Origin of the sequence: Trichocoleus sp. FACHB-591, assembly GCF_014695845.1 — a bacterium.
Taxonomy (GTDB): Bacteria; Cyanobacteriota; Cyanobacteriia; order FACHB-46; family FACHB-46; genus Trichocoleus.
Map to the genome: position 1 here is coordinate 1 of NZ_JACJPA010000015.1, position 48,425 is coordinate 48,425.

Sequence of the window (48,425 nt, forward strand, 5' to 3'; positions counted from 1 at the left end):
CGAGCCGTCGAGTCTTGTGGCTGTCGTGATCTGTAACTAGAGAAGCACTCCTTCCATCATCAGCACCCGACAACCTGCTGTCGCGACCTCGTCTATATCAGTGTCGTCTAATACTTGATCGGACTTGGCATGATTTAGTCACTTATCCCACTATCATTTGACGCACTACCAGCTTGCGATCGCTTACCAAAATCTGGAGTTGGCAACCCTCACACTTTGCCTGCTTGGCATTTAGTTTCAAGTTGGGCTTTACGTGATGCTTATGAGGATTTAAACTGTCCTCTCTGAATTTGACAGGTGACGTGGACTCAGTGAGATTCTGTTAGCCCCTATGTAATAACTGTCCGTTTGAAAGGTATGTCCAAAATAGAGGCAAACAAGCTTTACAGATCGCTTCGACATGGCGGTGGTCGGTGCCACAGCAGCCTCCTAGGACATTCAAATGGGCAAATCTCTGTCTCAGTTCACGGTACTGATTGCCCAGTTCTTCTGGATTACCATCGTCCAGAGTTTCTGACTCATTTAATTCTGCATGGCTTTTAGGAGACGCATTGGCTCGGATACCCTGGATTCGCTCTAGCCAAGCTTCCCCAGAAATCATTGTTTCTGCAAAGTGGGTTGGGTGGGCACAGTTAATCATGTAGTAAGCAGGAGCTTGGTTGGTAGCCTGATCCACTTGGGCGATCGCATCCTTCAAGCTCTGGCCTGTAGGCAATCTACCATCGGTTTCCACTGTAAAGGAGATGACGATAGGCATCCCCACGGATTGGGCCGCAGAGGTAATGCCAATCGCTTCTTCGACATAGTTCATCGTGATGGCTGTAACCAAGTCAGCATCCGCATCACCAAAGGTAGCAATTTGGGAGCGATGGTAATCTGCGGCGGCTTCTGCGGTCATTGCATCAGCAGGAATGTAGCCATCTCCACGAGGGCCAATACATCCACTAATCACCATCAGACTTTGTTCAGTTTCGTATTCCTGGCGGATATCGTGTAGGAGAGCAATTGCCTGACGGTTGACCTCAGTAAGGGCAGTACTGGAGTATCCCAGTTTTGTCGCCCAATCCGGGTTGGCCCGCCAGGTGGCGCTCTCTAGAACCAGGCCAACTTGATAGTTCTTAGCGAGGGCAGCATAGGTGCGGAAGTATGACTCAAGGGCTCGATAGCCTGCCTCGTGCTTTAATAAATCGAAGGCAGCAAAGTCAGGTAGCTCTAACCCTTCGCGAAAGATCAACGTAGTTTCGATTCCCCCATCGGTGAGAAATAGATCGCTCGATAATTGGGGCAGATTATGTCGATATTTAGCCATTTGAGTTCTCCTATTTAACTTTGGTTTAGTTTTGTGTTTACTGGGTTAAGAGAGGGATGGATTTACTTTTGTAGGGGTGGAATGCGTCGATTCAGATTCAGTACCAGAGCAAGTCAGTTCAGCACGAATGCCCTGCTCTGGCGATCGCTAGGCATTATTGAGAGTAAATCTGAGCAATAGCAGACAAGTGGGATTGTTGGGACTCCCCAATCTGCCTAAAGTTTCTACAAAGCGAGCATGGATAATCCCTGAACCGATGAACGTTGATTGCTCAAAGAAAGGCTACAGACTAGGCGGTATAAATCATTGCCTAGTCTGCATGGGCAGCGATCGCCCGAACCCTAGAACGCAGTTGGCTCTAGTGGAATCCCACTTATCAGGCTTAAAGGAAGTTGTTATCCTTCTCAAGAAGCGCTTCAATGCTCTATCTATTTACTGCACATCCGGGCTGGTTCGGACATTGTGAATGATACCTGTTGTCATAAAAGTTACGGCTTTTCCCAAACCTACTTAATCAAACTTCACACCTCAAGCAACCAATGACTCCGTCTAATGAGTTGAAGGGCGATCGCGTAGCGCCAAGCTCACTAGCACCGATAAGAGAGCAGTGCTGCCGACCATCCCAAAAACTAGGTGAAAGTTGCCACTAGAGCTAAGGATGCCTGCCAAAATGCTGGAACCGATAATGCTGCCGAGGTAACGACTGGTTGAAAACACCCCCGCTGCCACTCCAGCTTCTTCTGGTCTTAAGGATTCAATGGCAGAAGTTTGGAGTCCTGCCATCGAGGCACCCATGCCACTTCCCGCGATCGCTAAGCCAGGCAGGAGAAATAGCAGGGGAACTGCTTCCGCTTCGATGACGAGAGGCAGTAACCCCAGCGTAAACAAGGTTAAACCTGCGACAGTGGGTAAGCGGCGACCCCAGCGATCCGCTCCATAGCCACCAAGAGGAGCGCCTAAAATCATCAGACCAGAGAAAGCTGCCAGGACAAAGCCGATTTGCGAATCGGTCCACCCTGCGCGTTCTGAGAACAAGATGGGCAAGCTGAGCAGCGTCACATACATGGCTAAATTGCTGAGCGCGATCGCTCCATTAGCCGCAGCAAAGGCTCGTTTACGAAAAAAGCGGAGTTGAATAATCGGGTCGGGGTGCCTCGCTTCGTAGGTTAATAACGCGGCCAGTAAAGCGATCACACCTGCCACTGCCAATCCTGGAGCGATCGCCAAGCTACCCTGCCGCATCTGGGACAAAAGGCCAGCCAAACTTGCCAGCACGCCCGCCAGTAACAGTGAGCCACCCCAGTCAAACGGACGATTAGTTTTAGCTGGCTGGCGCTGAGGAATGGCCCACCAACCCAGAGCAAGTGCTGGCAAAATCAGCAAAAAATTGACAAAAAAGATGGCTCGCCAGCCCGCCAAGCTCATCAATACGCCACCTACTGGAGGCCCGATCGCGGCGGCTAAGGAAACCGCACTACTAATTAACCCGAAGCTGGTAGCGCGGCGATGATCGGGCACCACTTCTCGCACCAGCGCCACGCCATTGGGAATTGCGATCGCCCCTGAGATGGCCTGCAACAGACGAAACCCGATTAACAGTGGCAGATTGGGTGCCCAGGTAGCCGCTAACGAGGCACCGCCAAAGCAAACTAGTCCCCCCAAAATGAGATTCCGACGACCCCAGCGATCGCCTAACTTTCCAGCAATGGGCTGCAAGGTGGCCATCGCAATTAGGTAGCTAGTGACCAGCCAGCTTGCCTCTGCCAGATTGGTTTGCAACTCGGTGATCAAACGAGGCAAAGCCACCGCAATCATGGTTGAGTTTAAGGGTGCCAGCATGGAACTCAGCGCGATCGCAATTAACAGAGCGCGATCGCGCCAGACAGAGTTACGGTTCACATCATCCATGTCATCAAGGCTCAAGCAAGAGAAATTGAGATGCGGGTGACCGCACGGCACTGAAGTAAATACAGGGTTGACCCCGCAAAACACCATTCAATATCAAGGGGAGGCGGAAAGTGTTGCTCGCACTGAGCCGCGAGGTGATTGAGCTGCTCTAAATGCCACTCTTCTAAGCACAAAGCTCGCACCTGATCCGCTGCTACGGCGACCTCGTGCGTTTGTCCCTCAGCGCTTGGCTGAATCGCGATATCTTTCATGCCAGCCGTTTGTTCTAACACCTGGCCCTGCCGATCCAGGCGATAACGGTCGGGCGTTACCAGTCCAGAGACGATCGCTTCTCCTAGGCCCCAAGAGGCTTCAATCACCCGCTCGTCATTACCATTCATCGGGTTACGGGTAAACAACACCCCAGACTGCACAGCGGGAATAAATTGCTGCACCACGACCGCGACTTCGGGGGCTTGGGTAATGCCTAAGCGCTGCCGATAAGCTTGAGCAGCGGCACTTTGGCCTGACCGCCACACCTGCTTCACAGCCTCCACTAATCCAGTTTGAGAGCGAATATTCAGACAAGTCAGGTGTTGACCTGCAAAACTCGCCTGGCTAGAATCTTCTCCCACTGCCGACGATCGCACTGCCACTGCGCTTTCCAGTTGAGCAAAGGCTTGTAAAGCGAGATCAATTGCGGTTGAGTCTTGAGCGGCGATCGCGTTGACCAAGGAAGCTGGCAACACAAACCCTGGCGGCACTGGCAAACTCGCCCGGATCGCTGCGCCTAACTGAACCGCTTTGCCCCCACAGGTCGCCTCATCCAACGCTTCAACTAAATTGATCGGTGAATTCATTGGGGTCATGTCAGAATTTTTACCTCCCCAGAAGTGCCATCCACCCGGATACGGTTGCCATTGCGAATCACCTGTGTCGCTTCCATGCAGCCAACCACGGCTGGCAAACCATATTCACGGGCTACGATCGCGGCATGGGAAAGCAAACCGCCGCGATCGGTGACAATGCCTCCCAGCATCGGTAGCAACGCATTGTAGGAAGGAGCAGTCATGCGAGCCACGAGAATATCTCCTGCTTGCACCTGCGCCATATCTTCGAGGTCGAGCACCAGCCTGGCAGTCCCTTCATACTGCCCTGGGCTAGCAGCGACTCCCTGAATTGTCTGCGCTTCAGTCTGCTTTCCGGGTGCCACAAACATATGTCCTAGCATCAAGCCAATCGCACAGCTCAGCCGAGCCGCGGCAGGCGGCAGCCAATCGTCTGGTGGTGGAGCGCTGGGAGGTGGACCGAGGTGAACTGGAGCATCGGTAATCGTTTTAGTCATACGGTAATGGAAATATTCCGCCAACTCGCTGGCCGAGGGGCCTGCTTGACCGCTCAACAGGGCAATAAGTTCATCGTGGGTCAGCTCAACGGCGTGCTCTGTTTTTTCGAGCTTGCCCGCTGCGGTGAGGCGATCGCCTGCTGCTAAAATCGCTCTTCTGGCAATTCCAGTGGCCCAAGCATCATTGAGATAGCCGCGCTCATCTCGAATGCGGTAGGTTAAACGAGCTTCTGCCAGCAATTCATCAAATTCACTTCGATGCTGCTCCGGGACTACTATCCGCACCTGAGCGATTTGCTCAGCCAAATCGTCTGTAGGGCTGTCATGCACTGATGTATTGACGGCGGAGCGAATGGTTTTTACCAACAGTTCCGGTGTATCGAAGGCAGACAAATCCCCCACATCATATCCAGTTAAAATTCGCAGCCCCACGACATCCAGATAAGCCTGGGTTGCTGCCCCTACGGCCCCTGGCAACGATCGTAGATGATGCAGAATATCAGCGGCAGGTTTTTGACTTGCTAGAAGCGCGATCGCTTCTGGCTTCTGGCGAATAGCTTTAGCGAGCTGCTCAATTTCCGCGATCGCCCCAGTCGAAACGGGTGTTGTTCCTTGCAACAGTTGCAGTAATTTTTGAGCAGGCAACCCAGTCCAGGTCTGAGCATGTGCTAGGAAATCTCCTAAAGGCACCATAGCGACCGGATTGAGCCGATGGTGATAGTAGATGGCTTCAGCCACCGCATCGCGACAAGCGTTGAGATGGGCAATTAAATCTTCCAGGGACAAGTGGGCTGGATCAACTTTTTGCAGCTCCAAATAAGTGCGCGTTAGGGCCGGCTTCCAGGTTTCATCCCACAACTTCAGGTCTTCGCGCCACAGCTTTTGCTCAAATACCGCTTTAGCAGTTTGAATCCGCTGGCGCACTTGGGGATGGAGCCGAGTCATCAATTTGAACAGCCATTTAGGAGGTAGCCCTTTGGCTTCTGGAGGTGCTCCAACCACACGAGAACAATTGTAAGCAAAGCCATTGATGGCAGCGTATTCCATGTAGTCCAGCAATAGCCCATATCTAGCGGTTCCCTCCCGGAAGCCTCGCTTAAAGGCAGCAGGAAAAACATCTATACTCCAGCGGGTCATCGGTCGGGACCAGTGGGTTGTCTCTAACACCCAAGAACCTGGACTCGGCGGCACAAAATTCTCTACATATACTGGCATATCAATCAGGCAGCTCGTAAAAGCGCTCAGTTCCCAACAACTTGTTCACTGAAGCTTCTCTAGCTTCTACAAATTTTCCGTATTTTTAATCTAAAGTTAACCTTTATTTAACTAAATGGGGCCCTAAATTGAAAGACTCCAGCACCTTTACACCCACTATATTTAGAAAGGGAGTAGAGAGAATGCAGGCGATCGCGGACGTTTGCTCTTGACTGCTTCCACCTCAAAGTTAGATAGTTGCGCCAGAAGTTAACACACAAGGATAAGGATTAGATGGCGATCGCTTTTTCGCTTCAGGTCCGTAACTGAGGCGTGCCATGGGAGTCGATATTGGTTACGACATGTGCGCGATCAAAATGCCTTTTGTGGCTGACCAACTACAAGGCAGGTTGCAACAGATTCGGCAGGACATTGAAGCTCTAAGGATCGTGATTAAATAAAACCGAGAATCATGATGTCTGTGGCTTAGCAGTGTAATTTCATTTGGGTGAAAGTACTCATCGAACACAATCTTCATCGTCTGCTTGGACGCCTCTGTGACTTTCCGCCCTGTTTGATAGGCTTTGTCCAAGACAGACGCAAACACAGTTAATCCAGTTTGTGTTGTTGCTTTTTCCATCAGGTCTTTAATCACTTCGATGCTCTCGAAAATAACACCTTGACAGGCTCGTGTGAGATGAAGAAATAAGCGGTGTTCGATGGGGTTATATTTCGAGGTATAAGGAGGATAGTGAGCAATGCGAATCTCAATGTTGAGTTCGTTCACTAAGCTAAGCGCTGTAGATCCTGCTTGAATCTCTGCGGGTACATTCCCCGCCGCTCTGCGGCGTAAGATGCCCGGATGAGCGAGTACATTCACAAAAGCCATAACGTTACCGTTTTGCTCTATCACTTGGTTTTTCCAGCAAAGTATCGACGGGCGGCGTTTGATGAGCAGGTCGATGCCGTTTTACGAGAGGTGTGTCTCGAAATCAAGAAGCGCTATGACGTTAAGTTTATCGAGATCGGCATCGACAAGAATCATGTGTATTTCTTGATTCAGTCAGTGCCCATATACAGTGTGACGAAGTTAGTGAGGATGCTCAAGAGCTGGACGGCACGAGAGGTATTCAAGCGGTGTCCCAGCGTCAAGAAACAGTTATGGGGTAGAGAGTTTTGGAGGGATGGGTACTTCGCGAGTACGGTGGGCAAGCATGGGGATGAAGGGATGATCGCGAGGCACGTCAAGGAGCAAGGGAATGAGTATCTGCAACTGCATCGAGATGAACAACTAGCCCTCTTTTGAGGCTGCTACCCCGCTGCTTGCGGCGGGGTAGCAGCCTTAAGTACTGCCGAGAACCGTTACTGCCGCCCTCATCGCACAGTAGTAAAATAGACGTTGCCGTGGGATAGTGATGTCGGCCCTGCTGGTTCCACCAATCGCGAATCGCATCACAAGCAAATTCACCGGTGTCATGACTGGTGCCAAGATGCAGGTAACCTGTGTTGAGCTTTAGGTCATACAAGCCATGAGGAATCGCAATGCCTGTTGCCAAGGAGGTCCAGTCATGGTCAAAGACTGCAATTGCGGCATCTTGGGTGTACACTTGTCCCGCCCGATAGAGTGACCCAATTAATTCTCTTTTTTTCTAAAGTGGCAAAGCTGACTGGAGGAATTTCTGCTCCAGAGCAGCCAAGTAGGTCGTTGGAGAGCGGCGAAAAAGCCGTTGTTGGGCGCTTTTGTTGATGGCAATTGAGGTCAGCACGGACAGCATGCCAAGCGTCAATCGAAACGGTTGCCAAATCTATTGCTGTGAAGGAACGCAGTTGTAATGCGATAGCTTACAATTTGCACTGAGCTTCGAACCACTAAGGAAGCGGGATCAACTTTGCGCCCGGTGCAACGACGTTGGTGATGTCGCCAACGACCAAACGCTTCAATCTTCTCGCACCAAGCTTGTTTTGATGAGTGAGTTGAAGCAGTTGCTGACGTTCTTCAGGAGTGAGGGTGACCGTGTACTTTTCTGGCATGAGGAGGGGATTGCTGATTTTCAACCAGTTTCCCTGACTTCTCTCTACCTGTCAAAGTCATTGTGGTGAATTACTAGCTTATCTGCCCTATGCCTAATTTTAATTGGTATGAGGTACCTCACTCTCCGTGGAAATGAATATCATGAACTTTATAAGTTCCCTCAAGCATTAGCTCAAAACCCTGATCATTGGATATCGCTTCATGCAAGTGTTGAAGCTCCCTATGGAGCATTCACCTTGATGTTATTTCATCTCAACAGCCCCTAACACCCTTAGGGTCGTGTGCTGTGCTTCTGTTAACCCAGTTGCTCCAAAGATATTCATTCCTTCGCAGAGGCGATCGCTCTTCAAGACTCGTAGGCACTCACCAGACTTCACATCCCAGAGGCGAATCGTTTCATCGAAACTGCCACTGGCAAGTAGGGATCGCCCAGTCGCATCAGACCCAAACGCAACCGAAAAGATAATGCCTGTATGACCTTGCAAAACGTTTAAGCATTTTCTAGACTCTAGATCCCAGAGGCGAATTGTATTGTCGGCGCTACCACTGGCGAGAAGCTGCGGGCTTTGGGATGAAGGGGGACGGAGGGCAAGCGATCGCACTGGTGCAGTATGACCATGTAAGCTTTGTAGACATCGACCTGTGGCAATCTCCCACTGCTTAATGCTGTTGTCACCACCGATGCCGATCAGCGTTTGTCCATCAGCACAAAATTCCACTTCAAATCCTAGTAAATCGTGCTGATCGAAAACCTGTATACAGGTGCCCGTTTCCACCTGCCACAGTCGCACAATGCCATTCTTAGCGATACTGGCTAGCCACCGCCCATCCGGACTAAAGGTGACGTGCCACACAGGAAAGGCATGTCCAACCAGCGTGTGTAGATGAGTCCCGGTATGCAGATCCCAGAGTTTGACTGTAGCATCATTACTGGCACTCGCTAGAAGCTTTCCGTCTGGGCTGATGGCAGTACCAAAGATACAGTTGGTGTGGCAATATAACGTATTGAGGCACTGTTGAGTTTGGGTATCCCAGAGCTTAATTGTGCCATCGGAACTGCCGCTGACAAAGATTTTGCCATCGCTACTAAACGTTACATCCCAGACCCAGTGGATATGCTCGTTAAAGGTTTTCAGGCAGGTATTCTCTAAAGGGCTCCAGAGCCTAACTAGTAAATCTGTGGCGCTACTGCTGATAATGTGCTGACCGTCAGGGCTAAACGCAACAGACCAGATGCGGCTGAGGTGTCCCTGCCAGGTTTTCAACGCCTGCCCGGTGGTTACATCCCAAACTTTCTGGACACTGTTGGCGCTACCACTCAACAGAGTTTTGCCATCAGGATGAAAGGCGATCGCAGTCACACAGGCTCGATGTCCCAGCAATGTCCGAATCGGTTGCTCGGTTTGCAGATTCCACAGTCGAATCGTCTGATCTTGTCCAGCAGTCGTCAGCAGCAAACCATCCGGACTAAAGGACACTGACCAAACGAGGTCTGTATGTCCCTCAAAGCAGCTGGATTCTCCGGTTGCCAAATTCCATAGTCTCGCGGTTTTATCCCAACTGGCACTGGCAACCCACTGACCATTTGGGCTAAAGGAGACTGACAGCACAGTGTGGCGATGTCCTTCAAATTGACGCATTTCGCTGAAAGTTGAAAGATCCCAGAGCCGCACAGCACAATCGCCACTTCCACTCACCAGCCTTTTGCCATCAGGGCTGAAGGCAACCGAGTGAACAATGTCAGAATGTCCTTCCAGAAATGCCAGACAAATTCCCGTCTCGACATCCCACAGTTCCAACCATCCCTCTTCTTCCCCAATCGCCAGCCTTTTGCCATCGGGACTGAACTGCACTGTCCAACTCGTCTTGATGATCTGAAATGGTTCGCGCAATAGTTGTCCTGTTTGGACATCCCAAAGTTTGATCAGAGAGTCGTGAGGGCTGCCAGTAGCGATCGTTTGACCGTCAGGACTAAACGATAACCCCCAGGCAAACTCGTTGTGTGCTTGCCAACTCAGCTTTGGCTGCCCGGAAGCCGCATCCCATAGGTGAATCCTGCCGTCTGAATCGCAGCTTGCGATCAATCGACCATCAGGACTGTAGCCAACGTTTACAATACTGCTGAGCGTTTGAGCAAACACAGATCCAGTAAAATCACACTCGGTGAAATTAACTTGATGCAGTGGAGTCTCCGGAAGATACGCCTGCCAGATAGGTAGATGAGAAAAATCCCATCCACTCAGGTCAATATGGAGATAATTTAGCAAACTCAGCAGGTTGGCTGCTGCATATCCTGGATACATTTCAGGCCTGGTTTTTAGTTGTCGCAACTGCTGCTGGAGCTGTTGGCTGAGGACAGCGCTGGAACCAAACGCACTGGATAACTGAGTCGCGATCGGTTCCAGAATCAGCCGAGTTTGGCTCTCGCGAATATAGTCACTGGCGCTGGCTTTGGTGAGGGCGTAGTGACTCAGCAGATTAAAAGACTGTGTCCCCTTAAGTTCGGCAACGGCAGTTTCAATGATGTGTTCTGTGACATATTCCATCACCGCTGGCTGTTGAGTAAAACTAGAGGGAATGCGTTCAGATTTACCGTTCTGCCTTGCATCACCATTTTGCAAACTTTCCTGTTCAGTCCGCGTTCGTGCAGTCGTTTCGATGAGACATCGCCGCCTTAACCTTTCCAACACCTCCAACAATCGCGCCTTAGATACCTTAGGAATGATATCGGCATGAAGCTGATCAATCGTCGTCCCTTCTCGATTGAGCGCCAACCAATTCATCACTTGCTGTTCTAACGCTGACAGACGTTCGATTTGCTCATCCAGCAAACGACGCAGCCCGTTAAAAACGATCGTGCCCTGTTCTAAAAATTCTGCAATATCGCCATTAAAAAGGTCACGAATAGATGTTGCGACAATCTTTAACGCCAGCGGATTACCCCGGTAATGTTCGATCAGCTTGTCGCGATCGCCAGCATCTCCTATTAACCCTTTAGTATCTAGAATGTTGTTAATGTCTGTTGGGGTGAGCCCGGTCAGTTGCAGCGATCGCACTGGCAGCGCATCGCCCTCTAGCGCTGCGACTTCTGAGGGCTTTTCTCGACTGGTCAACAGCAAACAACTTTGGTGTTCCGTTGCACCCACGCGCTGAAACAGTTCTCCATACGCCTCATAACCGGAGCGATAAGCGCCCACAACCTGTCCACTTTGGAGAATGGACTCCACATTGTCTAACACCAGCAAGCAGTGATTCTGCTTCAGGTATTGGATCAAGCGAGTGATTTGGGCTGAAGTGCCTTTCGGCAGGTCAATGTCTTGTTGGTGAGAGAGGAGCGGAATTAGGTCTTCAAGTAAATCGTCTAGGGGTGGAGCATCCCGCAGCGATCGCCAGATCACAAATCCAAAGGAGGAATCGGGCGTTTTTGTAGAGGCTCCATCACCTTCCTCAACCTGACCACTAGCAATGTGCTGAGCCAATTTAATCGATAGAGAAGTTTTGCCGATGCCTCCCATGCCTAATAAACAAATCAGACGGCAGCGTGAAGCCTGCGGCATTCCAGAAGGGCTTTGCTTCCCAGAAGGGGGTTCACCCTGAATCCATTGCTGCAAAAGCTCTAGTTCCGGTTGGCGACCATAGAAGGTGGAAACATCCGTAGCTTCGCCCCAATCAACACAGGGAGAAGCAGTGTCTGCTCTATGCTGACTGTTGCGTTTCTCAGATGCCTTATTTTTCGGTTTTCTAGTTTCTTCCGAAACCTCTTCACTTTCTTGCTGGTAATGATGCTCCAACGAAGCCCGGAAGTTTGTCTTACTGACCTCTTCACCGAGCCCATCAGAAAGTAATTGCCAGAGTTTCGGTCCCGCATACCGCTTTAAGTAACTGGCAGCATAATTGGTGCTGCTGGCAATCTCTTCATAAGTTTGCCCTTGCCAGGAGCCGCTCAAAATTGCAGTTTCAACCGGACTGAGTCGTCGCTTAGTTTTTGCCAAAACAACGGTGTTTGCAATCTCAAGTCCTTGCTCTACATCCATGAGTTGGCATACCCAATGGTGAGTTGATTAGAAATCTAGCAGATTTCCTCAAGTTACTTTACTTTTAGCAATCTTTCTATAACATTTCGGTCATACAACATATGAACTTCTATCTATTGACGATTCATTCATCGTTCAGTATCGGAGTGAATCATTGGCAAAAGATACATAGATAAAGGTTCATACCCTTTATGTCCCTCATGCGACTGGGTGAAGGACTCTGAATTGGCAAAGCATTAAGGTCTAAATATCGAAAGCAACAACGCATCCAATCACTTCTTTATTTGTTGATGGATATAACTTCTACTTTTGCGTTGTTTGTATTTCATTAAGTGTTCTGCGTTCGCATTATGGACAAAGTTGTTCATCTTTGCGATCGCTTCACTTGATGTCTTTTCGATTGTTTTGCAATTCAAACCACAATTACTTCAGAAAAAATCAAAATGGCTAATATTACTGGAGATGACAAGCTCGGAGATACCCTCTTCGGCGATCCCTATGGTTATGCTGAGAGCGATACCATTAGCGGACTAGGAGGAGATGACATCATTTATGGTGGCGGTGGCGTCGATTTCCTCGACGGTGGCGAGGGCAACGATTTCCTCGATGCTGGCTCTGGCAGCAATCAGGGTCTCTATGGTGGCAACGGTAACGACACGATGTTGGGCGACGGTATCGAGTTCATGCAAGGTGGTCGCGGCGACGATCTTTACTATGTCAATAATGTATATGACACAGTTGTTGAGGAGCTTGATGAGGGGGTTGATGTTGTACGCGCTAGCATCAGCTATAGCTTGACATCGGGCGGATACGTCGAAAAACTAGTTTTGGAGGGCAATGCCGCCATTAATGGCACGGGTAACAGTTTGGATAATGAACTCTACGGTAACGCTGCTGACAACAACCTCTCTGGTGGCGAGGGCAATGACGTTCTCCGAGGCGGCGAGGGCAATGACGTTCTCCACGGTGACAACGGTGACGATCACCTGAATGGAGAGTCAGGTAGCAACCAATTGTTTGGAGGGAGTGGCAACGACGTTTACTATATCCAGAATGCAACGACTGCCGTCTTTGAGGCTGCTTCAGGGGGAAATGATGGTGTGCGCTCCACCGTCAGCTATGCCTTGACAACAAATGTTGAGCACTTAGCCCTGGATGGCTTCAGTGCCATTAACGGGACAGGTAACGGTTTAAACAATAGTATCCACGGTAACGTTGCCAACAACTCCATCTCTGGCGGTGGTGGAAATGACTATTTAGCAGGTCTCGGAGGAAATGACATTCTAACAGGTGGATCAGGGCAAGATGGCTTTCTCATCACTGCTCCACACCAGGGAATTGACACAATCAAGGATTTTAGCGTTGTGGATGACAATATCTGTATTGACCGATCCGGCTTTGGGGCTGGATTGGCAGGAGGATTCATCACGGCTGATCAATTTAGGATTGGGTCGAGTGCTAAAGATGGTAGCGATCGCTTTATCTACAACCAAGGCACTGGAGCTGTATACTTCGACGCTGATGGCATTGGAGGAGTGTCTCAGATTCAGATTGCCAAAGTATCGACTGGGCTAGCGATGACGAACCAAGACTTCTTTGTAGTAGGCTAGGCTCTTACGAATAGCTCAGTGGGGAACCATACTTCTCCACTAGCTACTCACTATTCTGAATTTAGAGAAGTCTTGCAACCACGATAAATCTAGATGATTAAACATTCTGCAATCGCTGATGAAGTTGGTGAGCAATTTGCAGAGATGGTCTGAATACATTGCGAAATTACTAGGAGACATGATGATGTCGGAACTACAAACTACGGCAACAATGCAACAAAACGACATAGATTGGTTATCTTTGGCAGAATCTTTAGGAGAACAGTTTGCCGTCAGAGATACGGAAGCAGATGAGACTGATGTATTTGTTGCCGATAACATCGCCAGACTGAAAACAACTGGATTCGTTGCCGCAGGTGTGCCGATCGAACTGGGCGGCGGTGGAGCCAGCTATACCGAGATGTGTGCTGTGTTACGGGTTTTAGGACGCTATTGCAGTTCAACTGCACTTGCTTTCGCTATGCATACCCATCAGGTAATGGTTCCAACCTGGCGATGGCATAATCAGAAATCTCCTGTAGATGGATTGCTTAAACGGATCGCAACAGAGCAACTGGTGCTGCTCAGCAGCGGTGGCTCGGACTGGTTGCAGAGCAATGGCACAGCGATTAAAGTAGACGGCGGATTTCTAATTACGGCGCGCAAAGTATTCGCCAGTGGTGCGCCTGCTGCCAATTTATTGATGACCAGTGCGGTTTATCAAGACCCAGACATAGGACCTACGGTGTTACATTTTGCAGTTCCCATGCAAGCTCAGGGCGTTGTAATTGAACCAACTTGGCAAGCGATGGGAATGCGAGGAACCGGATCTCATGATGTTATCCTCTCAGATGTTTTTATCCCGGATGCAGCCATTGCCTTACGACGAGAACAAGGGAAATGGCATCCTATTTTCCATCTGATCTCAATGGTGGCATTTCCATTGGTTTACTCCGTTTATGTTGGAGTGGCAGAAGCAGCCCGCGATCGCGCCCTTCAACTGGCAATGAAACGCCGTACAGATGAACATCTTTGCTATCTGGTGGGAGGCTTAGATAACGAATTGACGGCTGCTAAGTTAGCCCTTCAGCACATGATTGCGATTGCTGAGGTGAGTCAACCCAGTTTTGAAACCACGAATCAAATCATGACAAGGCGGACACTTGTTGCCAAAGCCGTGTTGAACGTGGCGGATCTAGCGATGGAAGTTGCTGGGGGCAGTGCATTCTATCGCAAGTTAGGTCTGGAGAAATTGTTCCGAGATGCGCAGGGTGTTCGCTATCATCCCTTACGCGAGGGAGACCAACGCCGTTTAAGTGGGCAACTCGCCCTGAACTGGACGGTTGATCACATCAACTCATGACATAGGTTGCTTTTCGGCACTCGTCTTCTAATTAGTGAAGCGCAGCATACTGATAGTAGCGGCATGTCAACAATTTATTGCTATGCATTGTCAGATCTTTTTTTACAAGTAGGATAGTTCTAAAAAGGCTTACGTGAGATAGAGTTGAGCGATCGCCCTCTTTCCTTCTTCCCCTTTGAGCGATCGCGAATTTAAGGAAAGTACATGGTTTCTATGAGCAAACATAACTGTATTTTCGTTAATCGAAGAGATGTAGCGATCGCTTCAAGAAAACTTCATTGCCTGTAAAAAGTGGTTGAATAGCAGAAGGTGTAAGGAATTGAGGTTAGTCAGGGAGACGGAATTGCAACAAAAGTACGCAATTGGTTGAGCGATCGCTCTGGTGTTGGGTCTAAAAAACTGGCAGCAAATGGATAAAATGAAAGTTTTGTGCGGCATTTGTGTGGCAGTGTTGCTGCACTGGGCATATGCATTGCAGATGCAATCGAATTTTCGTCTTGCGTCCAGATTGTCAGTTGTAAGGCAGATGTTGCGCAGATGCTGCGAGAAGTGGGGAATGAATTGGGTCGCCGAGGAGTTATGGGATGTGGATTTAGGCGATGCACGGCGGAATCGGCGGTTAGTGAAGATCGTGGAAGACTTAGTAGCGCAGCCAGGTAGTCCTAAAAAGGTAAGGATGCATTGTAGTGGTGAACAAAGTACCAAACTGCACCAATATAATTCTCCAACTTCTTGAAAAACGATAACGTCTTCCTCACCAAGCGCGACACGCGTTGGCGCAAGGTGCAGTTGAAGCGTTCAATGTAACTCGTTTTGCCACTCTCCTTGCCGACACTTTGATGCCGCTTGCGGAGAAACACTTCATCGTAAGCAGACCAGAAATCTGTGTAAGAGACCGCACACTGGCGATAGACCCCTGGCAGAGCTTCCCATAATCCTTGGGCTCCTTCACGGCTACGATTGCCGACATAGACCCCAACAATTTCTCGAGTCTTGACATCTAGAGCCAACCAAATCCATTGCTTATTGCCTTTGCGGAGCCCGAAAGACCACATCTCGTCACCCTGGAGCGTCAAGCGCCCCTTTTTTTAGCCCGCACCTTCACCTGTCGGGGCACTGCTTGATATTTCTCATTGACATAGTGCTGGAGCCAAGGCTCTGAAACGCCTGCAACTCTGGCAATGCCTGCTAAAGGAATCTTCTCTAACAGCAGTTTATCAATCAGGGTCTTGGTCGTTGAGTCAATGGTCTTGTTTTGGGGGTGTTGCACAAACTGCCTGCCACACTTGCGGCACTTATATTAACCCGGCAACTTAAGAGGATGCAGAGTGAACGGGGCGATTAGTAAAATTGAAGTACGAATAAACTTGATGCCCGATTACTTAATCTCCCTACTTAAGATTATCTGCAACAACAAGCGATTCGATTACGTCAGCAAGGAAAACGGTTTGTCGATATTGCAGCTTATTTGGGGGTGCATCGCAATACAGTTTCAGATTGGTGGCAGCAATACAAAGAACTGGGTGAAACTGCCCTGTACCAGCAACAACGAGGCCGTACAGTTGGTGCAGGACGCACCTTAAATCAAGAGCAGGAAAAACAGATTTAACAGTTGATGCAAGCCCATTTTCCCGATGAGCTAGAGATTGATAGTGCGTTTTGGACGCGCCGCGCGGTTCAAGAACTGATCGAGCAACGGTGCGGAATACAGATGCCGATTCGAACCGTAGGAGAGTATCTTTGGCGGTGGGGCTATAGCCCACAAAAGCCCTTGAGGCGGGCTTATGAGCAGAACCCAGAGATGGTGGAGGAGTGGTTAGAGCAAACCTATCCTGTCATCGAGCAGCGTGCTAAAAGCGAAGGTGCAGAAATCGCTTGGGGGGATGAGTCAGGGTTACGCTCAGATGCTCAAGTCGGTCGTGGGTATGCACCCATCGGCGAAACCCCTGAAATTCGTCTGAGTCAGAAGAAACGAGTGCGTGTCAACTTCATTGCCAGTCTCAGCAACCAGGGGAGTATCCGCTTTATGCGCTACACCAGTAAGCTGACGGAAGCCATCTTTTTGTCGTTCCTGACTCGTCTGATTACCAAGCGAGAGCGCAAGTTGTTTTGGATTGTGGACCAACATCCGGTACATCGGGGACAGCAGGTGCAGCAATGGTTAGCTGAGCACAAGGAGCAGATTGAACTGTTCTACTTGCCGTCCTACTCACCGCAACTGAATCCAGTCGAGTATCTCAACGGCGATGTCAAGCAGGGAGTTCACTCTAAACCACCGACTCGCAATCTTGCTCAACTGAAGCGACGACTCATTTCTCATCTGCGTAAGTTGCAGAAGTTACCATCGCGCATTCAGGAGTATTTTGAGCACCCATTTATTGCTTATGCATCGAACAAGATGCACCCTCAATTATTGCCGGGTTAATAGTTACGAGTCGTTCTATTAGCCTAATAACTTCTCCTTATCCTTACAACTTGATTAGGATTGCTATATCACCTGCTCGTTCCTCATCCAGTCCACTCAGCATTCTGCAATTTTCCGGTGTTCAACCTGTATGCTGATGAAGTCAAGCAGGGATAGCGCCATGCCCTACTACAACCAGCCTGAGAAAATTTCTACACTGCTCGAAGCACTCAATCATCAAACCGTCGATCAGCTAAAAGCACTGGCGCAACTGTTGCCAGCTGGTAAAATTCCAACGCGCAAAGCCGAGCTTGTCAGTTACGTGATGGAACGAATGCAAGGCAAATCGCTGAAATTGCTGTGGCAGGAGTGCGATCGCCTGCAACAAGCCACGATCGCTGAAGTGGTGCACAGCTCAAACGATTACTACCAGCCACAGCGATTTGTCAGCAAGTATGGTGCCGAAGCGACTTGGACGAATGGCAATCGCTCATCCTATTATTCGCACAGCAATCCGTCGCTTTTGGGGCTGTTTTTCTACAGTGGCACCCTGCCGCAAGATCTAAAAGCGCAACTGAAAACATTTGTGCCGCTGCCAGAACCGACGCGGATTGAAAGTCTAGAAACGCTGTCACCTATCCTGACGCGAACGCTCGTGGAATATAACTACCGCGATCGCAAGCAGCACTCCACACAAGTAGAATTTCCGTTGAGTATTCGCGAAACTGAAGCCGTTGCGGGACGGGATTTGCAGACGGTTTTGCGGTTAGTAGACTTGGGCAAAGTCTCTATCAGCGACAAAACTTTTTTTCCTACGGGCGCGACCCTGACGACAGTCGCTGAAGTGTTGGAAGAGGGTGACTACTATAGCGATTGCGCCGCCAAGCGATCGCCCGCAGGATGGGATTACAGTTATGACATCGGTGCCATCAAGCCATTTGCCTGGGTGCTGCTGTTGCAGACAGGCAAGCTCGTGGAACTAAGCGGTAAACGCTTGGTTCTCACGAAGACTGGACAAAAAACGCTCAATAATCCACCCGAAAAGACGCTGCAAACGTTATGGAAACAGTGGCTGAAAACAACCAGTCTAGATGAACTGCGGCGAATTGACAGTATCAAAGGTCAAACCGGAAAAGCCAAACGCAGCCTCACTGCCGTCGCTGGACGACGCAGTGTGATTGTGAATGCCCTGAAAGATTGCCCGATCACGCAATGGGTGGCACTGTCCGATTTTTTACGCTACATGATTGCCGCAGGCTATGACTTTGAGGTCAGCCGCAACAGCGAGACACTCTCCATCGAGGGTTACGGTTCGCTCTACGAGGGTAGTTGGCTATTTCTAGAAGCTCGATATCTTCTATGTTTTCTATTTGAGTATGTGGCAACGCTGGGCTTGATTGATGTGGCCTACCTGCATCCGGACGAGGGCTTTTTGATATTACCCAGCAATGATTACTACAGTGATGCCACGCTCAGCCGCTACGATGGACTGGCGTATTTCCGCCTGAATGCCTTCGGTGCGTACTGTTTGGGCTTGAGCGATCGCTACCAGCCTGCGGTTCCCATGCAGAAACAGGTGCTGCGAATTCTGCCCAATTTAGAAGTTGTGGCGGTGAGTGAGTTGTCTCGCGCCGATCGCCTGATGCTCAACAGTTTTCTTGCTTCCGTGTCTGACGTCGTGTGGAAGTTGGATCAGGCCAAGCTGTTGGATGCGATCGCGCAGGGTCGCACTGTGGCGGAACTGCAAGACTGGCTGATTGCCAACAGCGGTGAAGCCTTGCCTCAGCCCGTGGCTCAGTTTCTGGCCGATCTGCAAACCCGCACCACCAGTTTGCAAGATTTGGGTTCTGCCCGATTGATTCGCTGCGCTGACGCTGCGCTTGCCGCCCAAATTGCCAGTGATTCACGTACCAAAGCGTTCTGTTTTATTGCGGATCAGCCGAAAGTGGTGGTTGCGGGACAGGCGTGCTATTTGGTGGTTCCTGCCGAAACAGAAACTAAGTTTCGCAATAGGTTAAAGAAGTTGGGCTACAGTCTGCCAGGGTTGAGCTAAATCATGTCCTACGTTGCTGAAAATGCGCTGATTATTCAAAGCGATCGCTCTGTGTTGCTGGAAGTGCATTCCCCTCGTGCGGATGCGGCTCGTGCGGCGATCGCCCCCTTTGCGGAACTAATTAAAAGCCCTGAACATATCCACACCTATCAGATTTCACCGCTGAGTATCTGGAACGCTCGTGCCGCCGGAATGCTCGTTGCTGACATGATTGCCGCCCTGCGTGACCATGTCAAATATCCCATGCCCGAAGCAGTCGCCCAAGAAATTAGTGCTTTGGGCAGTCGCTATGGTCTGACCGTGATTAAGCGCGACGACGATCGCCTGCTGCTCAAAACTGCTGATGTGCCGCTCGCCGAACTGCTCAGCCGCACTAATGAGGTAGCAAAGTATCTCGCAGACCGCCTGTCCGATCAAGTGTTTGCGGTCCATCCAGGAGATCGCGGGGTTTTGAAGCAGGCGTTGCTGGCGGCAGGCTATCCAGCAGAAGATTTGGCAGGTTATGTCACAGGCGATGCGCTGAAGCTGGCGTTGCGGCCCATCACTACATCCGGTGCGCCGTTTATCCTGCGCGATTATCAAAAAGCAGCGGCAGAAGCTTTTTATCAGGCGGGACGGGCGCAGGGCGGTAGCGGTGTGATTGTGCTGCCCTGCGGAGCCGGAAAAACAATGGTCGGGTTAGCCGCGATCGCTCAGGTGCAGGAAAATATACTGATTCTCACCAGCAGCCTCACCTCCGTTCGCCAGTGGCAGCGCGAGCTACTGGATAAAACGACGCTGCCTCCAGATGCGATCGCCGAATACAGCGGGGAGTCAAAACAGACGGCTCCGATCACGTTAGCGACGTATCAAATCCTGAGCTATCGCGCCAGCAAAGACGGCGAGTTTCCGCACTTTCAACTGTTTAATGCGCGATCGTGGGGCTTGATTATCTATGACGAAGTGCATCTACTGCCTGCCCTCATCTTCCGCATTACGGCTGAACTGCAAGCCCGTCGCCGTCTCGGACTGACCGCCACCCTGATTCGTGAAGATGGCAAAGAAGGAGATGTTTTCGCTCTGATTGGCCCCAAGCGCTACGATGTGCCCTGGCGCGAACTTGAAGGTCAAGGCTTTATTGCAGCAGCGGAATGCACTGAAATTCGCATTCCCCAAACCACAGCCAGACAGATGGAGTATGCAGTTGCTGGCAAGCGCTACCAGTTTCGGATTGTCGCCGAAAATCCGCGTAAACACGAAGTAGTGCGATCGCTGCTACAGAAAGAGCACGGTCATCGCATCTTGATCATTGGGGAATTTTTGGACCAACTGAAGCAGATCGCCACTTTAACTGAGTTACCGCTCGTGACGGGGAAAACGCCCCAAGCAGAACGCGATCGCCGCTATGAGCAGTTCCGATCCGGTGAAATCTCTGGGCTCATTTTGTCTCGGGTCGGCAACTTTGCGCTCGATTTGCCCGATGCTGATGTGCTGATTCAGGTGTCTGGTAAGTACGGCTCCCGGCAGGAAGAGGCCCAGCGGCTCGGTCGAGTCCTGCGTCCTAAGTCGGATAGTCGGAGCGCCCAATTTTACACGCTGGTTTCCTTGCGTACCTGTGAAGAAGAGTTCGCCCGTCATCGGCAGTTGTTTCTGGCTGAGCAGGGCTATAGCTATCACATCGAAATTCTTGCCGAGTGAGGGCGCATTGCCGAAGTTGCGTTCAATGTTGATAAAACGGTCGCTTTCCAGGGTTCAGTTGCAATAAAGCATCAACCAAATCCGCATAGGTGTCGGCAAAGTTGACCCAACTGTAGGCAGACAAACCCGTATAAAAATGGTTATGTCTAGAGCGACTTCGCTGCGATTGTGAGAGACGAGCAATGTAATGAGCCACTCCTCGTTGACGCAGTTTTCGTCCCACCAAGGTTGCAGCTCAATAGGCTAAAGTCAGGACTGGGAGTGTCAATTCAAGGATTGAGAATCGAAGAGTAAGACAGGCAAATATACCTTTAGTAGCTGGTTGATCGATAAACAGTTGATCGTTGTGTTGGCTAAACCATCCAAGGTGTTTCGACACTCAAAGGTTGGATCAATTTGATCAGAGTCTAACTGAGCAGATAGATCCTGGTCGCTTTCCTCTTTATATAGAGGCAGAAACGGGATGAGAGCGTTTTTCAGCGCGTTCTGCTCTTGCTGTAAAAGAATCTCTCGCCATTGAGTATAGGGCAGTTTTTTGAGGGAATAGCCATATGCCTGAATGTTCTCGAAAAACTCTACTTTGCGAATTGGGAAGGGATGTACCAAATGGAAGGCTTTTATGAGTGCCTGCGGCTGTTGAGATAAGTGAACGATCGCTTGACTGACATAATCGACTGGAACAAACGACTGCTGTTCATTTCCTGAATCAGGGAACACTCCCATCTGGATACAGCCTCGAATGAAACTAAATTCAAAATCTTTGCTGTTGCTGAGTCCAGTTTGGCTTGATCCTGCGATCGCACCTGCTCGAAACACAGTTACGGGTAACCCTCTTGATTGAGCGATCCACACTAGCTTTTCGGCAACCCATTTACTTTGGGAATAGCCCAGATCTAAATGGGTTTCATGACCGTCGATCGGCTCATCTTCTCGAATAATGGATGAGTCACTGGAAGGATTGCCAAAGATTGAAACGGTGGAAATGTGATGAACAGGTTTAACTTTGGTTTGACACGCTAGCCTGAGAACTTCTTGAGTTCCCAAAACATTCGGGGCTTTGAGCTGAGTGTAGGGTTTGAAGAAATTGACATCCGCACCGTTATGATAGATCGCATCAATCTGAGCGGCTAATCGATCAAATTCATTGGGTGCAAGACCCAGCAACGGTTGGGCAAGATCTCCCAAAATGGGACTAATACGAGACTGATTGAATGCTGACTGCCACAATTGGTATTTTTCTAATGTGGATTGTACGCGGCTTAACCCTTCAGAAACAGTTGTCGCCCGAACTAAGCAATAGATGTGAGCCTCAGTGCGTTGTAGCAACTCTTGCAGCAAAAACGCGCCTAAAAACCCTGTTGCGCCTGTAAGTAGAATGTGTTGAGGATGAGAGACCTGACTCATCTCAAGTACCTGCACTCTACTGGGTGAAATTTCAGGAGGCAAGATGGCTTCGGCCTCTAAAGCAAGCGTCTGTGTGAGGGATGTGATTCCTTCTTGATCAATTGTTTCGATCAGTTGAGCGAGCCCCGCGATCGTGGGTTGCTCAAACATGCAACGTACTGGTAACTTCACCTGAAGGCTTTCTCGGATAGCAGCAACTAGCTGAGCCGCTAGCAGTGAGTTGCCACCTAATTCAAAAAAATTGTCCTGGATGCTCACCTGTTGCATGCCAAGAAGCTTACTCCAGAGGTCTGCCAACTGTCGTTCTACAACGGTTTGGGGTAGCGCGATCGCGGTTCCTGCCTCAAATCGCTCTTGTTCAGGGGTGGGCAGGGCACGACGATCGATTTTGCCGTTGGCATTGAGCGGCATTGATCGCAGTAATACAAAGCGATCGGGCACCATATAATCCGGTAATTTGTGATTCAAGAAATCTCGTAAATTTCGAGTCACACTGCGCTGTAGCGTTTTGAGGAAGCCTTGAGCCTCAAAAAGGAATTCAACACTGTGCCCCAATAAACGTTGTTGATCTGGAGTGAGATTGAACTTGATTCCGGCTTGATTGCCTTGCTGCCACGCGATCGTTCCTTCCAACTGCTGTTCTTCAGTCGCTCCAGGTAGCTGAAGCCTTAACTGCACTGCGTGACCAGGTTTTCCATCTGCTGAAATTCCCATCAAACAAGTTCCATCAAAGGACAAGTCTACTGTCGTGACTTTAACGGGAGGGAGACCATTCACACTTGTTAAGCACTTGAGTTGCACCGGAAGGCGATCGGGTAAGAGGGTGGTCACTAAGTAGGCAATCAAGCGTTTGCCTCCGAGGGATTCTTGAATGACAACAACCGCTTCTTGAATGTCAGGATGCTGTGCTAGGACGGATTCAATTTCGCCGAGTTCAATGCGAAAGCCGCGCAGCTTCACTTGATGGTCAATGCGACCGAGATAGTCGATCGCACCATCAGGACGGTAGCGGGACAAATCGCCTGTTTTGTATAGGCGGGGAGTGAGGTGGGTTTTCCTATCTTTCCTAAAGGGATCGCAAAGAAAGCGTTCTGCTGTCAATTCGGGACGGTTGAGGTAGCCCCTTGCCACATTCACGCCACCAATGTAGAGTTCGCCCACAATCCCAATCGGCACAGGCTGAAGCTGAGCATCCAACACATGCATCTGCGTGTTGGCGATCGGTCTGCCGATGGGAACTGAGCGCTGATCAGCTTCCGGTTGGCAATGCCAGAAGGTGACATCGACAGCAGCTTCGGTGGGTCCATACAGGTTGTGCAACTGAGCATGGCAGCGCTCAAAGAAACGGGTTTGCAGATCTACTGGAAGCGCTTCGCCACTACACATGACGTGGCGTAACGAGTTACAGCGAGCAACATCTGGTTCTTCTAAGAAGACCCGCAGCATGGAAGGAACAAAGTGCAGGGTGGTAATCTGCTGGTCGGCAATCAACTGCACCAGGTAAGCAGGGTCTTTGTGTCCTTCCGGTCGAGCCACGACCAGACGAGCCCCATTCATCAACGTCCAAAAGAATTCCCACACCGAAACATCAAAGCTGAAGGGCGTTTTTTGCAGGACGCGATCGTCCTTGGTCAACTGATACTCATCCTGCATCCACAGCAAGCGGTTGCAGATACCCCGATGGGTGTTCATCGCGCCTTTAGGTTTACCTGTAGAGCCAGAGGTGTAGATGACATAGGCGAGGTGGTCAGCCGTGACACCGCTCTGCGGATTGTTGGTTGAGCCTTGAGCAAGCTGGTGCCAGTCTGCATCCAGGCAAAGGACAGTGGCTAAATTGGAAGGCAGGCGATCGAGCAGATGAGCTTGCGTCAACAAGATGGGGACTTGAGCATCCTCTAGCATGAACGCCAAGCGCTCTGATGGATAGCTGGGGTCGAAGGGGACATAGACACCGCCTGCTTTGAGAATGCCGAGGAGCCCGATGACCATCTCAAGGGAGCGATCGACGCAAATGCCCACGAGCACGTCTGGTTGCACGCCGAGGGTCTGTAAGTAGTGAGCGAGTTGATTCGCCCGTTGATTCAGTTCCTCATAGGTAAGGTGTTGCCCTTCAAAGCTGACGGCTACTGCATCTGGTGTCCGCTCCACTTGGGTTTCAACCCACTGGTACAGGCAACGCTCCAAAGGATAATCGACCTGAGTTTGATTCCAGGCTTGAAGCTGCTGCTGTTCGGCAAGGCTGAGCAAGGGCAATTCAGAAAGCAATTGATTGGGGTTGGTGATAATCCCATCGATCAATGTTTGAAAATGTCCTGCCATTCGAGCGATCGTGGCGGCATCAAATAAATCTGTGCTGTACTCGATTTCAACTTTAAGAGTGTCGGCTTCTTCCTCCACTGCAAAGCTCAAATCAAATTTAGATGTCGGGCTTTCAATCGGATCAAAACTGAGCATTAAATCAGAAGTTAGGGTCGAAACAGACGCATTCTGGAAGACAAACATCACCTGAAATAGCGGATTTTGACTCAGGCTCCGTTCTGGATGCAGCGCTTCTACCAACTGCTCAAAGGGCAATCCCTGATGGTCATAGGCGTCTAAGGTGACTTGCTGGATTCGCTTCAGCAGTGTTTGAAAATTGGGATTTCCAGTGAGACTGGTGCGAAGCACAAGGGTATTCACAAAGAAACCAATCAGACCTTCAATTTCAACGCGATCGCGGTTGGCAATGGGTGAACCGACAAGAATATCCTCTTGCCCTGTATAACGGTACAGCAACGTTTTGAACGCGGCTAAGAGGATCATAAACAGGGTTACCCCTTCCCGCTGGGCAACAATTTTGAGGGCGGCGAGTTGGCGATCGCCGATTACAAAGGAGTGGGTTGCACCGCGAAACGTTTGAATTGCTGGACGAGGGCGATCGGTCGGCAGTTCCAGAATGGGTAGATGACCCCCAAGCTGTTGTGTCCAGTAGTTAAGTAGCTTAGTCTGCACATCTCCCTGAAGCCAATCACGCTGCCACTGAGCGAAGTCAGCATACTGAATCGAGAGTTCTGGCAGTGGTGAGCGTTGGCCTTGAGAAAACGCCGCATACAGATCAGATAGTTCCTGAAACAGCACGTTGAACGACCACAGATCGGAGACGATATGGTGCATGGTCAGCAACAGCACATGCTCAGTAGCAGATAGATGCAACAGAGTTGTTCGCATCAAGGGGCCAGTGCTGAGGTCAAATGGCTGTTGTGCGTCTGCTGCGGCGAGGCGTTGTACTTCTATTTGGCGATCGCCTTCCGGCAAGTGCTGTAACTCAACCACTGGAAGTTGCCAGGGCACTGTCGGCGCAATAACCTGGACGGGTTCATTATCAACTGTGGCAAAAGTTGTTCGGAGGCTCTCATGCCGCTGCACAATCTCGTCAACACTCTTTTCCAGTGCTGCGACATCCAGTGTTCCTTGTAGTCGTACCACCAGCGGCAAGTTGTAGAGCGAACGATCGGGAATCAGTTGATCCAAAAACCACAATCGTTGTTGAGCGAAGGACATGGGAAAGATGAGAACCTCGTCTTCCAATTGGTCGTCTTTCAAATCTTCTTCAATGTGAGGATCGTGATTCACGTCAAATAGCATGCTCATGCTCCTGATACCGCCTAAAAAGTGATGGTTCGAGATCGTCCGACCAGTGCCTCCACCCAATGTCTACGAAAGCCTTTACTGCAAAGACGACCGTTTGACCCGTCGAGCACTCCGAGGAATTGCGCCGATGGCTGGCACCGCAGAACTACTGCCCTGAAGCTGTTCAATGACCGTAGCCAGTGCTGCCACAGTGGGCGATTCAAACAAGTGGCGCAGAGAGATGTCCACCTGAAAGAGGCTACGCGATCGCGAGATGACCTGAGTTGCTAGCAGCGAGTGTCCACCTAGTTCCAGGAAGTTGTCATGGATGCTGATTTGTTCCAATCCCAAAACGTCCTGCCAGATATCTGCTAAGGTTTTCTCTACCAGAGTTTGCGGCGCTACAAAAGGAGTTTCCGATTGTGTCTGTTCGGGTGCTGGTAGCGCTTTGCGATCGAGCTTTCCATTTGCGTTGACAGGTAGCGTATCCAGCGTGACAACAGCAGCGGGAACCATATACTCCGGCAGTTGTTGATGGAGAAAGGCCTGCAAGTCTTGAGATAGGATCGTCTGTCCCGGCAGAGCAACCACATAAGCAACGAGTTGTTTATCACCCAAAGCTGTTTCGCGATCGATGACGATCGCCGCTTGCACCGTTGGATGTTGTGTCAGAACAGATTCAATTTCGCCGAGTTCAATGCGAAAGCCGCGCAACTTCACCTGATGGTCGATGCGACCGAGATAGTCGATCGCACCATCAGGGCGGTAACGGGCCAAATCCCCTGTTTTATACAGGCGGGGGGTGGGGTGGTTTTCCCCATTGCCGACAAATGGGTCGTGAATAAAACGCTCTGCTGTCAGCTCAGGTCGGTTGAGATAGCCTCTGGCAACATTCACGCCACCGATGTAGAGCTCGCCCACGATCCCAATGGGAACAGGTTGGAGCTGAGAATCTAACACATACATCTGCGTGTTGGCGATCGGTCTGCCGATGGGAACTAAGCGCTGATCAGCTTCCGGTTGACAGTGCCAGTACGTCACATCAACTGCCGCTTCAGTAGGGCCATACAGGTTGTGCAACTGAGCACTGCAGCGCTCAAAGAAACGGTTTTGGAGGTCAAGGGGCAGCGCTTCCCCACTGCACATGACTTGGCGAATCGAGTCACAGCGTTCTACACCTGGTTCTTCGAGAAACACCCGCAGCATCGAGGGGACGAAGTGCAAGGTCGTAATCTGCTGCTCGGCAATCACCTGCACCAAGTAGGCTGGGTCTTTGTGTCCTTCTGGTCGAGCCACAACTAGACGTGCACCACTCATCAGAGGCCAGAAAAATTCCCAGACGGAGACATCGAAGCTGAAGGGGGTTTTTTGCAGAACGCGATCGCTTTCCTGCAACTGATACTCATCCTGCATCCACAGCAGGCGATTGCAGATGCCCCGATGGGTATTCATTGCACCTTTGGGTTTGCCTGTGGAGCCAGAGGTATAAATCACATAGGCGAGGTTGTCAGACGTAACGCCGCTATCAGGATTGTGCTTGTAGCCTTGAGCAATTTGCTGCCAGTCTGTATCAAGGCAAAGTGTCTGTGCTTGATGGGGCGGGAGTTGATCGACCAGATAAGCTTGCGTTAACAAGATGGGCACTTGCGCATCTTCGAGCATGAACGCTAGACGGTCTGATGGATAGCTGGGGTCGAAGGGGACATATGCACCGCCGGCTTTGAGAATGCTGAGGAGTCCGATCACCATCTCCAAGGAGCGATCGACACAGATGCCCACAAGCGTGTCTGGTTTTACGCCAAGTGTCTGTAAGTAGTGAGCGAGTTGATTTGCTCGTTCATTCAGTTCTCGATAGGTGAGATGTTGCCCTTCAAAGCTAACGGCTACTGCATCTGGTGTCCGCTCCACCTGCATTTCAATCCACTGATGCAAACAGATTTCTAGCGGGTAGGCAACCTGGGTTTGATTCCACGCCTGTAGCTGCTGCTGTTCAGCGATCGGCAGGAGGGGTAGAGCCGCCAGCGTTTCGTCTGGATTGCTAACAATACCTTCTAGCAGAGTTTGAAAATGGCCTGCCATCCGGGCAATGGTTTCAGCGCTAAACAGTTCAGTGCTATAGGACAGTTGACCCGTCAGCCCGTCTGCCCCTTCACTCAATGTAATCAGCAAATCGCAGGTTACGGTGCCATTCTCCACTGGACTAGGATACTCCAGCGTCCAGCCAGAGGTATCGTTTGACATCGGGGGATCGAGGAGTAACATCACCTGGTAAAGCGGATTTTGCCCCAAGCGTCGATCCGATCGCGATACTTCGACTAGCTTCTGGAAGGGAACGTGCTGATGGGTATAGGCAGCCAGTGCAACCTCGCGTACTCTGACCAAAAGTTCTCGAAAAGTGGGATTACCAGATAGATCCGATCGCAGCACCAAGAAATTGGCAAAGAAGCCCAACAAGTTTTCTAGCTCTGGGCGATCGCGCCCTGCCGTAATAAAGCCAACTGGAATATCGGTTTGTCCGGTATAGCGAGCAAGTAGAGTTTGAAAGGCTGCCTGCAAAGTGATAAACAGCGTTACGCTCTCTTTGCGACAGAGCGCTTTCAGTTTGTTGGTCAGCTCTTTGGAGAAAGCGAGGCTGTAGCTGGCTCCAGCGAAGGTTGGGTTTGCAGGCGGTGGGTAATCGGTAGGTAACTGCAATGTGGGCAGATCGGTGAGTTGCTGCTTCCAGTACGCTAAATGGGGCTCTAGAACATCTGGCTGTAACCAACGTCGTTGCCAAAAGGCGTAATCTGCATATTGAATCGGCAGCTCAGGTAAAGGAGAAGGTTTGCCAGCCTGGAAAGCCGTGTAAAGAACTTCCAGTTCTTGCAATAGGATTGAGAGGGAAAACCCGTCGTAATTGATGTGGTGCAGCGTGATGAAGAGCTGATACTCGGTTTCGGTGTATTGAACCAGGGTTGATCGCAGCAGCAAATCTGCACTGAGATCAAAAGGACGCTGAACGTCTGCTGTCACCTGTCGAATAGCTTCTGCCGCTCGATCGCCCTCAGGTAAACTCTGTAGATCAATACGATGCACAATGAATTTTGTCGCTGCCTGCACCACTTGCACAGGTAAACCGTCCACTGTTGTATAGGTCGTGCGCCAAATTTCGTGCCGTCTCACGATTTCTTGCAGCGCTTGCTCTAGTGCAGCCTGGTTGAGGGCTCCTGACCAGCGCAGGGCAAAGGTATGGTTGTAGTAGGGCACATTAGGCTGGAGTTGCGCCAGTACCCACATCATCTCCTGCGAAAACGATAGTGGAAGTGAGCGATCGCGCTGTACCGGGAGCAATGGAGGAGCTGCTTGTTGGTCGTTTCGATGGCTTTCTATTTCTAAAGCTTGAGCAAGGTTAGCGATCGTGGGTGCTTCAAACAAACTACGTAGCGGCAGATCGACCTGAAAAATCGTGCGGAGCCGAGAAATAATCTGTACGCCTAGAAGCGAGTGTCCCCCTAGCTCAAAGAAATTGGCATGAGTGCTGACCTGTTCTAGCCCCAAGACTTCTGCCCAAATTTCTGCCATGACTTCTTCAACGGTTGTACGAGGAGCTACAAAGTCGGTTGCGGTCGTTGTTAAAGCTGGGCTAAAAGTCGGTAATGCGTTGCGATCAATCTTGCCATTGGGTGTCATAGGTAGCGCGGTCAGCAGCATGAACCCAGATGGAATCATGTAGTCTGGCAGCTTAGACTGCAAAAATTGCCGCAAGTTTTCAGTCAGCGTGCGCTGGAGCGTCCTTAAAAATCCCTGTGCTTCTAGCAGGTGATGCACTGCTTGTTGCAATAACGCTTGCTGAAGTGAAGTCAAGCTCAGTTGAATGCCGACTCGTTGCTCTTGGTTCCAGGCAACCTGTCCTTCTAGAAATACCGGTTCAGTGGTGGTCGGCAACTGCAGGCATAACTGCACGGGCTGTCCGCGCTGCCAATCATTGGGTGCATTTCCAAGACAAAGCCCCCCCAGTGAGAGATCTTCTGTGCAGAGTTCTACGGTGCGATCGCCCGCTTCTACCCGACAGGGAATCTGCATCGGCACGCGATCGGGAATGAGATTGGAGACAACGTAGGCGATCAGTCGCTTATTCCCTTGAACATCATCACTCGCCAGAACAACCGCTTCTTGTACACCGGGGTGCTGGCCTAGTGCTGATTCAATGTCACCTAGCTCCACCCGGAAGCCGCGAACCTTCACCTGTTGATCGAGGCGGCCAAAGTACTCTAGATTGCCATCGGCACGCAACCGAACAAGATCACCTGTCTTGTAAAGTCGGGGTGTAGAGGATGTTTTCCCAGGATTGAAAAGTGGATTGGGAATGAACTTTTCCACTGTTAGTTCTGGACGATTGAGGTAGCCTCGCGCTAAGCCTGCTCCCCCAATGTAGAGTTCGCCAGGAACGCCGATCGGTAATGGTTGCAAGTCTTGATCTAACACATAGACTTGCACGTTAGATAAGGGGCGGCCAATAGGAATGGTTGTCTTGTCGGTAATGACGGGCTGAGAGAGAGAAGCAGTTGTTGCTACGATCGTGGTTTCAGTCGGCCCATAAGTATTCATCAGCTTGGGGCGATCGCCGACGTAGGTATTCCAGGTGGCAATCTGTGCTGGGAGAGCGGCTTCTCCACCAATGATCACCAACCGCAGAGATGCTGGCAATTTCAACTGAGCTGATGCCAACTGCGTCGTGAGCTGATGCCAATAAGCAGTCGGCAGATCCAACACGGTCAGGTGCAACTCCTGGCATTGGTGCAGGAAGGTTGCCACCGAGCCCAACATCTCATCAGTCCGCAGCATCAATGTGCCACCCGTCGTCAAACAGGGATAAATTTCCTCAGCTGCTGTGTCGAAACTTACAGAGGCGAACTGCAAAATACGATCGCTGGCTGTCATTTCATACGCCGCGATCGCAGCCTGAGTGAAATTGACAAGGGATCGATGTTCGATCATCACACCTTTGGGCTTGCCCGTAGATCCAGAGGTGTAAATCACATAAGCCAGATTGTTGGGTTGTGCGTGATGAACCGGATTCTCGTACGGTTGCTGAGCAATGGTTTTCCAATCTCGATCGAGGCAAACAATGTGCGCGCTGGTATCTGGCAAGGTCGCCAACCATTTTGATTGAGTCAGCAGCACTCCAACCTGAGCATCACCGACCATAGCGGCAATCCGCTCTTTGGGATAGCTGGGATCAAGGGGTACATACGCCCCACCTGCTTTGAGGATGCCAAGCAGACCCACAATCATCTCAGGCGATCGCTCCACACACAAACCAACCAGACTCTCTGGTTTAACGCTCAACTGTTTGAGATGGTGTGCTAACTGATTGGCGCGATCATTCAACTCCTGATACGTCAATTGCGTTTGATGAAACACTACTGCGATCGCCTGCGGAGACTGACTGACCTGCGCTTCAAACTGCTCGTGGATACACAGGTTGGTGGTGTAAGCAGCATCGGTTTTGTTCCATGCTGTTAACAACGCCTGTTCGGTTGGAGTAAGAATCGGTAACTCCGATAAGTGGCATTCAGGATGGGCAACTATCCCTTCCAATAGGGTTTGGTAATGTCCCGCCATTCGCGCGATCGTGTCGGCTTCAAATAGCTCTGTATTGTATTCCCAAATGCCCAGCAGCCCGTGTTCGGTATACTCCAACGACAACGTTAAATCAAACTGTGCCAAGCCTTGTTCCGTGCTGTCCACTGCAACGGTCAAATCTAGCCGCTCCCCATTTTCAAGCTGAAGGGGATGTAATGTTAAGCCAGCTAGTTCCAAGGATGGTGTCGGAGCATTTTGCAAAACAAACATCACCTGAAACAAAGGTGTATGACTGAGATTGCGATCGGACTGAAGTGCCTCTACCAACTGTTCAAACGGCAAATCTTGATGGGCATAGGCTTCTAGGGAAACTTCTCGTACTCGCTTCAGTAAGTCCGAAACTGTCGGATTGCCAGATAGATCAGTCCGCAGCACCAATGTGTTGATGAAAAAACCAATCAACGCCTCCACTTCTGCCCGGTGACGATTGGCGATCGGTGAACCTACCACCACATCGTGTTGCCGGGTGTAGCGATAGAGTAAAAGTTGAAATGCAGCCAGAAGTGTCATGAAGGGAGTGATGCCCATCTGCTGACTCAAAGACTCGATCGATGGGTTGAGTGCAGCAGGTAGCAGAAACGATTGCACACCTCCCCGAAACGTTTGCACCGAGGGACGCGGATGATCGGTCGGCAATTCCATTACTGTAGGGGCATCCGCAAGCTGTTGTTTCCAATATGCAAGCTGCTCCTGCCCGTAATGTTGCATCGAGTGCCGCTGCCACTGGGCAAAATCAGCATACTGAATCGCAAGTTTGGGTAACGGAGAGGGTTGATTGAGAGCATACGCCTCATAGAGCGCTGCCAACTCTTGAATCAACACGCTGATCGACCATCCATCGGAAATAATGTGATGCATCGTCAGCAGTAGAATATATTTTGCTTCGTCTATCTGCCAGAGATGGCAACGAAACAGTGGCCCCTGAGCTAAATCAAATGGTTGCTGTGCGGCTGCGATGACATGACTCTGGGCGGCAATTTCCCGTTGCTGTTGCAGTAGCGACCGCATATCCATCATGGGTAGCGGCACATTCAGAGTGGGTGCAATCACCTGAAATGGCTGTCCATCAACTGCGGCAAAAGTTGTTCTTAAGGACTCGTGACGCTGAACAATTTCATTTAAGCTTTGCTCAAGCGCTGCCAGATTCAGCGATCCATTTAATCGCAATGCCTGTGGAATGTTGTAAAACGCGCTATTCGGTACTAACTGATCCAAAAACCACAACCGCTGTTGGGCAAAGGAAAGCGGTAGTTTTTCGGTACGGGAAATGGGCTGAATGGTGTATAGAGGCGATCGCTCGACTCCTACAGCTTCTAAATGCTTACCAAGTTCAACGATCGTAGGCGCATTAAACAGGTGTCGTAGTGGTACTTCCACCTGAAAGAGATCCCGAATGCGAGAGACAACCTGCGTTCCTAATAGAGAATGACCGCCTAGTTCAAAAAAGTTGTCAGTAATGCCGACCCGCTCTAGCTTCAACACTTCTGCCCAGATATTTGCCAACTGAGCTTCAGTGGTTGTGCGCGGGGCAATATATTCTGCTGGTTCAAAGGTAGTGCGATCGGGAGCAGGCAGAGCACGGCGATCGATCTTGCCGTTCACCGTCAGTGGCAGTGATTCTAGGCGCACAAAGGCAGTAGGCACCATATAGATGGGTAGTTGCTCCTGCATAAAGCTGCGAAGCTGAAGCGTCAACTGCTCACTGCTTCCTGCCTTAGGCACAACATACGCCACTAACTGTTTATCACCCAAAACATCCTCCCGAGTAATAACCACAGCTGTTTCTACCTGAGGATGTTGTCCTAACAACGCTTCTAGCTCTCCTAATTCAATCCGAAAGCCCCGAATTTTGACTTGTTCATCAATTCGCCCTAGATACTCTAAGTTGCCATCGAGACGTTGACGAACTAGATCTCCGGTTTTGTAGAGGAGCGGAGCGGAGATCGGGGAGTGAGAAGTTGGAGAGTCATTTCCATTCTTTATTCTCTGTTCTTCATCCTTCAAGAAAAAATTTGGAATAAACTTTTCAGCAGTTAAATCAGGACGGTTTAAATAACCCCGCGCTAGACCTGCGCCAGCAATCCAGAGTTCACCCAATTCGCCTAGGGGAACAGGCTGTAAATATTGGTCGAGCACGTAGGTTTGAATATTGGCGATCGCTTTTCCAATGGGCAACTCAACCGTTGGCTCAATCACTGCCTCCGATAGGTCATACAGTGTTGCAATCACAGTTGATTCAGTAGGACCATAGGTGTTTAACAGACGGACTCGCTTGCCAACCTGTTGTTGCCAAACCGCCAAGCGTGTAGGTAATGCCCTTTCTCCGCCAATAATAACGAGACGGAGACTAGCGGGAATTGCTAATTGATCGGTTTCTAGACGAGCCGTGAGTTCGTGCCAGTAAGCGGTAGGTAAGCTGAGCACAGTGAGTTGCCAGGTTTGACAAGCTTGCAAAAAGGTAGAAACCGAGGCCAGCATCAGCTCAGACCGCAGCACCAAGGCTGCCCCAACGCAGAGACACGGATAGATTTCTTCGGCACTGGCATCAAAGCTAATCGAAGCAAATTGGAGGACACGATCGCGATCGCTCATCTCGTAAGCATCAATCATAGCTTGCGTGTAGTTCACCAGCGATCGATGTTCAATCATCACCCCTTTGGGCTTTCCTGTCGAACCTGATGTGTAGATGATGTATGCCAGGTTCGCCGCTGTCGCTTGTGAGGCTAAATTTTCTGGGTCATAGTCAGTTATCTTTTCCCAGTCGGCATCTAGGCAAAACACATTAAGACAATGATCAGGCAAAGATGGCAACGTTCCTGTCTGAGCCAGCAGCACAGATACCTGTGAATCCTCTAGCATCCAGGCAAGCCGATCTTTGGGATATGCCGGATCTAGAGGGACGTACGCACCACCTGCTTTGAGAATCGCAAGGATACCCACCAGCATCTCTAGGGAGCGATCGACACATAAACCCACCAGCACATCAGGCCCAACCCCCAGCGTTTGCAAATGCCGAGCAAGCTGATTGGCACGGGCATTCAACGCGTGATACGTTAACTGTCCCTGTTCGCACACCACCGCTATTGCAGAGGGCGATCGCTGTGCTTGGGCTTCAAACAGATTGTGGATCAATATTTCCCTAATGCTGTTAGTCATGCGATGGGTGGGATCACAACAAGTGAACAAATTAAACAACTGTAGTGTTCCCTAGAAACAGCACGATTGACCTATGAAGCCAACTTGCTACAAGGAATGGTGTTGTTAAACGTCGAGAAAATTAAGATTTTGAAGCAAAGCTTAGCTTTCAGGTACAACCTGGGAACTCTACAAAACAATGTGACAAGTCTTTTTGTTTCTGGTGAAGCTTTTATGCGTCAACTCTTCCCAAATCATCATCGAACGAAGATTGACGATCCTATCACCGGATCTCTACCACCAACGGCATTGGTTGCCCATCACTTGTGCAAGTCCTATGGCGATCGCGCTGTGGTGCAAGATGTCTCATTCACGCTGGAAGCTGGCGAGATCCTGGGCTTTCTGGGGCCAAATGGGGCTGGTAAAACCACCACAATCGGGATGCTTTACGGCGCGGTGATTCCCGATCGCGGTTTCGTGCAGCTCGATCGTTGGCAGGTACAAACACAAGGGCAGCAAGCTCGCTCCCGCATGGGCATTGTCACCCAGGAAGACAATCTTGACCCAGAGCTGACAGTATTTGAAAATCTTGTCTTTTTTGCCAACTACTACCGCATCACAGGGCAAGCGGCTCGTCTGCGCGCAGGAGAATTATTGGCTCAAGTTGGGCTGCAAGAGTACGGCAAATATAAGCCTGACGAACTTTCTGGTGGATTGAAGCGACGGGCGGTTTTGGCAAGAGCGTTGATTAACAGACCCCATATTGTGTTTCTAGATGAACCAACGACTGGACTCGACCCTGATGCACGGCAGGAGTTTTGGAAGTTGGTCAGTCAACTCAAGCAGGATGGCTGTGGAGTGCTGTTGACAACTCACTATATGGATGAAGTGCAGCGCTTGTGCGATCGCCTAATACTGCTCCAGCAAGGTCAGGTAGTTGATCAGGGCACATCAGCGGCATTGATTGAGCGCATTATTGGGTCAGAAGTTGTGGAGGTTGCTGGCGTTGCCGAATCGGTGCTACAACAATTGGCAACACAAGCAGGTGTGTGGTGCAGTCCCTTTGGCAGCAGTTATTTACTCGCATTGCCAGCCCATGAACCTGATCAGCTCTGGCAACAACTGGGAGGTATACAACTAACCAGTCTGACGCGTCGCCGCGCCAATTTAGAAGATGTCTTTCTACGGCTGACAGGTAGGTCTCTACAATGAAAATTCGTTCAACCGTTACGCTTTGGGGAGTCTATTCTGTCTGGCGACGACATCTAAAAGTGTTTCAAAACACTTGGATTGTCAACTTCTTGCCACCGATTCTAGAGCCGATCGTGTACTTAGTCTCGTTTGGTGTTGGCTTAACGCCACTCATTGGCAAGGTGAATTACGAAGGGCAAACTATTAGCTATCTCACCTTTCTCGCTCCTGGCATGATCGCTGCTGGGGCACTCTATCCATCGTTCTTTGAAGGGTCTTACGGCACGTTCATTCGGTTGCGTTTTGAGAAGATTTGGCAGGCCATGTTGACGGCTCCTTTAACCTTCACAGAAGTATTTTTGGGTGATTGGTTGTGGGCAGCAACTCGCGGCACAGTAGTCGGCTTTATGACTGGCATGGTAGCTGTTGTCTGGGGGCTCTACTCGTTTTGGCACCTAGTCTTGTCACTACCATTAATTTTCTTGGGAAGCTTGTTGTTCGCCGCAATCGGACTATTCACGGCTGGTTGCGTTAAAACGATGGATCAGGTGAACATCCCTGTTTTTCTGCTCATCATCCCGATGTTTACCTTCTGCGGTACTTACTTCCCGAGAAATACTTTACCGCCCTTCCTGAAAACTATTACCGGATTTTTTCCTCTCTCTGCGTTTACTGATCTGTTGCGCTGGTCTTTGGGATTACCCAATTTCTGGCTATGGGAATTGCTGTGGATGTTGCTATGCACTGTAACCTTTGGTGTTTTAGCTTGGCGACGTATTTATCCTCAACTCTTCCGCTAAGCGTCTTGTGAAAGTACTCTGTCTGAAACACTCACTAACACAATGCTTCAGACGACTAGAGTTCAGTAATTCCCTCGAAGTTACGAGGGTAAGCTATACCTCACAATAGAAACGTAAAACACTGTAATAGTGGGATTCTGTCTTGCAGGCATCCCACTATTACAGTGTTTTAGATTAAACATGAACCTGTCTCAACTGGCGCGATTATGATGAACTCAAATTACAGTGTTGCAAGCAAGCTTTATGAAAATCTCAACACTGTTATTTATCGCGGTCAAGATAAAGAGAGTGGCAAACCTGTTGTTATTAAAACTGTAAGATCTAGCGATCCGACGCAGAGAGAAATCGTTAGGTTGCGACATGAATATGAGCTTTCAAAAGACCTCAACATTAAAGGAGTTGTCAAACCTTATGCGCTAGAAGCTTTTGGTGAAGGGGAGGCAATGATTCTTGAAGATTTTGATGGTGAATCTTTAAGAATATTCTTGTCTTCTAGGACGCTTACTATTAAAGATTTTTTGGCGATCGCCATTCAACTCGCAGAGACCCTGGGAGAACTCCATCAAAAAAATATTATCCACAAAGATATTAAGCCGCAAAATATTATTATTAATGCCGCAACTGGACAAGTTAAGATTACCGATTTCTCCATTGCTTCTCGTCTGTCTAGAGAAAATCAAGTTATTAGCAACCTCAATTTGTTAGAAGGGACGCTGGCTTACATGTCGCCGGAACAGACCGGACGCATGAACCGCTCCTTAGATTACCGCACAGACTTTTACTCACTGGGGGTGACATTCTACGAGATGCTCACAGGGCAGCTCCCCTACACAGTCACCGATGCAATGGAGCTAGTCCACTGCCACATTGCGAAAAATGCCCTTCCGCCATATACACTGAACGCCCAGATTCCCCATGTGCTTTCAGCGATCGTCATGAAGCTGTTAGCAAAAACGGCTGAAGATCGCTATCAAAGTGCTTACGGCATCAAAGTAGACTTGGAGACTTGTCTGCAGCAGTTAGAGACTCAGGGTGTAGTTGCAGACTTTACGATTGGTCTACGTGACATCTCTGCTAAGTTTCAAATTCCACAGAAGCTCTATGGTCGTGAGCAGGAAGTTGCAGTCTTACTGGCTGCCTTCGATCGCGTAGCAGACGTAGAGAATAGCCAAGAACTTTATCTGACTCTCGATTCTCAATATCCTGCTCCATCTCGTAGCGAACTCATGCTGGTAGCGGGCTACTCTGGCATTGGCAAATCGGCTTTAGTCAATGAAATCCATAAGCCAGTTGTGCGTCAGCGTGGTTACTTTATTGCTGGAAAATTTGACCAATTTAAGCGCAACATTCCTTATGCATCTCTCATTCAAGCGTTTCAAGAGTTAATTCGACAAATCCTGACTGAAAGTGAGGCTCAAATTCAGGTTTGGAAAGAGAAACTAATCACGGCTCTCAGCCCAAATGGTCAAGTCATTATTGATGTCATTCCCGAAGTTGAGCTGATTATTGGAGCGCAACCAGCGGTGCCTCAGTTGGGATCATCTGAATCTCAAAACCGCTTCAATTTAGTGTTTCAACAGTTTCTGAGTCTTTTCGCTCAGAAAGAACATCCTCTAGTTCTCTTTCTAGATGATTTGCAATGGGCAGATTCTGCTTCTTTAAAGCTCTTACAACTGTTAATGACGGTTTCTGACCGACAATGCTTGTTGTTGATTGGAGCCTATCGAGACAACGAGGTGAATGCAACGCATCCCTTAATGTTGGCGTTGGAAGACATTCAAAACGCTGGAACGGTTGTTAATACAATTACTTTAGCGCCGCTAGCTGTTGATGATGTGAATCAATTAGTAGCTGATACGTTGCACAGTGATACAGCTAAATCTAGACCACTAGCTGAGCTTTTGCTGCAAAAAACAGGAGGAAACCCCTTTTTCTTGACTCAGATGCTTTCCTCATTGCATCAAGAAAAGCTGCTGTCTTACAACGTGGAATCTGGGCAGTGGCAGTGGACGCTTGAGCAAATTCAGCAGGTAGGCATTACAGACAACGTTGTGGAGTTGATGGTAGGCAAATTACAAAAACTACCTGACGTGACCCAAAACGCCCTGAAGTTAGCGGCTTGTATTGGCAGCACATTTAATCTTAATTTATTAGCGATCGTTAACGAAAAACCTTTATCCACAACAGCAGGTGAGTTATGGGAAGCATTACAGTGTGGACTGGTCTTACCGCTCAGCGATACCTACAAATTGGCGCTGGTTGATTCGTCGGGAACTGATTCTTCGGCTGCGGGAGAGACACTAGAGGTTAGTTACCGCTTTCTTCACGATCGGGTGCAGCAAGCTGCCTATTTTCTGATTCCTGAAGAGGGTAAAAAAGAAACTCACTTAAAGGTGGGACGCTTGTTGCTGAAATATACGAAACCAGCAGAGCGAGACGAAAAGATTTTTGACTTGGTCAACCAGCTAAACATTGGCATTGACTTGATTACTGATCAAATGGAAAGAACTGAATTAGCAGCATTAAATTTACTAGCTGGACGCAAAGCAAAAGCAGCAACGGCATATGAACCTGCGCTGAAGTACTTAACCACAGGTTTGGATCTGCTTGCAGAAGATAGCTGGCAAAATCAATATGAGCTAGCCTCTGCTTTACACATCGAAACCGTTGAAGTTGAGTACTTGAATACCCACTTTGAGCGAGCCGAGCAGCTCACTGAAGTTGTTCTAGAACATACTCAAGATCTCTTGCAAAAAGTCAAGGTTTACCAAACCAAGATATATTTCAACATTGCTCGCAATCAAATGTTGGACGCGATCGCGACTTCGTTGCAAGTGTTAGATCTGCTGGGTGAAAGTCTGACTCAAGAAGCACCACAGGAAGTCGTAGTTGAAGATTTAATCCATCTGCCAGAGATGAGCGATCCGTACAAGCTGGCAGCAATGGAAATTCTGATTACGCTCCTGACTCCCTGCCTGAATGCCAAACCAGAACTACTTCCTGCTATGTCATTCACGCTGGCTAGTCTGGCGATGCGACACGGTAATTCTTCCTTTGCAGCGATGGGGTATGCCTTGTATGGCTTAATCCTGTGTGGTGGCTTAAATCGCATTGAGGAAGGATATCGCTTTGGCCAATTGGGTTTGAAATTGCAAGAACAGTTTCATGCTAAAGAGCTAGAGGCAAAAGTAATCAATATCTTTAATGTCTTTATCAGACATTGGAAAGAGCCTGCTAAGACGACAATTAGCCCTTTACTTGCTGGCATTCAGGCAGGGTTAAATACAGGCGATGTAGAATATGCCTGCTATAACTCCACATCCTACGGTAACTATCTATTTTTTGTTGGAGAACCGTTAAGCGAAGTTAATCAAAAGCAAGCGAAGTATGTCGAGTTGCTGCTGAGTCTCAAGCAAGAGTATCAAATCTACTTTACTCAAATTGTCAGGCAGCTGGTCTTAAACTTGCTCGATGACGTGAGCGATCGCACTTGTCTAGTTGGTGAGAGCTTTGACGAGCTAAAAATGGTACCGATTTTTGTCGAAACAAAGATGGGCACACTGCTTTTCCTCACCTATCTTGCAAAAACGGTTTTGCTCTATATTCTCAAAGATTATGGTCAGGCACTCACCTACGCTCAGAGTGCAGAACCTTACCACGGCAATATGGTGGGTTTTATGCAGTTTGTTGAATATAACTTCTACTATTCCTTATCGCTACTGGCAGTTTACGAGAATGCAAGCCAAGAGGAGAAAGCGCAGTATCTCGAAAAGGTGAATCACAATCAGAGCCAACTTAAACAGTGGGCAATTCATGCTCCGGCAAACTACCAACATAAATATAATTTGGTAGAGGCAGAAAAAGCGAGAGTCTTGGGCCAAGTGCTAGAAGCGATGGCTTATTACGATCACGCCATCAAAGGGGCGAGAGAACAGGGCTATGTTCACGAAGAGGCGATTGCGAACGAGGCAGCAGCGACCTTCTACCATTCACAGGGACGGGAGGAAATTGCTCACCTTTACCTCATGAAGGCGCATTGTAGCTATGCTTGCTGGGGTGCGATCGCTAAGGTGAATGAGCTAGAGGCAGCGCATCCTAAGTTGTCCTCTCAATCGACCCTTGAGTCATCTACGAGGGGGTTGACCCACTCTAGAACCGCTTCGACAGTCATTACAGGAGGCGTGAGTGCCCTAGATTTAACGACGATTGTGAAAGCATCGCAAGCGATCGCAGGCGAAATTGTGCTCAGTAAGTTGCTGGATAAATTGCTGACAATCGTAATGGAAAATGCAGGCGCTCAGACAAGCTGCTTGATTCTAGAGCGAGCCGGTCAGCTCATGGTAGAGGCAACCGGAAGTGTAGACCAAGACGAAATCACAGTGTGGCAGCCACAGCTTGTCTCCACGAGCCAGCAACTGCCTGTATCAGTCATTAATTACGTAGCAAGAACTCAAGAAACGCTGGTACTTAATGACGCGACCCAAGAAGAGAAATTTGCGCGTGATCCTTACATTGTAAAGACGCGATCGAAGTCAATTTTATGTACTCCTATTATTAATAAGGGCAAGCTGATTGGTTTGCTCTACCTTGAAAACAACTTGACTATGGGAGCTTTTACACCTGAGCGATTAGAAATTTTGAAGCTGCTTTCCTCACAAGCTGCAATCTCATTAGAAAATGCGCTGCTGTATAGCAATCTAGAAGTGGTGACTCAAGATTTGCAGCAAGCCAACGTTCAGCTAGCAGACCATAGCCGCACGCTAGAACAAAAGGTAGAACAACGTACATTAGAACTGCAAGAGAAAAACGGACAGCTTGAATCGACACTCAATGAGTTGAAGCAGACACAGATTCAGTTGATTCAGACCGAAAAGATGTCAAGTTTAGGGCAGTTAGTAGCGGGTGTTGCTCATGAAATCAACAATCCGGTCAACTTCATTCACGGCAATTTGACTCATGCAAGCTGCTATACCAATGATCTGCTGGAGTTGATTCAGCGCTATCGGCAACATTATCCCCATACACCCTCTGAGCTGCAAAATTTAGCGGAGGAAATGGATTTAGAGTTTCTCATTCAAGATCTTCCCAAAATCCTGAATTCGATGCGTATTGGAGCCGATCGTATCCGTCAGATTGTTCTGTCACTCCGCAATTTCTCGCGCCTGGATGAATCCGACATGAAGTCGGTCAATATCCATGAAGGAATTGAAAGTACCCTGCTGCTGCTCCAGCACCGACTACAGCGCAAAGGAAGCTTCGGCATTGAAGTGGTGAAAGAGTACGGTGACTTACCCTTTGTTGAGTGCTACGTCGGGCAGCTTAATCAAGTATTCATGAATATTTTCAGTAATGCGATCGATGCTCTGGAGGGCTGTGATCAGAGGCAGCAGGCTTGTGAGCTGTTACAGCGATCGGATCGATCTGAATCTGTTTTGGGCATTATCCGCATTTGTACAGAAACACTCAGTAATGATTGGGTGAGAATCCGTGTGATTGACAATGGTATTGGTATGAGTGAAGACGTTCGCAGCAAGTTGTTTGATCCATTTTTTACTACAAAACCTGTTGGAGCTGGTACAGGCATGGGCTTATCCATCAGCTACCAGATTGTAGCCAACAAGCATAATGGTCATTTCAGATGTGAGTCAGCTCCAGGTCAAGGCGCAGCATTTATTGTTGAAATTCCTGTTCGGCAGAAATCTATTGGAGATTAAAAGAGTATGATTGACCTGCGCAGGTCAATCATACTCTGTCCCAAGTGTCGGCAACTCCACTAGGCGTTGCTCTGCCCCAGCTTCAGTGCTGCTGGTCTAAGTACAGAACAAAAACTCTAAAGCATCCAAGAATTCATCCATTTTCTGCTCCAAGTTGAGCATAATATTTCGCAGATAGTCCAAACCATAACGAAAGATGCTCTTTGCCTTGCGACCATGCTTTTTGAGAGTCACAGGCTTGAGTTGATGTAACCACTCACCTGGGAGGAAGACCCAGCAAAAGGCGTTATGCATTGTCAGATCTTTCTTCACAAACGAGAAAACCCTCAAAACATTTACCTAGTAGGCAATTGAGCGATCGCGTCCTTTCCCTTTTCCTTCTTCCCCTTGGCGCGGTCGCAAATTTAAGGAAAGTACATGCTTTGTATGACAAACCATGACGACCTTTTTCGTTAATGGAAGAGATGTTGAGATCGCTTCAAGAAAACTCCATTGCTTGTAAAAAGCGGTTGAATAGCAGTAGTTGTAAGGGTTTGAGGTCAATTTGCGATCTGGGATTGTCACAGAAGTTAGCATTCCTAAGAGCGATCGCGCTGGCCTCCGGGGTGAAAAGCTCTAGAAAAACAGATAAGGGTGGAGGTTTTGTGCGGCAGCCGTGTGGCAGATGTTGCTGCACCCGGCATCTGCAATGCATATGCAATCCAATTTTCGTCTTGCGTCCAGATTGTCAGTTGTAAGTCAGGTGTTGTGCAGATGCTGCGAGGAGTTGGAGATGGGTTGGGGTGCGGAGGAGCTATGGGATGTGGATTTAGGAGATGCGCGGCGGAATCGGCGGTTAGTGAAGATCGTGGAAGACTTAGTGGCGCAGCCGAACGAAAGTGTGCCGCAAGCGAGCCGAGATGAAGCAGCAGTGCAGGGCGTGTATGAGTTTTGGGACAATGCGCGGGTCAGCGATCGCGAGATTTTAAGTCCGCATCAGCGGCGGACAGTGGAACGGACGGCAGGGCATCAAACCGTTTTAGCGATCCAGGACACGAGTGAAGTGGAGTATAGCGATCTCAAGGCGACGCGGGGGTTAGGGCCGATTAGTAATGCGAAAGCACGCGGGTTAAAAGTGCATACGATTTTGGCAGCGAGTGGCGAGGGGGTGCCTTTAGGGTTGCTGGGGCAAGAGGTATGGGCGCGATCGCTGAAGGGAGTTGGGAAGGATGCACGGAGTAGAGCGATCGCGGAAAAAGAGAGCCGACGCTGGTTGGAGGGATTGGAGCTGAGCCAGACGTTAGTTCCGGCAGAGAAACAGTTAATTGCGATCGCGGATCGAGAAGCGGATATATATGAGCTCTTCGCACATCCGCGCCGCGAGGGGAGTGAATTTCTGATTCGAGCAGCGCAGAATCGGAACACGAAAGCAGCGGCAGTGAGTGGAGAAGTGAAGCCGTTATTTAGTGCGATCCGGCAGAGTGCTGTGGCAGGAGAAATCACGTTGAAGCTGCAACGGACGCCGCGACGGCGAGAGCGGTTAGCCGTGTTGAACGTGAGGTATGGGCAGTTTTGGTTGCAGCCGCCCGCGCATTTGGGATCATTAGGAGCGATCGCGGTAAATGTGGTGTTGGCGGAGGAAGAGAAACCGCCGACGGGAGAGAAGGCGGTCGTGTGGCTGCTATTAACGACGGTCAAAGTGGAGACATTTGAGGCAGCGTGCCAATGCTTGAGATGGTATTCCAAGCGCTGGTTAATCGAGCGATATTTCTATGTTTTAAAAAGTGGATGCCGAGTGGAGGAGTTGCAGCTCGAGAGTGCGGGACGCTTAAAGCGGGCAATTGCTTGTTACTCAATGGTGGCGTGGCGATTGCTGTGGCTGACGTATGAAGCGTGGCAGCATCCAGAACAAAGTGTAGCCGGGATCTTGGAGACAGAGGAATGGCAAGTGTTGTACTGCCGATCGCATCAAACGAATCAAGTGCCAGAAGAAGCACCGAGCTTGGGTGAGAGCGTGTTGTGGATTGCGAAGTTGGGCGGATTTTTAGGGCGTAAGGGCGATGGAGAACCTGGGGTAGAGACCTTGTGGCGGGGGTTAGGAAAGCTGCATGAAATGGCAGCGACCTGGGAGTTAATGCGTGGCTAGGACGGAGGGAAATAAGGATAAAGTAAAGAAAGATGTGACAAAGGACAAAGAGGAGTGAAACAAGGATGAATTGAGGCAATTTTACAAAAGTACAAAGACTGAAAAAGGATAGAGTCCAAATAATACGTACTCTAAGTATTAGATAAGAGTCCAGTCAGTGTCTTATTACAAGAATTTGATTTATTTTTGATAATACAATTAGATAAATAAATAAACTAAAGATTAACTTTGGAGATTATCTTATCAACAAGTAAGAATAAGAATAATCATAAAAGATGGTGTTAGGCGAGCGAGGAACTGGGTGGAGGAGATATCCGTAGGAAGTCAAAAGGCAAAAGGAGATGAAGCGGATCAATGCAAAATTCAAAGTTCAAAATTCAAAAAGGTAATTGAGCGATCGCCCCTTGCCCCTTGATCGCCTTTTCACCCGATCATGAGTCCAGAGAAACGAGTTGAGCAATTTTGGAAATATCCGGATGTCTGCGGTTATGCCTGGAGCCGAGGTGATGTTGGTCATGGTGTTGTTCCAACGCCTGCTTCATTTCCTCAAAGACAGTACTGACATTGTTTTGATTGGCAGACAACCCATTAGCCCGTAACAGAGTTTGGATGACTGGGAAGGAGATGTACCACTTTTCATTTAATGTCCGATCGCCGTGGTTGTTGAAATCCATAATGGCCTGAACCGCACGGCGAATATTCTCAAGGGCTTGGTCTTCAGGGAGGCGTTTGCGAGGGGGCTTAGAAGGAATTGCCTCAGATGGAGTTGCCAGCGTCGTAACCGGAGCAGGAGAACTCTGAGAGGCTGGTTGAGAAGGAATTGGAGGGGAGACAGCGATGGCGCTGAGTGGCTGGTTGGGTTGGCCAGAGCGATCGCCCATCAGGAGCTGCCTAAAGGTCTCTAATTTACTGGTTGCTTGGTCGCGTTCGACCTTGAGTTGTGCATTCTCCTGTTGCAGCTGCTCTAACTCAGTGGAGGGTCCACCCTGGTTAAGTTGCTGGAGTGCGGCATCTCGCTCTTGTCTGAGTGTACTAACTTCTTGTTCTAATGCCTCAAGCCTGCCCGTGAGCCAAGCCAAGGTGCGGGCCTGGTCGGTGAGGGCGATCGCCAGAGCGGGATCGCTGGGTGTCGTGGGTGTTGGTGCAGTATCAGGAAGCGAGCCATTACTCGGCACCTCCACAGGCGATCGCCCCTCCTCAGGTTCTGCCAGCAGAGATAGTAATTCTGCGAGTGCAGCCTCATAGCTGAGCCCCACCGTTCCCGCCTTGCCGCGAATCTCAAGGCCAAAGTTGGCCGCCACCGAACGCAGCAAATCAGCATCCACCGACACAGACTTGCGACGTGGGCGCAGTTTGTTGGGAGCAGGCTCCGTTGGAGTTGCCTCCATTACCGGAGAAGCTTCAGATGGGGTATCAGGCATAGTAGCGACCTCCTCTTCAGTGGCAGAATGAGCTTGAGATTGGAATAATTCAAGGACTTCGACGTTGCGCTGAGTGAGCTTCATCCCTCGGTTGGGATTCGCTGTTTCAAAAGGCCTGGGGTTAGGGGAGGCGATCGCGCTCAAGAAAGCTGCTTGTGGAACTGATGGTGGACAAAACCAGTGAAGAGCCAGGCAACTGTAGAGGGCTCTCAACGCCTCAACGCCTTGAATGGGTAGCAAGTCATGAAAGGTGCGATCGCCCACCGCTTGAACCGCTCCGTCAATTTCTGGCAGGGGTAGAGGTGCAAGTTGACGAAACTGATGCCACGCCGAGATCACCTGATTAGCAGTGGTGAGAGTGGGGACTTCGATCCCCTCAACCAGAATAGAGAACCCAGTTTTTGGCGAGGGAATTGCCGACAGCAGGGTATCTAAGGTTCGCCCCGTCACCAGCAGTAATCCGGTAGCCACCTCCGCCCACTGCTTGGAGAACAAGAGGCGATCGACCGCTCGATAGAGAAGAGCATTAATCGTGCCTTGCTCCAGCCTCAGGCGAGTCGCTGGTGACTCAACGCTCACGATTGAACCTGATACTTCACCCTCCACCATCGCTGCCTCCTTCTGAAACACCTCTAAAATTTCTACTCCTGGCAACCCCAACTTCACCCCCGATTCCCCTGGAGAGCGATCGCGAATCAAATAGTCATCATAATTCTGCCGAGCCGAGTAGTTGGGAAGCTTCTGCCCGTTCTCAGTCAGTTTGAAGTGCCCCTGAATTTCCGCCTTAAAGCGATGGTCTGGCACCCACTGGGGTTTGTAGTAGTAGGTGGCAATCTCGGCATACACCGCTCGAAACAAATGAGTGTAGAGCCGTTCCCCATCATCGTTCTCCGCCTCCCGTCCTGGCACCAAATCCGCGAAATGCTGACGACAAGCATGAGGCACCCCAGAATACTTGGCATTAATGCGCCGTTTGAGATGGTTGTCAGGAAGGTTGAGTGCCCTGAGTTCCTCAATGCTCCAAACCTGTTTAAGATGAGCGATCGCCCTTAGCACCAAGTCTGCTGGAGCCAACGTCGGGATTTCAAACTCTAGCCCCACCTCCCCCCGGCGCTTCACCGCTTCCGAGAACAGCAAACTGTAGGCCGTCTTCGGTTTGAACTGAGACAGGAGAATCTCACTAATGCGGCGTCCGACTAAGACCGCTAATCCCGCTGCGACTTCATCTGGCTCATCACTCTCTAGCAGCGCGATCGCCCGCTCGACTAACAGATTGGCCTGCTGACTGGTAAAGAATTTATTTTCCCGAGCATTGAGCCGACTGGCCTGTTCATTGTTCAGGGCTGTATAGACCTCGGAGGGCAGCAGCACGAAGGGAATGAGCGGATGTTGTGGGTCAATCGTTCTCAGAGCCTTAGCAATGTCCGTGCGCCGATTCTTTTGCTGAGTGGGTGTAATCAGCTTCTTCTCCTTAAACAAGTGGTCAATCTGAGCTGCCCAAATCGAAGCGCTCTCCTGCCAATTAGCAGATGCGATCGTCAGATCCCAGACTTGAGGCAACAGGGTTGTGAGTGCCTTTTCGAGCCAGCTTGTTTTAGCCTGAGCCGCAGCTCGATGGAGCAGGTCAGTATCCATGATCTATATCTTATCGACACCTGTTTAGGATATCATTTTTAGATAAGCTAATTGATAAAAATAAGCTATAAAAACCAACGACAACTTTTGAGTAATAGGGGGGATACAAATAACTTAGGGACCCGGTTCAACGATGGGCATAAACCTTTGACCTGGGCTTGGTTAGATCGCTACCCTCCTAGCGATGTGAGGATAGCGATCGCCGAGATCGAACGCTGGGGGGACCGAGGGTTATTATCGGAGTTAGAAGCCATTCTCTTAAGAGCTACTGAGCCGCCCTACAATGCGCGTATCCCAATGGAGAGCTAACGATGCAAACAACCCCTGACCAATCGTTTGAGCAACTCTTGCCTGGGGATGCGGAGGCAATACTAGAGCGGTTGCCAGAACGCATTCGAGCCGCGTTTGTCGAACGGGCAGCTGAAATTGATTACCCCGTCGAAGCTGTGATTGAAATGGCACTGGCTGGGTATCTAGATCCTGAGGCGATCGCTTTTGTGGATTGCAAACCCAAGCGCGGCCAGCGAGTGGCATAAATGCTCCGATGAAGTCGCGATCGCTTTCACCTCACTCCAAAGCCTTGAGCTTTGGGACGAGATTTCTGGTTGTGTTTGATGCGATCCCTGAGAGTCGTAGGCTTCGCTCCTAACTCTTGGCGAAGTTGCTGCTGGAGGGCTCTAAACTCGTCTAGAGGCGGCGGTAAATCATCCAGGATAGTCAAGCTCAGATCTTGCACCAAGGCTTAAAAGGTGGCAGAAAGGGCGTGAAACTAATAGACCGCAAGAACAATGGACATTCTTGCCCACGCCCAAGAACTAATCTATCACTTGCTCGATGGGATGCCGACTCCCTACCAACGTCAAAGCCTGCAAGCTTTGC

25 protein-coding genes and 3 pseudogenes are annotated in these 48,425 nt (G+C 49.7%); 12 read left to right on the forward strand and 16 right to left on the reverse strand.

Translation table 11 applies throughout. The annotated features are described in order from the left end of the window. Positions 1 to 322 precede the first annotated feature (322 nt). The 5 genes from H6F90_RS01050 to H6F90_RS29925 all read right to left on the reverse strand — a co-directional run bounded on the left by H6F90_RS01050 (position 323) and on the right by H6F90_RS29925 (position 6,624). Positions 323 to 1,309: a homocysteine S-methyltransferase family protein gene (locus H6F90_RS01050; protein ID WP_190549451.1), complete on the reverse strand. Its 987-nt coding sequence runs from the start codon at positions 1,307 to 1,309 to the stop codon at positions 323 to 325. A gap of 549 nt (positions 1,310 to 1,858) precedes the next feature. Further along, a complete protein-coding gene (locus tag H6F90_RS01055) occupies positions 1,859 to 3,217 on the reverse strand; it encodes an MFS transporter (protein WP_190549453.1) in 1,359 nt (452 codons plus the stop codon). Between the two features lie 11 nt (positions 3,218 to 3,228). Beyond that, on the reverse strand, positions 3,229 to 4,065 hold the full coding sequence (locus tag H6F90_RS01060; RefSeq protein ID WP_190549455.1) for a PEP/pyruvate-binding domain-containing protein: 837 nt from the start codon (positions 4,063 to 4,065) through the stop codon (positions 3,229 to 3,231). Continuing rightward, positions 4,062 to 5,756: a PEP-utilizing enzyme gene (locus H6F90_RS01065; RefSeq protein ID WP_190549457.1), complete on the reverse strand. Its 1,695-nt coding sequence runs from the start codon at positions 5,754 to 5,756 to the stop codon at positions 4,062 to 4,064. The genes H6F90_RS01060 and H6F90_RS01065 overlap by 4 nt, the downstream gene beginning before the upstream one ends. 334 nt (positions 5,757 to 6,090) lie before the next feature. Further along, complete coding sequence (locus tag H6F90_RS29925) at positions 6,091 to 6,624, reverse strand: hypothetical protein (RefSeq protein WP_199295646.1); 534 nt, start codon at positions 6,622 to 6,624, stop codon at positions 6,091 to 6,093. Between H6F90_RS29925 and tnpA the strand changes: the two genes are divergently transcribed. Next, positions 6,598 to 7,041: an IS200/IS605 family transposase gene (gene tnpA, locus H6F90_RS01075; protein ID WP_190549459.1), complete on the forward strand. Its 444-nt coding sequence runs from the start codon at positions 6,598 to 6,600 to the stop codon at positions 7,039 to 7,041. The genes H6F90_RS29925 and tnpA overlap by 27 nt on opposite strands. Here tnpA and H6F90_RS01080 read toward each other — a convergent pair. The 3 genes and pseudogenes from H6F90_RS01080 to H6F90_RS01090 form a co-directional block, all read right to left on the reverse strand. Next, positions 6,980 to 7,372: pseudogene (locus tag H6F90_RS01080) on the reverse strand (hypothetical protein); the annotation flags it as partial. The gene tnpA and the pseudogene H6F90_RS01080 overlap by 62 nt on opposite strands. Positions 7,373 to 7,604: 232 nt before the next feature. Then, the gene (locus H6F90_RS31330; RefSeq protein ID WP_190549464.1) at positions 7,605 to 7,766 is read right to left on the reverse strand and encodes a hypothetical protein; all 162 of its coding nucleotides are present in this window, start codon (positions 7,764 to 7,766) and stop codon (positions 7,605 to 7,607) included. Between the two features lie 243 nt (positions 7,767 to 8,009). After that, positions 8,010 to 11,801 carry an NB-ARC domain-containing protein gene (locus H6F90_RS01090; RefSeq protein ID WP_190549466.1) on the reverse strand — a complete coding sequence of 1,264 codons (3,792 nt, stop codon included), beginning with the start codon at positions 11,799 to 11,801 and terminating at the stop codon, positions 8,010 to 8,012. Positions 11,802 to 12,244: 443 nt separating this feature from the next. Between H6F90_RS01090 and H6F90_RS01095 the strand changes: the two genes are divergently transcribed. The 3 genes from H6F90_RS01095 (at position 12,245) to H6F90_RS31335 (ending at position 15,489) form a co-directional block, all read left to right on the forward strand. Continuing rightward, the gene (locus H6F90_RS01095) at positions 12,245 to 13,411 is read left to right on the forward strand and encodes a calcium-binding protein (protein ID WP_190549468.1); all 1,167 of its coding nucleotides are present in this window, start codon (positions 12,245 to 12,247) and stop codon (positions 13,409 to 13,411) included. A gap of 118 nt (positions 13,412 to 13,529) precedes the next feature. After that, entirely contained in the window at positions 13,530 to 14,753 is a 1,224-nt protein-coding gene (locus H6F90_RS01100; protein ID WP_242024267.1) for an acyl-CoA dehydrogenase family protein, read from the forward strand. 556 nt (positions 14,754 to 15,309) lie between these two features. Then, positions 15,310 to 15,489: a transposase DNA-binding-containing protein gene (locus H6F90_RS31335; protein ID WP_190549470.1), complete on the forward strand. Its 180-nt coding sequence runs from the start codon at positions 15,310 to 15,312 to the stop codon at positions 15,487 to 15,489. Here H6F90_RS31335 and H6F90_RS30475 read toward each other — a convergent pair. After that, positions 15,416 to 16,053: pseudogene (locus H6F90_RS30475) on the reverse strand (IS1 family transposase); the annotation flags it as partial. The gene H6F90_RS31335 and the pseudogene H6F90_RS30475 sit on opposite strands and share 74 nt — an antisense overlap. Positions 16,054 to 16,158: 105 nt before the next feature. Between H6F90_RS30475 and H6F90_RS01115 the strand changes: the two are divergent. From H6F90_RS01115 to H6F90_RS01125, 3 genes and pseudogenes are all read left to right on the forward strand, one after another. Continuing rightward, a pseudogene (locus tag H6F90_RS01115) lies at positions 16,159 to 17,178 on the forward strand (IS630 family transposase). A 160-nt stretch (positions 17,179 to 17,338) separates the two neighbouring features. After that, a complete protein-coding gene (locus H6F90_RS01120; protein WP_190549472.1) occupies positions 17,339 to 19,210 on the forward strand; it encodes a helicase-associated domain-containing protein in 1,872 nt (623 codons plus the stop codon). A 3-nt stretch (positions 19,211 to 19,213) separates the two neighbouring features. Beyond that, a complete protein-coding gene (locus tag H6F90_RS01125; protein ID WP_190549475.1) occupies positions 19,214 to 20,887 on the forward strand; it encodes a DNA repair helicase XPB in 1,674 nt (557 codons plus the stop codon). Positions 20,888 to 20,909: 22 nt separating this feature from the next. On the opposite strand, the gene H6F90_RS01130 is transcribed toward H6F90_RS01125, so the two are convergent. From H6F90_RS01130 to H6F90_RS01140, 3 genes are all read right to left on the reverse strand, one after another. After that, positions 20,910 to 21,113 (reverse strand): hypothetical protein, encoded by a 204-nt coding sequence (locus H6F90_RS01130; protein ID WP_206756142.1) that lies wholly within the window; start codon positions 21,111 to 21,113, stop codon positions 20,910 to 20,912. A gap of 38 nt (positions 21,114 to 21,151) precedes the next feature. After that, the gene (locus tag H6F90_RS01135) at positions 21,152 to 25,915 is read right to left on the reverse strand and encodes a non-ribosomal peptide synthetase (RefSeq protein ID WP_242024268.1); all 4,764 of its coding nucleotides are present in this window, start codon (positions 25,913 to 25,915) and stop codon (positions 21,152 to 21,154) included. An 81-nt stretch (positions 25,916 to 25,996) separates the two neighbouring features. Continuing rightward, positions 25,997 to 34,681 carry a non-ribosomal peptide synthetase gene (locus H6F90_RS01140; protein WP_190549481.1) on the reverse strand — a complete coding sequence of 2,895 codons (8,685 nt, stop codon included), beginning with the start codon at positions 34,679 to 34,681 and terminating at the stop codon, positions 25,997 to 25,999. A 213-nt stretch (positions 34,682 to 34,894) separates the two neighbouring features. Between H6F90_RS01140 and H6F90_RS01145 the strand changes: the two genes are divergently transcribed. From H6F90_RS01145 to H6F90_RS01155, 3 genes are all read left to right on the forward strand, one after another. Continuing rightward, entirely contained in the window at positions 34,895 to 35,872 is a 978-nt protein-coding gene (locus H6F90_RS01145) for an ABC transporter ATP-binding protein (RefSeq protein WP_190549483.1), read from the forward strand. After that, a complete protein-coding gene (locus H6F90_RS01150) occupies positions 35,869 to 36,651 on the forward strand; it encodes an ABC transporter permease (RefSeq protein ID WP_190549485.1) in 783 nt (260 codons plus the stop codon). The genes H6F90_RS01145 and H6F90_RS01150 overlap by 4 nt, the downstream gene beginning before the upstream one ends. A 206-nt stretch (positions 36,652 to 36,857) precedes the next feature. Next, positions 36,858 to 42,365, forward strand: a complete 5,508-nt coding sequence (locus H6F90_RS01155) for an ATP-binding sensor histidine kinase (RefSeq protein ID WP_199295649.1) — start codon at positions 36,858 to 36,860, stop codon at positions 42,363 to 42,365. 96 nt (positions 42,366 to 42,461) lie between these two features. On the opposite strand, the gene H6F90_RS31340 is transcribed toward H6F90_RS01155, so the two are convergent. Beyond that, complete coding sequence (locus H6F90_RS31340) at positions 42,462 to 42,659, reverse strand: hypothetical protein (RefSeq protein ID WP_190549487.1); 198 nt, start codon at positions 42,657 to 42,659, stop codon at positions 42,462 to 42,464. Positions 42,660 to 42,843: 184 nt separating this feature from the next. Beyond that, positions 42,844 to 43,041 (reverse strand): hypothetical protein, encoded by a 198-nt coding sequence (locus H6F90_RS01165; RefSeq protein WP_190549489.1) that lies wholly within the window; start codon positions 43,039 to 43,041, stop codon positions 42,844 to 42,846. A 96-nt stretch (positions 43,042 to 43,137) separates the two neighbouring features. On the opposite strand from H6F90_RS01165, the gene H6F90_RS01170 reads away from it, so the two are divergent. Next, a complete protein-coding gene (locus tag H6F90_RS01170) occupies positions 43,138 to 44,490 on the forward strand; it encodes an IS4 family transposase (RefSeq protein WP_190549491.1) in 1,353 nt (450 codons plus the stop codon). Positions 44,491 to 44,921: 431 nt separating this feature from the next. On the opposite strand, the gene H6F90_RS01175 is transcribed toward H6F90_RS01170, so the two are convergent. Further along, the gene (locus H6F90_RS01175) at positions 44,922 to 47,546 is read right to left on the reverse strand and encodes a protelomerase family protein (protein WP_190549493.1); all 2,625 of its coding nucleotides are present in this window, start codon (positions 47,544 to 47,546) and stop codon (positions 44,922 to 44,924) included. A gap of 311 nt (positions 47,547 to 47,857) precedes the next feature. Between H6F90_RS01175 and H6F90_RS01185 the strand changes: the two genes are divergently transcribed. Next, positions 47,858 to 48,082: a hypothetical protein gene (locus tag H6F90_RS01185; RefSeq protein ID WP_190549497.1), complete on the forward strand. Its 225-nt coding sequence runs from the start codon at positions 47,858 to 47,860 to the stop codon at positions 48,080 to 48,082. Positions 48,083 to 48,108: 26 nt separating this feature from the next. On the opposite strand, the gene H6F90_RS01190 is transcribed toward H6F90_RS01185, so the two are convergent. Further along, positions 48,109 to 48,285 carry a hypothetical protein gene (locus H6F90_RS01190; protein ID WP_190549499.1) on the reverse strand — a complete coding sequence of 59 codons (177 nt, stop codon included), beginning with the start codon at positions 48,283 to 48,285 and terminating at the stop codon, positions 48,109 to 48,111. Positions 48,286 to 48,425: the final 140 nt, after the last annotated feature.

Excerpts from the sequence above, each read along its gene's own strand:
- H6F90_RS31330 (WP_190549464.1), bottom strand. The coding sequence starts at position 7,766 with ATGCCAGAAAAGTACACGGTCACCCTCACTCCTGAAGAACGTCAGCAA.
- H6F90_RS01100 (WP_242024267.1), top strand. The coding sequence starts at position 13,530 with ATGAAGTTGGTGAGCAATTTGCAGAGATGGTCTGAATACATTGCGAAA.
- H6F90_RS01135 (WP_242024268.1), bottom strand. The coding sequence starts at position 25,915 with ATGCTATTTGACGTGAATCACGATCCTCACATTGAAGAAGATTTGAAA.
- tnpA (WP_190549459.1), top strand. The coding sequence starts at position 6,598 with ATGAGCGAGTACATTCACAAAAGCCATAACGTTACCGTTTTGCTCTAT.
- H6F90_RS01050 (WP_190549451.1), bottom strand. The coding sequence starts at position 1,309 with ATGGCTAAATATCGACATAATCTGCCCCAATTATCGAGCGATCTATTT.
- H6F90_RS29925 (WP_199295646.1), bottom strand. The coding sequence starts at position 6,624 with ATGGCTTTTGTGAATGTACTCGCTCATCCGGGCATCTTACGCCGCAGA.
- H6F90_RS01175 (WP_190549493.1), bottom strand. The coding sequence starts at position 47,546 with ATGGATACTGACCTGCTCCATCGAGCTGCGGCTCAGGCTAAAACAAGC.
- H6F90_RS01170 (WP_190549491.1), top strand. The coding sequence starts at position 43,138 with ATGGGTTGGGGTGCGGAGGAGCTATGGGATGTGGATTTAGGAGATGCG.
- H6F90_RS01060 (WP_190549455.1), bottom strand. The coding sequence starts at position 4,065 with ATGACCCCAATGAATTCACCGATCAATTTAGTTGAAGCGTTGGATGAG.
- H6F90_RS01185 (WP_190549497.1), top strand. The coding sequence starts at position 47,858 with ATGCAAACAACCCCTGACCAATCGTTTGAGCAACTCTTGCCTGGGGAT.
- H6F90_RS01140 (WP_190549481.1), bottom strand. The coding sequence starts at position 34,681 with ATGACTAACAGCATTAGGGAAATATTGATCCACAATCTGTTTGAAGCC.
- H6F90_RS01155 (WP_199295649.1), top strand. The coding sequence starts at position 36,858 with ATGATGAACTCAAATTACAGTGTTGCAAGCAAGCTTTATGAAAATCTC.
- H6F90_RS01090 (WP_190549466.1), bottom strand. The coding sequence starts at position 11,801 with ATGGATGTAGAGCAAGGACTTGAGATTGCAAACACCGTTGTTTTGGCA.
- H6F90_RS01120 (WP_190549472.1), top strand. The coding sequence starts at position 17,339 with ATGCCCTACTACAACCAGCCTGAGAAAATTTCTACACTGCTCGAAGCA.
- H6F90_RS01065 (WP_190549457.1), bottom strand. The coding sequence starts at position 5,756 with ATGCCAGTATATGTAGAGAATTTTGTGCCGCCGAGTCCAGGTTCTTGG.
- H6F90_RS01125 (WP_190549475.1), top strand. The coding sequence starts at position 19,214 with ATGTCCTACGTTGCTGAAAATGCGCTGATTATTCAAAGCGATCGCTCT.
- H6F90_RS01150 (WP_190549485.1), top strand. The coding sequence starts at position 35,869 with ATGAAAATTCGTTCAACCGTTACGCTTTGGGGAGTCTATTCTGTCTGG.
- H6F90_RS31340 (WP_190549487.1), bottom strand. The coding sequence starts at position 42,659 with ATGCATAACGCCTTTTGCTGGGTCTTCCTCCCAGGTGAGTGGTTACAT.
- H6F90_RS31335 (WP_190549470.1), top strand. The coding sequence starts at position 15,310 with ATGAATTGGGTCGCCGAGGAGTTATGGGATGTGGATTTAGGCGATGCA.
- H6F90_RS01095 (WP_190549468.1), top strand. The coding sequence starts at position 12,245 with ATGGCTAATATTACTGGAGATGACAAGCTCGGAGATACCCTCTTCGGC.
- H6F90_RS01145 (WP_190549483.1), top strand. The coding sequence starts at position 34,895 with ATGCGTCAACTCTTCCCAAATCATCATCGAACGAAGATTGACGATCCT.
- H6F90_RS01055 (WP_190549453.1), bottom strand. The coding sequence starts at position 3,217 with ATGGATGATGTGAACCGTAACTCTGTCTGGCGCGATCGCGCTCTGTTA.